The sequence below is a fragment of the Nitrospirota bacterium genome, from assembly GCA_040755395.1.
GTDB lineage: Bacteria > Nitrospirota > Nitrospiria > Nitrospirales > Nitrospiraceae > DATLZU01.
Window position 1 is genome coordinate 169211 of sequence record JBFMAX010000004.1, and the last position, 56587, is coordinate 225797.

Annotated in this window: 58 protein-coding genes and 1 riboswitch (2 of these 59 cut by a window edge); of the genes, 33 read left to right on the top strand and 25 right to left on the bottom strand. The window is 63.2% G+C overall.

What is annotated here, in order from left to right; all coding sequences use genetic code 11:
• From AB1555_08860 to AB1555_08915, 12 genes are all read left to right on the top strand, one after another.
• Window positions 1–837, top strand: the 3' portion of a protein-coding gene (locus AB1555_08860; protein ID MEW6246804.1) for a PilW family protein. 276 nt of this gene lie to the left of the window's left edge; 837 of the gene's 1113 nt are visible here — the last part of the coding sequence; its start codon lies off the left edge, out of view; the stop codon is at window positions 835–837.
• An 11-nt stretch (window positions 838–848) separates the two neighbouring features.
• Complete coding sequence (locus tag AB1555_08865) at window positions 849–1490, top strand: PilX N-terminal domain-containing pilus assembly protein (GenBank protein ID MEW6246805.1); 642 nt, start codon at window positions 849–851, stop codon at window positions 1488–1490.
• 11 nt (window positions 1491–1501) lie between these two features.
• Window positions 1502–1846: a hypothetical protein gene (locus AB1555_08870; GenBank protein ID MEW6246806.1), complete on the top strand. Its 345-nt coding sequence runs from the start codon at window positions 1502–1504 to the stop codon at window positions 1844–1846.
• Between the two features lie 79 nt (window positions 1847–1925).
• Complete coding sequence (locus AB1555_08875) at window positions 1926–5966, top strand: PilC/PilY family type IV pilus protein (protein MEW6246807.1); 4041 nt, start codon at window positions 1926–1928, stop codon at window positions 5964–5966.
• A gap of 92 nt (window positions 5967–6058) precedes the next feature.
• Window positions 6059–7021 (top strand): cadherin repeat domain-containing protein, encoded by a 963-nt coding sequence (locus AB1555_08880; GenBank protein MEW6246808.1) that lies wholly within the window; start codon window positions 6059–6061, stop codon window positions 7019–7021.
• A gap of 103 nt (window positions 7022–7124) precedes the next feature.
• Entirely contained in the window at window positions 7125–8192 is a 1068-nt protein-coding gene (locus AB1555_08885) for a PhoH family protein (protein MEW6246809.1), read from the top strand.
• Window positions 8192–8713: an rRNA maturation RNase YbeY gene (gene ybeY / locus AB1555_08890; GenBank protein MEW6246810.1), complete on the top strand. Its 522-nt coding sequence runs from the start codon at window positions 8192–8194 to the stop codon at window positions 8711–8713. The genes AB1555_08885 and ybeY overlap by 1 nt, the downstream gene beginning before the upstream one ends.
• 51 nt (window positions 8714–8764) lie before the next feature.
• On the top strand, window positions 8765–9688 hold the full coding sequence (gene ftsY, locus AB1555_08895) for a signal recognition particle-docking protein FtsY (protein MEW6246811.1): 924 nt from the start codon (window positions 8765–8767) through the stop codon (window positions 9686–9688).
• A gap of 158 nt (window positions 9689–9846) precedes the next feature.
• Window positions 9847–10632: a response regulator gene (locus tag AB1555_08900; protein MEW6246812.1), complete on the top strand. Its 786-nt coding sequence runs from the start codon at window positions 9847–9849 to the stop codon at window positions 10630–10632.
• Between the two features lie 28 nt (window positions 10633–10660).
• A complete protein-coding gene (locus tag AB1555_08905) occupies window positions 10661–12928 on the top strand; it encodes a M1 family aminopeptidase (protein ID MEW6246813.1) in 2268 nt (755 codons plus the stop codon).
• 76 nt (window positions 12929–13004) lie between these two features.
• Window positions 13005–14135: a hypothetical protein gene (locus AB1555_08910; GenBank protein MEW6246814.1), complete on the top strand. Its 1131-nt coding sequence runs from the start codon at window positions 13005–13007 to the stop codon at window positions 14133–14135.
• Window positions 14136–14224: 89 nt separating this feature from the next.
• Complete coding sequence (locus AB1555_08915; protein ID MEW6246815.1) at window positions 14225–15262, top strand: phosphatase PAP2 family protein; 1038 nt, start codon at window positions 14225–14227, stop codon at window positions 15260–15262.
• A 13-nt stretch (window positions 15263–15275) separates the two neighbouring features.
• Here AB1555_08915 and AB1555_08920 read toward each other — a convergent pair whose 3' ends face one another.
• From AB1555_08920 to AB1555_08955, 8 genes are all read right to left on the bottom strand, one after another.
• On the bottom strand, window positions 15276–17087 hold the full coding sequence (locus AB1555_08920) for a glycosyltransferase family 39 protein (protein MEW6246816.1): 1812 nt from the start codon (window positions 17085–17087) through the stop codon (window positions 15276–15278).
• Complete coding sequence (locus AB1555_08925; protein ID MEW6246817.1) at window positions 17084–17377, bottom strand: lipid-A-disaccharide synthase N-terminal domain-containing protein; 294 nt, start codon at window positions 17375–17377, stop codon at window positions 17084–17086. Before AB1555_08925 ends, AB1555_08920 begins: the two co-directional genes overlap by 4 nt.
• Window positions 17378–17401: 24 nt before the next feature.
• Window positions 17402–17845 (bottom strand): four helix bundle protein, encoded by a 444-nt coding sequence (locus AB1555_08930; GenBank protein ID MEW6246818.1) that lies wholly within the window; start codon window positions 17843–17845, stop codon window positions 17402–17404.
• 33 nt (window positions 17846–17878) lie between these two features.
• Window positions 17879–18613 (bottom strand): glycosyltransferase family 2 protein, encoded by a 735-nt coding sequence (locus tag AB1555_08935; GenBank protein ID MEW6246819.1) that lies wholly within the window; start codon window positions 18611–18613, stop codon window positions 17879–17881.
• A 75-nt stretch (window positions 18614–18688) separates the two neighbouring features.
• On the bottom strand, window positions 18689–19930 hold the full coding sequence (locus tag AB1555_08940; GenBank protein MEW6246820.1) for an MFS transporter: 1242 nt from the start codon (window positions 19928–19930) through the stop codon (window positions 18689–18691).
• A gap of 443 nt (window positions 19931–20373) precedes the next feature.
• Window positions 20374–20796 carry a universal stress protein gene (locus tag AB1555_08945; GenBank protein ID MEW6246821.1) on the bottom strand — a complete coding sequence of 141 codons (423 nt, stop codon included), beginning with the start codon at window positions 20794–20796 and terminating at the stop codon, window positions 20374–20376.
• Window positions 20786–22012, bottom strand: a complete 1227-nt coding sequence (locus AB1555_08950; GenBank protein ID MEW6246822.1) for a cation:proton antiporter — start codon at window positions 22010–22012, stop codon at window positions 20786–20788. The genes AB1555_08945 and AB1555_08950 overlap by 11 nt, the downstream gene beginning before the upstream one ends.
• Before the next feature lie 132 nt (window positions 22013–22144).
• Window positions 22145–22672 (bottom strand): hypothetical protein, encoded by a 528-nt coding sequence (locus AB1555_08955; GenBank protein ID MEW6246823.1) that lies wholly within the window; start codon window positions 22670–22672, stop codon window positions 22145–22147.
• 58 nt (window positions 22673–22730) lie between these two features.
• Window positions 22731–22863, bottom strand: a riboswitch (Fluoride riboswitch).
• Window positions 22864–23180: 317 nt separating this feature from the next.
• Here AB1555_08955 and AB1555_08960 point away from each other — a divergent pair.
• Window positions 23181–23513 (top strand): hypothetical protein, encoded by a 333-nt coding sequence (locus AB1555_08960; protein MEW6246824.1) that lies wholly within the window; start codon window positions 23181–23183, stop codon window positions 23511–23513.
• Between the two features lie 18 nt (window positions 23514–23531).
• Here the strand turns inward: AB1555_08960 and AB1555_08965 are convergent, their stop codons facing one another.
• Window positions 23532–23921: a hypothetical protein gene (locus AB1555_08965; protein ID MEW6246825.1), complete on the bottom strand. Its 390-nt coding sequence runs from the start codon at window positions 23919–23921 to the stop codon at window positions 23532–23534.
• Between the two features lie 281 nt (window positions 23922–24202).
• Window positions 24203–24817 carry a hypothetical protein gene (locus AB1555_08970; GenBank protein ID MEW6246826.1) on the bottom strand — a complete coding sequence of 205 codons (615 nt, stop codon included), beginning with the start codon at window positions 24815–24817 and terminating at the stop codon, window positions 24203–24205.
• Window positions 24818–25053: 236 nt separating this feature from the next.
• On the opposite strand from AB1555_08970, the gene AB1555_08975 reads away from it, so the two are divergent.
• The 6 genes from AB1555_08975 to AB1555_09000 all read left to right on the top strand — a co-directional run bounded on the left by AB1555_08975 (window position 25054) and on the right by AB1555_09000 (window position 32185).
• Entirely contained in the window at window positions 25054–26502 is a 1449-nt protein-coding gene (locus AB1555_08975) for an SAM-dependent methyltransferase (GenBank protein MEW6246827.1), read from the top strand.
• Window positions 26503–26783: 281 nt separating this feature from the next.
• On the top strand, window positions 26784–27089 hold the full coding sequence (gene tatA, locus AB1555_08980; GenBank protein ID MEW6246828.1) for a twin-arginine translocase TatA/TatE family subunit: 306 nt from the start codon (window positions 26784–26786) through the stop codon (window positions 27087–27089).
• 104 nt (window positions 27090–27193) lie between these two features.
• The gene (tatA, locus tag AB1555_08985; GenBank protein MEW6246829.1) at window positions 27194–27490 is read left to right on the top strand and encodes a twin-arginine translocase TatA/TatE family subunit; all 297 of its coding nucleotides are present in this window, start codon (window positions 27194–27196) and stop codon (window positions 27488–27490) included.
• Between the two features lie 425 nt (window positions 27491–27915).
• Window positions 27916–29622, top strand: a complete 1707-nt coding sequence (locus AB1555_08990; protein MEW6246830.1) for an alginate export family protein — start codon at window positions 27916–27918, stop codon at window positions 29620–29622.
• A 118-nt stretch (window positions 29623–29740) separates the two neighbouring features.
• Window positions 29741–30163 carry a hypothetical protein gene (locus tag AB1555_08995; GenBank protein MEW6246831.1) on the top strand — a complete coding sequence of 141 codons (423 nt, stop codon included), beginning with the start codon at window positions 29741–29743 and terminating at the stop codon, window positions 30161–30163.
• A 324-nt stretch (window positions 30164–30487) separates the two neighbouring features.
• A complete protein-coding gene (locus tag AB1555_09000) occupies window positions 30488–32185 on the top strand; it encodes an alginate export family protein (protein ID MEW6246832.1) in 1698 nt (565 codons plus the stop codon).
• Between the two features lie 249 nt (window positions 32186–32434).
• On the opposite strand, the gene AB1555_09005 is transcribed toward AB1555_09000, so the two are convergent.
• A complete protein-coding gene (locus AB1555_09005) occupies window positions 32435–32638 on the bottom strand; it encodes a DUF6722 family protein (protein MEW6246833.1) in 204 nt (67 codons plus the stop codon).
• A gap of 103 nt (window positions 32639–32741) precedes the next feature.
• On the opposite strand from AB1555_09005, the gene AB1555_09010 reads away from it, so the two are divergent.
• Both AB1555_09010 and AB1555_09015 read left to right on the top strand, forming a co-directional pair.
• Window positions 32742–33413 carry a transposase gene (locus tag AB1555_09010; GenBank protein ID MEW6246834.1) on the top strand — a complete coding sequence of 224 codons (672 nt, stop codon included), beginning with the start codon at window positions 32742–32744 and terminating at the stop codon, window positions 33411–33413.
• A 119-nt stretch (window positions 33414–33532) separates the two neighbouring features.
• Window positions 33533–35392 carry an ATP-dependent DNA helicase RecQ gene (locus AB1555_09015; GenBank protein MEW6246835.1) on the top strand — a complete coding sequence of 620 codons (1860 nt, stop codon included), beginning with the start codon at window positions 33533–33535 and terminating at the stop codon, window positions 35390–35392.
• A 116-nt stretch (window positions 35393–35508) separates the two neighbouring features.
• Here the strand turns inward: AB1555_09015 and thrH are convergent, their stop codons facing one another.
• From thrH to AB1555_09030, 3 genes are all read right to left on the bottom strand, one after another.
• A complete protein-coding gene (gene thrH / locus AB1555_09020) occupies window positions 35509–36129 on the bottom strand; it encodes a bifunctional phosphoserine phosphatase/homoserine phosphotransferase ThrH (protein MEW6246836.1) in 621 nt (206 codons plus the stop codon).
• Window positions 36130–36350: 221 nt separating this feature from the next.
• Complete coding sequence (locus AB1555_09025; GenBank protein MEW6246837.1) at window positions 36351–36689, bottom strand: hypothetical protein; 339 nt, start codon at window positions 36687–36689, stop codon at window positions 36351–36353.
• A gap of 80 nt (window positions 36690–36769) precedes the next feature.
• A complete protein-coding gene (locus AB1555_09030) occupies window positions 36770–37564 on the bottom strand; it encodes a YkgJ family cysteine cluster protein (GenBank protein MEW6246838.1) in 795 nt (264 codons plus the stop codon).
• A 476-nt stretch (window positions 37565–38040) separates the two neighbouring features.
• Here AB1555_09030 and AB1555_09035 point away from each other — a divergent pair, with 476 nt between their 5' ends.
• Entirely contained in the window at window positions 38041–38406 is a 366-nt protein-coding gene (locus AB1555_09035; protein MEW6246839.1) for a hypothetical protein, read from the top strand.
• Window positions 38407–38414: 8 nt separating this feature from the next.
• Entirely contained in the window at window positions 38415–39608 is a 1194-nt protein-coding gene (locus AB1555_09040; protein ID MEW6246840.1) for a PQQ-dependent sugar dehydrogenase, read from the top strand.
• Here the strand turns inward: AB1555_09040 and AB1555_09045 are convergent.
• Entirely contained in the window at window positions 39603–40415 is an 813-nt protein-coding gene (locus AB1555_09045) for a YdcF family protein (GenBank protein ID MEW6246841.1), read from the bottom strand. The genes AB1555_09040 and AB1555_09045 overlap by 6 nt on opposite strands.
• Before the next feature lie 164 nt (window positions 40416–40579).
• Here AB1555_09045 and AB1555_09050 point away from each other — a divergent pair, with 164 nt between their 5' ends.
• A complete protein-coding gene (locus AB1555_09050) occupies window positions 40580–41053 on the top strand; it encodes an EVE domain-containing protein (GenBank protein ID MEW6246842.1) in 474 nt (157 codons plus the stop codon).
• A gap of 25 nt (window positions 41054–41078) precedes the next feature.
• Window positions 41079–41744 carry a phosphoribosyltransferase family protein gene (locus AB1555_09055; GenBank protein ID MEW6246843.1) on the top strand — a complete coding sequence of 222 codons (666 nt, stop codon included), beginning with the start codon at window positions 41079–41081 and terminating at the stop codon, window positions 41742–41744.
• 122 nt (window positions 41745–41866) lie between these two features.
• Here AB1555_09055 and AB1555_09060 read toward each other — a convergent pair whose 3' ends face one another.
• A complete protein-coding gene (locus tag AB1555_09060) occupies window positions 41867–42115 on the bottom strand; it encodes an ImmA/IrrE family metallo-endopeptidase (GenBank protein ID MEW6246844.1) in 249 nt (82 codons plus the stop codon).
• Between the two features lie 210 nt (window positions 42116–42325).
• Here AB1555_09060 and AB1555_09065 point away from each other — a divergent pair, with 210 nt between their 5' ends.
• The 6 genes from AB1555_09065 (at window position 42326) to AB1555_09090 (ending at window position 50244) form a co-directional block, all read left to right on the top strand.
• Complete coding sequence (locus AB1555_09065) at window positions 42326–43018, top strand: HAD family phosphatase (protein MEW6246845.1); 693 nt, start codon at window positions 42326–42328, stop codon at window positions 43016–43018.
• 190 nt (window positions 43019–43208) lie between these two features.
• Window positions 43209–45629 carry a hypothetical protein gene (locus AB1555_09070; GenBank protein MEW6246846.1) on the top strand — a complete coding sequence of 807 codons (2421 nt, stop codon included), beginning with the start codon at window positions 43209–43211 and terminating at the stop codon, window positions 45627–45629.
• Window positions 45598–46656: a phosphatidylserine decarboxylase gene (locus AB1555_09075; protein ID MEW6246847.1), complete on the top strand. Its 1059-nt coding sequence runs from the start codon at window positions 45598–45600 to the stop codon at window positions 46654–46656. Before AB1555_09070 ends, AB1555_09075 begins: the two co-directional genes overlap by 32 nt.
• Window positions 46646–47698, top strand: coding sequence for a prolipoprotein diacylglyceryl transferase family protein (locus AB1555_09080; protein ID MEW6246848.1), 1053 nt, complete (start codon window positions 46646–46648; stop codon window positions 47696–47698). The genes AB1555_09075 and AB1555_09080 overlap by 11 nt, the downstream gene beginning before the upstream one ends.
• The gene (locus AB1555_09085) at window positions 47695–48438 is read left to right on the top strand and encodes a tetratricopeptide repeat protein (protein ID MEW6246849.1); all 744 of its coding nucleotides are present in this window, start codon (window positions 47695–47697) and stop codon (window positions 48436–48438) included. The genes AB1555_09080 and AB1555_09085 overlap by 4 nt, the downstream gene beginning before the upstream one ends.
• Window positions 48439–48732: 294 nt before the next feature.
• Window positions 48733–50244, top strand: coding sequence for an alkaline phosphatase PhoX (locus AB1555_09090; protein MEW6246850.1), 1512 nt, complete (start codon window positions 48733–48735; stop codon window positions 50242–50244).
• Here the strand turns inward: AB1555_09090 and AB1555_09095 are convergent.
• Genes AB1555_09095 through AB1555_09105 form a run of 3 tightly spaced genes read right to left on the bottom strand, consistent with a single transcriptional unit; the run spans window position 50241 to window position 51100 of the window.
• On the bottom strand, window positions 50241–50534 hold the full coding sequence (locus AB1555_09095) for a hypothetical protein (protein ID MEW6246851.1): 294 nt from the start codon (window positions 50532–50534) through the stop codon (window positions 50241–50243). The two genes, AB1555_09090 and AB1555_09095, sit on opposite strands and share 4 nt — an antisense overlap.
• A 13-nt stretch (window positions 50535–50547) precedes the next feature.
• Window positions 50548–50823: a hypothetical protein gene (locus AB1555_09100; protein MEW6246852.1), complete on the bottom strand. Its 276-nt coding sequence runs from the start codon at window positions 50821–50823 to the stop codon at window positions 50548–50550.
• 49 nt (window positions 50824–50872) lie between these two features.
• The gene (locus AB1555_09105) at window positions 50873–51100 is read right to left on the bottom strand and encodes a hypothetical protein (protein ID MEW6246853.1); all 228 of its coding nucleotides are present in this window, start codon (window positions 51098–51100) and stop codon (window positions 50873–50875) included.
• A gap of 427 nt (window positions 51101–51527) precedes the next feature.
• Here AB1555_09105 and AB1555_09110 point away from each other — a divergent pair, with 427 nt between their 5' ends.
• Window positions 51528–51950: a hypothetical protein gene (locus AB1555_09110; GenBank protein MEW6246854.1), complete on the top strand. Its 423-nt coding sequence runs from the start codon at window positions 51528–51530 to the stop codon at window positions 51948–51950.
• Between the two features lie 33 nt (window positions 51951–51983).
• On the opposite strand, the gene AB1555_09115 is transcribed toward AB1555_09110, so the two are convergent.
• On the bottom strand, window positions 51984–52274 hold the full coding sequence (locus AB1555_09115; GenBank protein MEW6246855.1) for a hypothetical protein: 291 nt from the start codon (window positions 52272–52274) through the stop codon (window positions 51984–51986).
• A 120-nt stretch (window positions 52275–52394) separates the two neighbouring features.
• Between AB1555_09115 and AB1555_09120 the strand changes: the two genes are divergently transcribed.
• The gene (locus tag AB1555_09120; GenBank protein ID MEW6246856.1) at window positions 52395–53003 is read left to right on the top strand and encodes a PilZ domain-containing protein; all 609 of its coding nucleotides are present in this window, start codon (window positions 52395–52397) and stop codon (window positions 53001–53003) included.
• Window positions 53004–53132: 129 nt separating this feature from the next.
• On the opposite strand, the gene AB1555_09125 is transcribed toward AB1555_09120, so the two are convergent.
• The 5 genes from AB1555_09125 to AB1555_09145 form a co-directional block, all read right to left on the bottom strand.
• Entirely contained in the window at window positions 53133–53555 is a 423-nt protein-coding gene (locus AB1555_09125; protein MEW6246857.1) for an arsenate reductase ArsC, read from the bottom strand.
• Window positions 53556–53629: 74 nt separating this feature from the next.
• Window positions 53630–54721, bottom strand: a complete 1092-nt coding sequence (gene arsB, locus AB1555_09130; GenBank protein ID MEW6246858.1) for an ACR3 family arsenite efflux transporter — start codon at window positions 54719–54721, stop codon at window positions 53630–53632.
• 4 nt (window positions 54722–54725) lie between these two features.
• Window positions 54726–55556 (bottom strand): arsenite methyltransferase, encoded by an 831-nt coding sequence (locus AB1555_09135; GenBank protein ID MEW6246859.1) that lies wholly within the window; start codon window positions 55554–55556, stop codon window positions 54726–54728.
• Between the two features lie 62 nt (window positions 55557–55618).
• Window positions 55619–55966 carry a metalloregulator ArsR/SmtB family transcription factor gene (locus tag AB1555_09140; protein ID MEW6246860.1) on the bottom strand — a complete coding sequence of 116 codons (348 nt, stop codon included), beginning with the start codon at window positions 55964–55966 and terminating at the stop codon, window positions 55619–55621.
• A gap of 117 nt (window positions 55967–56083) precedes the next feature.
• A protein-coding gene (locus AB1555_09145) for a PilZ domain-containing protein (GenBank protein MEW6246861.1) crosses the window boundary here: on the bottom strand, window positions 56084–56587 show its 3' portion. 9 nt of this gene lie beyond the right edge of the window; the window shows 504 of its 513 coding nt (coding positions 10–513); its start codon lies beyond the right edge, outside the window; it ends in the stop codon at window positions 56084–56086.

The window sequence follows — 56587 nt, forward strand, 5'->3', positions numbered from 1 at the left end:
GCGGACAACAGCCCAGGCGGAGCCGATGCAGGTCCGGATTCCATCTCACTGGTCGTTCCGACCACCAGTTCGCTGGCGCCTTTATGGACGCTCGCCAACACCGTCGGGCCCGGCTTCAATCAAATCACATTGCAAGCCGGCGCAGTGGCGAATATGGTGGCGGCCGGTCTCAATACCGCGTCGCCGACAACCGCGCAAATTTCGATCAATGGAACGGTCACGGCGACTGTCAGCACGATCAGCGGCGACACGTTGACGCTCTCCAACACGATCGCTCCCCCGGCGACATTCCTCGCGGGGACCCCGGTCTATCTGCTCCAGTGCGTCACGTATCAGGTGATACGTCCTCCCGATAATAACGCGGTCTGTGGCGGAAATGCGCCCTGCCTAGTGCGAGGCATCACGGTCGCCCTGAACTGTGATGTCGTGGCCAGCCCCTGCGCGCCGATCACGGACGGAATTGAGGATATCCAATTCGCATATGCCTGTGACGGCTGTAATGCGGCAGTGAATGGTGGAGTTGCGGACGGAGTGGTCGATGACCAGAACGCATCCGGGACGTTCGACCAAGCCGATTTCATTACGAACAGCTCCTGGACTATTGCACCCTTGACTCCGGACAAAATCCGACTCGTCCAGGTCAACATCGTGGCTCGGCAGACCGTGGCTGATCAAGGACTCGGAGAAGGTCGGACCGCGATCGTGGCGACCGCCGGGCCGCTCGTCATCAGCGATCACAACCATGCCGCCGATGCCAACTTTGATGCCACCACCTATCCGCAGTTCCGCCGGCGGGTGCTGACTCGGACCGTCCAGACAAGGAACCTGGGGCTCTGAACGAATAGTCGATGAGTGGAGACCGTCGAGAGATGAGGAAAACCGGGCATGGGCTGATCGAAAACCAGCGAGGCGTCGCCTTCCTGACGGTCATGCTCCTTCTGTTGATACTGACTGTGCTGGGAGTCGCAGCCGTGACGGTCAGCGGGCTGGAAAATCGGATTGCGGGTCTCGTGCGAACGAGTGAAGCGGCATCCAGCGCGGCCGAATCGTGCTTGGGAACGGCGGTGAACATCATTCAGCAAACCATCGACCAGGGTTCGTTACCGGCGACTTTCTTGAGCAACGCGGCCCCGCCTGGCCCTGTGCCGCAAACCAATTCCGCCGTTCTCAATCAAGAGATCATGGGGCAGTCGGACAATAACACCGATTTTCCCGACGGAGCCGCCGCTGTGCCGAACATTGTGCAAACCGTGGGAGCCTACACCGTGAACGGCGACATCGACCGGCTGTATGCCAAAGCGAAAGCGGGCTCCGGTATGCAAATGTTCGGTGGATATGAAGGAACGGCCGGAGGGGCCTCGGCGGGCGGTGTCGACATCCTCTATCGAGTCAACTGCGTAGCAAGAAATGTCGCGACCGGCGCGAGCAGTCGAATCACCGCGATCTATGCCTGCACCATGACGGGCGAAAGCTGCCAGAAAAAGTTGTAGGAGGAATGACCATGAACTTGTGGACAGGATCTACGCACTGCCGGCTTGTCCTTTCCTCGGTGGTCGCGGCTTTTGTGATCAGCGGCGCGTCCGGTACGGAAATTCAGACAGCCGTGGCACAAACAGGGCAATCAGCCGCGTCTCTGACCAATTTCCAATCGGGGCAAGTGACGTCGGTAAAAAGCGGAACGACGCTGCAAATCAACAACACGAACTATCCCCTCAAGCCCCAAGTGATCATCAAGGACGACGAGGGGAGGGAGAGGGACGAACGGGAACTGCAGCCCGGGGTGCAAGTCCAGTATCACCTGAAAGGGGGACAGATCGATCAGATCGTGATTGTCCTTCCCAAATGACCCGACGAGGATTCACGGAGCACGGGATTGAAGGGAAGTGGAATCGTAGCTGAGTAAAGCAACAAGCGGAGGCCAGATCATGAAACGGCATACCATGACACCACAGTCGAAGATAACGGCAATTGTGCTGTCGCTTGTGCTGGTAGAAGCTGTGATGTGGCCGGTGGACGTCAAGGCCCAGAACATGGCTGACTATACCGCATCGCCGCCGTTCATTACCGATGCGGTCCCGCCCAACGTCTTGTTGCTGATGGATAATTCGGGCAGCATGAACGAAGCCGCCTACAAAACCACGGCATTCGATCCGAACAAGACCTATTTCGGCCTGTACGATCCACTGGAATGCTATGACTATGGCAGTGAAAAATTCATCCCCGACCCTGCCGCCAATCCGGCGACCCCGGGAACCTGCACGAATTCTCCGTACCTCTGGTCCGGCAATCTGCTGAACTATGCGACGATGCGGCGGATCGACATCGTCAAGTGGGTGATGATGGGAGGAACCTGTTCGGTGGGGGGGCGCGACGCGATGGGAGGGTGCCGCCAGCTCATCGGACAGGATAGCTTCGACAGCGGCGCCTGCTGCCGTGATCAAACCACGTCGGTGCCTCATGCCGATGCGAACGGGAGGGTGCCCTCCACCTACCTCCCAGGAGCGGGCGGTACGCTGTATTTCCACATGATGGGGAGCAGCGGGACCCTCAAGGGGAACTTTTGTCTCGACAATGATTCGACGCAACCCGGCAGCTCGAGCTGTAGCGATGGAGATTCGTATGCCGAATCAGGCCCGTGGCGGATCAGAATCGACCATTTCGAGAATGCCACCGGTGTGATTCAGGAAGTGGGGGACAAGGCGCGGTGGGGGTTGATGCAATTTAAAGGTAACGGTGACGGCGGAAAGGTCTTGAACGATGTCGGGGGGAATGTCCAAAACATGATTACGGCGATCGAGGCAACGACGCCGTCCACCTGGACACCCCTGGCGGAATCGTTGTACGAGGCGACTCGGTACTTTGCCCAGATTCCGCCCGCATACACCAACTCCGACTATTCCTATACGGTCACGAACCGCGATCCGTATTACTTCACGTCTCCCAAGTGGGCAGGCACGGCGCAATATGTGCCGTGTTGCAAGAGCTTTGTGATCATCTTCACCGACGGTGAGCCGACACAGGACTTAAACGTTCCTTCTGCATTGCAAGACTATGGGCACAGCGTCCATGGCGCGCATTGTACAAGCAGCCCTAATACGGATCCCTGTACGCCGCACAAGACAAATTATCCCAATAACGGCTCTCACTATCTTGACGACGTGGCCTATTGGGCGCACATCACCGATATTCGACAAGGGACGATACCGGTCATCAATGAGTCAGGAAAAGACCTGTCAGGCAATCAGAATCTCATCATCTACAGCTTCTACGCGTTCGGTCAGGCGATCGGACGCGAGATTCTCCAGACGACCGCGAAAGCCGGGGGATTCGAGGACCGCAATGGGAACAATTTACCCGATCTCCCGGAGGAATATGATCGGTATAACAACTACACAGGAGCACTGGGTGCCGACGGGTTGCCGGACACGTATTTCGAATCGGCTGATGCCGACGATCTTCGCGCGAAGCTCATGGCCGCCATCACCAGCATTCTCCAAAGAAGCGCGTCCGGGACGGCGGTCTCCGTGCTTGCGACGTCATCGACCGGTGATGGATCGCTCTACCAGTCCTATTTCTACCCTCTCCTCTTCGAAGGGTTTAGGGATGTGAAGTGGACCGGCTATACCCAAGGGCTGTTCCTGGACACGTTCGGGAATCTTCGGGAGGACACCGATGGAGATGCTCGGCTCATTTACCAGAACGACAGCATCGTTCAGACCCGTTTCGACTCGGGCACCGGGAACGTGTTTGTCGATCGTTTCCGCGACACCAACGGCGACGGCAAGGCCGACAGTACGACGCCCTACGAGACCGTAACCTTGAGAGAGGTCAAAGGAATCTGGGAAGCCGGACAACAACTGGCGTTGACCCCATCGGGCAACCGGACTTTGCTCACCTGGGTCGACTTGAATAACAACGGCGTGGTTGATGCGGGCGAACAAATGGACTTTACCACCGCCAACTCGGCGACGTTGGCTCCATATTTGCGAGCCGGGGCCGCTCCTTATACGGCCGACAATATCATCAATTTCGTCAGAGGGGACCAGATCGCCGGTCTCCGGGATCGACAGCTCACCGTCGGCGGCAGCTTGAAGGTCTGGAAGCTGGGTGATCCGATTCATTCCACGCCGACGGTGGTCGCGACGCCGAAGGAGCGCTTCGACGTGCTGTACGGCGACTCGAGTTACACGGTGTTCTTTCAGCAGTACCGCAACCGGCGCCAAGTGGCGTATGTCGGAGCCAATGACGGCATGCTCCATGCGTTCAACGCCGGGTTCTATCATCGTGGCGATGATCCCAGCACGACCACGGTGACGGAGCACGGGTGGTTTACCCGCAATCCCAACGACAACACAAGCGGCAAGTTGCTGGGGGAAGAGCTGTGGGGCTTTATCCCTTATCAGCTCCTTCCACATCTCCAGTGGTTGACGAGGAGCGACTATACGCATGTCTATTATGTCGATCTCAAACCTAAGGTGACCGATGTGCGTATCTTTACTCCCGATGCCGATCATCCGAACGGGTGGGGCACGATTCTCATCGGCGGATTCAGAATGGGAGGGAGTTGCGGCAATTGCGTGGCCGGGACGGGCGCGCCTCCGATGACAGTGGATATCGGCGGGACCATCCGCACGTTCTACAGCGCCTATTTCGTCCTGGACATTACCAATCCCGAGGTACCGCCCAAGTTACTCTGGTCCTTCTCGTCGTCGGATCAAGGCCTGGCGACAAGCTATCCGACAGTCGTGCGAATGAGTCCGTCCAGTGACGGGAAGACGAGCAATACGAACGCCAAATGGTACGTGGTCTTCGGATCAGGCGTGACCGGGTACGATGGGAGTGTCGCGCAGGCCGCCAAGCTCTACGCAGTCGATCTGGCGACCGGGCCGGGAACGAACAACAGCTTGGTGACCACGCTCCCTATTGGTTCGTGGTATTCATTCATGGCGGACTTGATCACGCTGGACCGCGATTTGGATTATCGCGCCGACTCGGTCTATGTCGGACGGACGATCGATCCGACCAGCAGCGGTCGCGGCATCTGGACGGGCAAAATGTATCGGTTGACGATGGGGGCTTGCTCAAGCGCTCCCTGCTCGACGTCCACGTGGGGGATCGCTTCCGGGAGCAATCGGGTTCCGACCGAAGTGATCGATACGTTCCCGACTGGTGGGAGCACGGCGGTCGGTCCGATCGTGGCTGCGCCCACCGTGACACTGGATGACACGGCGAAGGTATGGATCTTCTTCGGGACCGGCCGCTACTACAGTTCGCTCGACAAGACCAACACGGACACCCAGTACTTCTTCGGGATCAAGGACTCGGTGCTCGGCGGGAGCTGCACACAGTCCAGTGTCGTCAGTTGCTTGGACGACGATCTTGTCAACGTCTCCAGCGCCACGATCTGCGTGGTCGGTGTCGGCGACTGCGGGCAGTCCGGCGGCACGAACCAAGTCACCGGTGTCGCAGGTGTGACCACGTTTGAGGGATCCGGAACAACCTCCTTGATCGGACTCGTTCAGAGCAAGGATGGCTGGTTCACCACGTTACCGGCGTCGCGCGAGCGCGTGCTGGCGAGTCCGACCATCATCGGAGGTATCGTGTTCTTCCCCTCGTTCATTCCCAATAACGACATCTGCAGCGCGTCGGGAGAGAGCAATCTGTACGCGCTCTTCTATCTGACCGGCAGCGCCTACAAAGAGTCGGTGATCGGAACGACCGCGGCCGGCAGTAACAAGACTGTCAACCGGTCTATGGCGTTGGGGACCGGCTTGGCGTCGCAAATGGCCGTCCAGATCGGCACCCAGGGAAGCGGAGGCACAGGCGGCGGTCCCAGCGGCTCCGGTTGTCAGGGCGGCGTGATCGGCTTCGTCCAGTCAAGCACCGGCGCCATTGCGCAGCCGTGTACGAAGCCGGCTTTGTCGGCATGGAGCCAATATCTCTCGTGGATCAATCAGCGAGATTGAGCCCATTCGCTTCGACAATAGCCCAAACCGTTGCCCGTTCCTACGCGGTTCCTCCGAAGGGAGCGGACGACGGCCGGGCCCAAAGAAGATAGATGAAGAGCAGGAATCGATCAGGTTCTCACGCCAGACTTCTGGCGATGCTGCTCGGTATTCCGCTCTTGGCGGGCTGCTCACCCGATTCTGCTCAGGTGAACGGCGCAGGATCGCCGCCCGCGAGGAACAACCATCTGCCTTCCGTTCGATCCGCTCGAATCGTTCCGGTCCCTCCCGTCCTGTCCGAACCTGTGTCGGTCCAGGTTGAAGGAGAAGACCTGGACCGCGACCCGCTTACCTTTCGCTATCAATGGCTGGTGAACGGCGAACCGCTTCCCGGAGCCATCGGACATCAGTTGAGCCCTGACACGCTCAAGCGCGGCGACCGTGTCAGCGTCGAGGTGATTCCGTTCGACGGAAAAGGTCAAGGGGCTCCGTATCGAACCGAACCGGTCATCGTCGGCAATACGCTTCCGGTTGTCTCGCGGGTGACGATCGAGCCCGGCCAAATACGGGTCGGAGATGTGTTGCAGGCCCAGGTGGAAGGAACCGACGCGGATCACGATGAGGTCCGGTATCGATTCCGATGGTGGAAAAACAACCGACTCGTCTCCGAAGGCGAAGAGAACACGTTCGATACCGCCGGGTTTCTCAGAGATGATGTCGTCGCGGTCTCCGTGATACCGCGCGACGGCGGTGGAGAAGGCAAAGAAGTGTTTTCTCCGACGATGACCATTGCGAACAGCCCGCCCAAGATCACCTCCGTTCCTCACTCGATCATCCAACAGGGGCATTACCTCTATACCGTCACGGCCGTTGATCCGGAAGGGGATCCGGTCTCGTTTTCGCTGCCGACCGCTCCGCCCGGGATGACGATCGATCAGAAGACCGGCCGCGTCGACTGGCGGATCCCGCCGGAATCGAAAGGATCGTACCGGGTCAAGGTAGTGGTCCAGGACGATCGGGGAGGCTGGGCATTTCAGGAATTCGACTTGTCTCTCAGCGCACCCGCTTCGTCCTAACGGCCCGCTTGCGTCTTTCTCGTCCTCCGACCTTGTCAGGTTTTCGTGTCCTCTGTTAGAATCCCGCTTGCCACCTGGAAGGAGGTTCTCCCAAAAGCACCGCGTGCGTAAGATCAAGCTGCGAGAAGGGACGAATACCGCCGCGCTTTTCGGCCATCACGATCGGCACCTCAAGCTCATTGAAGAAGAGTTTGGGATTCGGTTGTCGGCGCGAGGAGAAGAGTTGGCGCTCGAAGGCTCGCCCGATGCCGAACGGCGGGCCGAACGGGTGCTGACGGAACTGGCCGCTCTGACGACCGAAGGGTACGAACTGAAAACCGAAGATGTCAGTCTGGCTTTGACCGCGCTCCGGCAGAATCAGGACACTCCTCTCAAAGACCTCCTGTTCAGCGCCGCTCCCATCGCCACCAAGAAACGGTTCATTGTCCCGAAGTCCGCCGGCCAAAAGGCGTACATCGAAGCGATCGAGAAATACGACATCGTGATCGCCATCGGCCCGGCGGGGACGGGCAAAACCTATTTGGCAATGGCGATGGCGGTCAATGCGCTGATGCGCAGAGAAGTCAGCCGCATCATCCTGGCTCGGCCGGCGGTCGAGGCGGGGGAGAAACTCGGCTTTTTGCCGGGGGATATGTATGCCAAGGTCAACCCTTACTTGCGGCCGCTCTACGATGCGCTCTATGACATGATGGATGTGGATCGCGCGAACCGGCTGGTCGAGCGCGGCGAGATCGAAATCGCGCCGCTGGCGTTCATGCGAGGCCGGACGCTGAACGACTCGTTCGTCATCCTGGACGAGGCGCAGAACGCCACGGCCGAGCAAATGAAGATGTTTCTGACCCGGCTGGGGTTCCACTCGAAAGCCGTGGTCACCGGGGACGTGACCCAGGTCGACCTGCCGGCCGACCGCGTATCCGGGTTGATCGAAGTCCGGGACATTTTGCGCGATATCGACGGGATTCAGTTCGTCTATTTCGACGAGCGCGACGTGGTCCGTCATCGGTTGGTGCAGGAGATCATCAAAGCATACGATCGGCACGGCGCCGGTCGCGATGCTGAAACCAAACCGACAAAGACGCCCCGGCAGCCGTCCGTCACGAGCCATCCTTCTGCGCGCCGGTCTCAGTCCTCCGCCCCGACCTCGAAAGACCCCTGGGGCCAACCGCATTAATGCCGGTCCTGTTGCGGGTCCGGCCGCGCCGCATCCGGGTTCGGCCCTCTACGTTCAAGGCGTTGGCCCAAAAGCTGTTGAAGACGGTGGGCGAGTCCCGCGCCGAACTCAGCGTGGAGTTGGTCGGCGATCGGCGGATGCGTGGGCTGAATCGGCGGTACCGCGGGCGGGATTATTCCACCGATGTGCTGGCTTTTCCGATGCGGCGCGCGCCACGCGTGAATCGGTTAGGTCTGAGCCGTAAGGCATTAGGGGGGTCCGCTTCACGCTCCATGCCCGACGCAGTACGACCTTCGATGATAGGCGATGTGGTGATCTCTCTGCCGACGGCCGAACGCCAGGCAGCGCGTCGCGGCCGTTCCGTCGATCATGAAGTCGCGACGCTGTTGATCCACGGGGTCTTGCACCTGTGCGGGTATGACCACGAGCGCGGAGAGAAAGAGGCACGCCGTATGCGGCGCAAAGAACGAGCAGTGTGGAAGGCGCTGCAGCCGATTCCGAAGCTGATAGCAAGACGCTAGCCAGGACTCGGAAGCTATCAGCTATTCGCTGTTCGCTCAGAACTTAAAGAGATGAGTTGGTCCCAGCGGCTCAGCCAAGGGTTAGCCAAGACTCGCGAGGTCATCAAGGGCTCACTGGACCGGTTGACCGGTCGGGCTCCGGATCCGGCCTTGCTCGATGAGCTGGAAGCTGCGTTGATTTCCGCCGACCTGGGGGTCCGCGTCGTGAGCCGGCTGATGGAGCGCGTGCGGGCGCAGGCCCGAGGCGGCGGCTCGGACGTCCTGCATCTGCTGGACCAGCTACGGGCGACCATTTTCGACAGTCTCCGCACCTGCGCCGGCGAATCGATCGAACGATTGATCGCCAAGGGCCCGCGTCCCTATGTCGTCCTGGCGGTCGGCGTCAACGGGGTGGGGAAAACGACGACGGTCGCCAAGCTGGCCCAACGGTTACGGCAAGGCAACATCACGCCGCTCCTCGTCGCCGCCGATACCTTCCGGGCCGCGGCGATCGATCAACTCCAGGTGTGGGCCGACCGGATCGGCGTGGAGCTGATTCGGCAGCGGCATGGCTCCGATCCGGCCGCCGTCGCCTTCGACGGACTGGCGGCCGCCAGGGCCCGAGGCGTCCAGGCGGTGTTGATCGATACCGCAGGCCGTTTGCACACGAAATCGAATCTGATGGAGGAATTGCGGAAAATCAAACGCGTGCTGGCGCAGGAACAGCCCGGCGCGCCGCATGAAGTGCTGCTGGTCCTGGACGCCACCGTGGGGCAGAACGCCCTTTCACAGACTCGGCAATTCCACGAAGCGGTCGGCGTCACGGGTCTGGCCTTGACCAAGCTGGATGGGACCGCGCGCGGCGGAATCGTCGTGGCCGTCGCCGACGAGTTCAAGATTCCCGTCCGCTTGATCGGCGTCGGCGAGGCGGTCGACGATCTGCAGGATTTCGATCCGCAAGCCTTTGTGGGCGCGCTGTTCGGCCAATCAGCCTGATCGACTGCTTTTTCCCCGATCTCGTCAATTCCTTCTCATCGCCCGGCGTCTATGCTATTCTGGCACCGTCATGATCGCGGCGCTCTTCGAGGTCGCGAAGGCGGGCGGTCGGTGGTCGTCACGCCGCGGGCGTCTCGGCCGGCATAAGGAAAGGTTCCGTGAACACCCTTCTCGTGATCGACGATGATCGGTTGAATTGCGACCTGCTCCAAGCCGTCTTTTCGCGCCAGGGGTACCACGTGCTCACGGCGACCAGCGGGCGCGAAGGCTTGGACCTGTTCCGCAAGCTGACCCCGCGCGTCACCCTGCTGGATCTGCGGATGCCGGAGATGGACGGGTTGACGGTGCTCAAGGAGATCCGCGCCATCGATCCCTATGCGCCAGTCATCATTCTGGGGGGCGGGGCGACCGAAGCGCAGGAGAATCAAGCCCGTGAACTGATGGTCACGGATTTTCTGCGGAAGGGGTTGTCGCTGGACGTGCTGGTTGCAACGGTGAATCGGGTGGCCCAACAACCCGTCATGCGGGCGTTCACCCCGTCCTTACCCCAGTCGGTTTCCCCAACGAGCACCGAAGGCGAAACCATTCTCGTGGTGGACGACGAGGCGATGGTGCGCGACCTGCTGGTCCGCTTCCTGAACCTGCGCGGGTATCGCGCGCAGGGAGCCAAGGACGGACCCGAAGCGTTGAAGATGATCGAGCAAGCGCCGCCGGATCTGGTGCTGCTCGATGTGATCATGCCGGGCATGAACGGCGTGGACGTGCTTCGCGCCTTGCGGGAGCGGGAGTACCAGGGTGGAGTCATCATCCTGACCGGCAGCCAAAGCGAAGAGTTGCTCGACAAGGCCTGGGCCTTGGGCCCGCAGGAAGTCCTCAGCAAACCCGTCGATCTTGAGCGGTTGTTGACGGCGATCCAGCTCGTACTGGTGTGCCGGGAATGTTGATCTCGCCTCGTCTGTGCCACGGTGTAGGGTGACCCTGTCTTGCCTCGCGCGTGCCGCCGGTCTGTTCGCCGCCGGGGTCCTTTCCTCAGCCGGGTTCCTACACGGGGGCGCTGCACCGGCCTGGGCCGGCGCAGAACCCGCCGGTTCGCCCAGGCTGCAGGACACGGCCATCCTTTCTCATGCGCTATCCATCGACCTTTTTCCTGATACGCATCGGCTGATCGCCGCGGACCGCATGACCATCGGTATCGGGACCGGATCCGCCGAGCAACTCGCGTTTTCGCTGGCGTCGTCGCTTCAGGTGCGGCAGATCCAGGCAACCTCGGATTCCCAGCCGATTGACGTGACCTGGACAGCCGAATCGGGAGCCGCCGCGGCGCTCCATGGATCGCAGGGGCAACGGGTGCTCGTCCGATTGGGACGCCCGATTCCGTCCGGCCGAACCCTTACGCTGGAGTGGCGGTACGAAGGAATCGTCAATGACCCCCCGCGCGAACCCCGGCATCTTCGCTTCGTGATTCCCAGCGAAACCTCCGGCCATATCGGTCCGCAGGGCGTGTACCTGAGCGGCGAAACCGAATGGTATCCGGACCTCGTCGGCTCGCTCGCGACCTTTCATGTCTCGGTGACCACGCCTCGCGGGTGGGTGGCCGTCACGCACGGCAGAGAGGTCTCTCGGAGAGAAGCCGGCGTCGGGACCGAGTCGGTGACGGCCGAATGGGAGGTGACGGAAAAGACCGAGGCGCTGACGCTCGTGGCCAATCGATTCGTAACGTCACAGCGGGATTGGCGGGACAGGGGAGGCCGCGCGATCCGGATCGCGACCTATCTGTTCCCGGAAGACGCCCACCTGGCGGATGAATATCTCGACGCCTCCGCACGCTACCTGGAAGCCTACAGCGAGATTCTCGGGCCCTATCCGTTCCCCAAATTCGCCGTGGTGGAAAATTTCTTCGCCAGCGGCTTGGGTATGCCGTCGTTCACCCTGCTGGGAAGCGGCGTCATCAAGCGCCACTATGTGCAGCCCTACGCGCTGGGCCACGAGATCGTCCACTCCTGGATCGGCAACGCCGTGTTCAATCGGACGGAAGCGGGGAATTGGGTCGAGGGACTCACCACCTACCTGGCCAATTACTACTATCACGAGTTGACCGGGAAGACCGAAGAAGCCGGGCGGGAGCGACGCCTGATGCTCTACGGCTATGCGGTGCACGTCAGGCCGGAGCAGGACTATCCGGTCGGGAGCTTCACCCGGAAAACGGACGAGAAGGACAATGCCATCGGCTATCAAAAGGCGGCCATGGTCTTCCACATGCTGCGTGGCGAGATCGGCGAAACGGCGTTCTGGGCCGGCGTGAAGAAGCTGGTCTCGGACTTCCGGGGAACCTATGCCGATTGGCGCGACCTTGAACGGATATTCGCCGAAACGGCCGGCAGGGATCTGCGGTGGTTCTTCGCCCAGTGGATCGAACGAACGGGCGCCCCCGACCTGACAATGAGGCGCGCGACGGCGCGGCCGGCGCCGACAACGTCGGAGCCGGGCGGCTATCGGCTCACCGCCAGGGTCGTGCAGGCGGGAACCCCGTTCCGATTCCGGGTTCAGTTGCTTGTCCGGTTGGAAGGGAACCGGATGCACCGCGCGGATGTTATGATCGAGCGGGCCGAGCAGGACGTGACCGTGTCCGTCCCGGCCAAACCGGTCGCCGTCGAGCTCGATCCCGACCTGGCGGTATTCCGCCGCCTGGACCGCGCCCGGCTTCCGGCGATGCTGAATCTTTATGTCACCGATCGGCGACGATTGGTGGTGCCGCCGGACGCCGGGTCGGAGGCGGCGCGCGCGCCGTATCGGGAACTGGTCGCCCGCATCCTCAAACAAAATCGGTCACGGCCCGCTGAGGAACAGACCGACGTGGTGGAAGGAGCGAGGGCGGACGGTGTATCGGCCGCGGGTTCGGTGCTAGTATTGGGCGGGCCCGGCGCGAACCGGGCCGCTGCGTGGGCGGTGCGGGGCTGCGAAGGGAGCGTGCGGATCAGCGAGGACGGGTTTGCCATCGGGGGGAATCGGTATGAAGGGCCGCAGGCCGCGCTCTTGGTATCCTGTCGACGACCGGACCGGCCGGGGAGCGTCGTGACGCTCTTTTACGGGGTGTCGCCGGAGGCGGCGGCGAAAGTCGCCAGGCTGTTATTTTTTTACGGGTGGAACAGTTACGTCGTCTTCCGCGACGGCGCGGTGGTGGCCCGCGGAGACTGGGAAGAACCGCGGGATGTGGTGGAGGTCGATGTTGAGGCGCCGTAGGTCGGTGCTGAGCACTGTGTCGCTCGCGTTCTTGAGCGTGCTTGTCGGGGCGTTGTGTTCCGATGTTCGAAGTTCGATGTTCGACGTTCGAGGCATTCCGACCGCCGACCAACCTCGAACCTCGAACCTCGAACCCCGACGGGTGATCGAACGTCACCTCGCGAACATCCGCCAGCTCACCTTCGGCCGGCAAAACGCCGAGGCGTATTTTTCCTTTGACGGGACCAAGCTCATTTTTCAATCCACCAACAACTGGATGAAGGGCACCTTTGCGGAGACGCTCGCGCCGGCGGAGTCGGGCCTCGGTTGTTATCAGATGTACGTGATGGATCTGGAGACCGGCCACATCCGGCTGGTCAGCACCGGGACGGGGGCGACCACCTGCGGCTACTTCTTCCCCGGCGACCGGCGCGTGCTCTTCTCGTCCACTCATTTGCGTGGACCGAACTGTCCGCCGAAGCCCAAGCGTGACCGGGCCTACCGCTGGGCCTTGGACGACTACGATATTTTTTCCGTCAGGATCGACGGCCAGCAGATACAGCGTCTGACCCATACGCCGGGCTATGACGCCGAAGCGACCGTCTCGCCGGACGGCAAGACGATCGTCTTCACCTCGATGCGCGACGGAGATTTGGACATCTACGCCATGAATTTGGACGGCACCCATCTGCGACGGCTTACCGACGAAGTCGGCTACGACGGCGGACCCTTCTTCTCGCCGGACAGCAAGCGTATCGTGTATCGGGCGCACCACCCCAAGGAGCCGGCCGACATCGCCAAGTACAAAGAATTGCTGGCGCGGAACCTGGTCGAACCGAGCCGTCTGGAAATCTTCGTGATGAACGCCGACGGCACGGGCAAGCGGCAGGTGACCGCGAACGGCGCCTCCAACTTTGCGCCGTTCTTTCATCCGGACGGCCGGCGCATCATCTTCTCGTCGAATGTGCAGGACGTGCCCCCTTCCTCCGTCCCCCGCTCTCCGTTGACGGATGACGGACGACGGAAAACGGAAGGCGGAAGACCGCCGGCGTTTCATCTCTATCTGATCAACGATGACGGGACCGCCTTGGAGCGCGTCACGTTCGAGGGCTCTTTCAACAGCTTCCCGATGTTCTCACCCGACGGCAAAAAGCTGGTCTGGGTGTCGAACCGCGGCGCGAAGGAACCCGGAGAGTTCAACATCTTTCTCGCCGACTGGGCACCATGACCTCGCCAGATAGAGCGAACAGCGAACAGCCAACAGCAAATAGCTCAGAACTGATAGCGACTCGCTATTCGCTGCTTGCTATCGCGCTCATGTCTTGCGCTGCGCTCGCCGTGGTGTTCTGGGGTCTGGCCCAACTGGACGTTCCGGTGGCCCGGGCTATGCGCTCGCTCTATCACCCGGTGGGGTATTTGCCGAATCCCTGGCTGGCCTGGTTCAGTGATGTGGGAGATGCGCTGGGGCAAGGGCGATCCCTGGTGCTCTTTTCTCTGGCGTTGCTGGCCGTCGGGGTCCTGGGCAAATGGCCGGTTCTTCGAGCGACGGGGCTCAAGACCTTGATCGCGCACGGCGCGGTCGCGATTATCTCGAACGTGCTCAAGCACCTGATCGGGCGGCCTCGTCCGAAGTTCATGCACGCGGGAACCGAGCAGCTTGGTCCATCGATGGACAACGGCTTCGACTCTTTTCCCTCCGGCCATGCTTCCGCCACCTTTGCCGTGGCGATGGTCTTGTCCAAACAATTTCCCCGAGTCGCGTGGGGGGCGATGGGCGTCGCCGTGACCGTGGCCATGAGCCGGGTCTTGCGGGGGTCGCACTTTCCCACCGACGTGGCGGCCGGCGCCGTCATCGGAGTCCTCGTCGGGGCTGCGGCGGCCGAGCCGTTCAGACAGTGGCCCGCGGCGCTCAGCCGGGCGCTCCTCGGCGTGACCACCTGTCTGGCCGCCGCCTTCGCGTTTTTATGGACGGTCTCGCACGGCGCGGAGTCCTCCTGGAGTCATACCGTGATGCTGGGCCTGGGAAGCGCCATGATGCTCTACGGCGTCGTCAGCCGGGCATACGACCGGTATGTGGCAGGAAGCATACGGTGGATGGCGGGAAAGTCCGAAGCCAAAGCGGCTATCGGAGTCGGACTGGCGGTCACGACGGGATCGCTGTTGGTGGCGGCGCTGGCCCTGGGTGTCTGCGCGGCCTGGTGGCTGGTCTGGCAAGAGTCGCCCGAGGCGGGCCATGACGAGGCGCCGGCGTCACGCTCGCTGGCCCGGCTCCTTTCGGAAGGGGCGTGGGTGGCCGGAATCGTGCTGGCGTTTCTGATGATCCAGAGCGTCAAAGGCGCCGTGCCGATCCAGTGAGGATCGGGGACGGTCAGTGCCCCGGAATCCTCAACACATCGGGCGGCGGCTGGGCGGAAACCGGCGGGAGCTTCACCATCGGCTCATTGGCGAGGAGGAGATACCCGTAGCGCTGCAGGACGACGGGATAGTCCGCCGTCTCCTCGGGAAGTTTGGATTTCAGTCTGGCCGGCAGCAGGATCATCGTCCGTCCCGGTTGATTCAGATAGGGGCGGATGTTCTCCTCCTCGCCGGGATGGATCACGATGACCTTCCGTCTCGCATAGAACACCGAGGACGGACGGGGCGGCCCGTACAGGATGAGACGATCCTGGGGACCCAGATTCAGCCCGGCCGCGAAGGCCAGCTCCTGGGGCGGCGCGATAAAATAGTGACTGATGCGCGGTAGGGTCACCTGAATCGCGATCAACCCCACCAGCGCGATCGACGCGCCGGCCGCCCAAAACGCGCCGGGCCGGCGCGTTTCCCATAATCCGAAATAGCCGACCGACGCCATCCCGATCACGAGAATGGTCGCCGCGGCATAGGGACCGACCCCGAGATTCACCTCCGTCGCTGCGGGGAACTCTTTGGCGATCGTGTCGATGAACGTGGAATACAGCGGGGGCAAAGCGGCAAAGCCCAACGCCAGCGCGTAGCCCAGTCCCATCATCAGATGGATCGAGGCGCGGGCGCCGCGCGTGGCGGGGTCGGTCACGCAACGCTGCCAATAGGACGCGGTCAACAACGCGGCGGCCGGGAACAGGGGCGCGATATAGTGCGGGAGCCGCGTGGAAGACAGCGTGAAAAAGAGGAACACCCCGACCACCCACAGGGCGGCGAACAACTCCAGTTCGGAGTTCGAGGGTCGATGTTCGAGGTTTGAGGTCCCTACTTCGAACTTCGAACTTCGAACAGTCTTGAACGCCTGATAGAGCGCGAACGGCAGCAGACCGCTCCAAGGGAAAAACCCGAAGAACAACACCGGGACGTAGAACAAGATGGAGAAGCCATGCCCTTCCATCGGATTGAGAAATCGGCCGACGGTGTTGGCCTGCGCGGAAGCCGTGTACGCCGAGCCGTGGATGGCCAGCATCGCGGCGTACCAGGGCAGCGCGAGCAGCGCGAACAGGAACAGCCCCGCCAACGGAAAGCCGTGTCGCCAGAACTGTCCCCATCGCCGGGTGAAGGAGAGGTACACCACCGCCGTCAGCAAGGGCACGGCAATGCCGACCGGTCCCTTCGTCAGCGTCGCCAGCGCCATGCCGGCATAGAACAGCCAAAAGAAATGGCGGGAGCGTTCAGGGGGAGAGGATAAGGGAGAGGGGGTGCGCGCAGTCGAAGCATGGAGCCCGGACCAGAACCCGTAGAGCGCCAGCGTGGTGAAGAAAATGAGCACGCTGTCGGTCAGGGCCATGCGTCCCAGGCCGATGATCTCGATATTGAGCAACAGCATCAACCCGCCGAACAGATCGACCGGCGTCCCGCGCCAGCGCCTGAGAAACAAGTACTGCAACAGGATCAACGCCACGCCGAACAGCGCCGACGGGAATCGCGCGGCGAATTCGCTCACGCCGAACAGCCGGTAGGACAGGCTCATCAGCCAGTAGAGGAACACCGGCTTGGCGTAACGGGGTTCGTAATTGAACGTCGGGCTGATCCAGTCGCCGGTCTCGAACATTTCGCGTCCGGCTTCGGCGTTCCGGCCTTCGTCCCGATCGGTGAGCCCCATTCCGCCGAGATTGAGGAAGAAGAGGAGCCCGGCGAGCGACAGGAGCAGAAGAAGATGGGACCAGGCGGAAGCCGTTCGCTGATCGACGGTCGATGCGACGCCGGCCGTGCTCACCAGCGAACCTCGGACAGCGAGCGTTTCCCGCCGGCGCGATGGATGAGCATGAGGTTCCGCAGATAGACGAGCGCCCCCACGCTCTGGCCGGCGATGAACACCGGGTCCATCCGATAGATGGCGTAGGCCAGGGTGATCAGCCCGCCGATCAGGCTCATGTACCAGAACGCGAGCGGCACGCGGCTCTCGGCGCTCCGCTCGGAAGCCACCCACTGCAGCACCCAGCGTCCGAAAAAGAGTCCCTGGCCGAGGAAGCCGATTCCCAACCAGATCGATTCAGTGAGGGTCATGAGAAGATCGTAAGACGTGACGCGTTATGCGTGATGCGAATGAGAGTCTCGTTTGACAAAACGAAGAAGGCCGAGGAGCATGTGTCGTACGCGCTCAATCCGATCGAGGACATCCGTGCCAGACATGAAATCCAACTTTGCGGCCAACAGAAGCTGAGTTTCTAGCTCAGCAACCGACCCGAACGCAAGAGAGAGGAACTGAACATAGTCCGTTCGAGAGTTTCGAGCTGCACCTTCAGCAATGTTGCTGGGTATCGAAACGGCCGAACGCCTGGTTTGAACTGCAAGGCCGAACTGTTCCTCTTTTGGGAACCGGCCGGTGATCGAGTACACGTCAACGGCCAAGTCCATAGCCATCTTCCACACGTCCAGATCCTTGTGGGTCGTATGCTGGCCTTTCTCGGGGTTCATCACGCAGTACGCGTTACGCATCACGCGCTTGCTTATTGCCGCCTTGTCGCGCGTCACGCTCTTATTCTCGCTCCTGAGACACATGACGCATCACCCATCACGGAATCGATACCGCAACGCCCGTTTCATCATCCACCGCACTGCGATCAAATCGTACAGGCCTTTGAAGAGCCGGTTGCCGACGCCGTACTTTGAGACGCCGTGGGCGCGGGGATAGTGACGCACCGGAACTTCCGTCACGGTGAAACCGTAGATCAGCGCCAGCGCGGGAAAAAACCGGTGCATCCCGTCGAAGAGCGGCACCCGCTCCACCACGGCGCGCCGGAACACCTTCAGCGAGCAGCCCGTATCGTGGACGCGGTCGCCGGTCACGGCGCTGCGCACGGCGTTGGCGATGCGCGAGGACAGCCGCCGGACCAGCGTATCGTGCCGGTTCTGCCGCCAGCCGCACACCAGATCGTACCGATCGATGGACGAAAGGAGCGCGCCGATATCCTCCGGATCGTTCTGCAGATCGCCGTCCATCGTGATGATCAGCTCGCCGGTCGAGCGCCGAAATCCGGCGTCGAAGGCCGAGGTTTGCCCGTAGTTCCGGTCGAAGTGCAACGCCGTGACCTGCGAGTACTGGGTCGCCAACCGGTCGAGCACGGCGGCGCTGCCGTCCGTGCTCCCGTCGTCGATATAGATGATCTCGAAGGGCGCGGACCGCGACTCCTCGCGCGCGTGAAGCGCCTTGAGCAACCGCTCGGTCAGGGGGACCAGGTTATCCCGTTCGTCTTTGATCGGGATGACCACCGAGGCCCATGGGCGGGGTGAAACCGTCATGCGGAGCGGGCGGTCCTTCGAAGGGTCGAATTCGTGTGAACCACGCGGGCATTCTACAGAATGGACGGAAGACGGTCAAACGCGCGAGCGGAAGCGGGCGGGGATCGACATCAGCCACGCCACGCCCGCCGTTCCCGCCGCCGCGGCCAATCCGAAGGCCCATCCGGAATGCTGGGCCTCGAGCAGGAAACCGACATAGAGACTGGATACCATATCGCCGACGGCATTGGCGCACGCGAGGACGCCGAAGCCCAGGCTGCGCAGTTCGCGCGGCAGGATGTCCGCCGCCACGGCTTTTTCCAAGGTTTCCTCCACGGCGATGGAGATTCCGGACAGGATCACGACAGCGACCAGCCAGCCGAGCGAGTCACTGAACAACGCCAGCAGCACGTTGGTGCCCACGCCGACTCCATAGCCCCAGAGCAGGACGCGAAATTTGGAGAGGCGATCGCCCAAGCGGCCGATCGGGTAGGCGACGGCGGCGCTCACCAGGTTGTGGAGCGTATACAACAGAACGGCGCCGGACACGGCGCCCGCTGCGGGAGCGCCGTTCTCGCCCAGCCCTTCGGCGGCCAGCCAAATGAGAAACGTCCGTGAGAAGTCCCCCAGGCCGAACAGAAGCACGCCGATCAAGAAGAACCAGAACGCGCGCGGAAACGGCGGGCGCACCTGCGTTGCTGACCGGTCCGGCTGATGCGAATAAGAAGGCTCGGGTCGGTGCTCGCGCGTCAGAAAGAACATGGATCCGGCCGCCAGCAGGCCCGGAACCAGCGTCCAGAGAATGACGGTGCGGAACTCCATCCCGGCCCAGACGAACAGCGTCGCCGCCAAGGGGCCGGCCACGGCTCCCAACATATCGCCCGCCCGTTCGAGCCCGTAAGCGCGTCCATAATGGGTCGGGGCCACCGCGTCCGCAAGCAGGTAGTCCCGCAAGGGGCCCCGAAACCCGCGACCGATCCAGGCCGCGCCGCGCAGGGTCAGCAGAGCGGCAAGCCCGTTGACAAGTCCAATCCCCCACGTCGCCACTGCCGTGACGAGATAGCCGAGCGACGCCCAGGGCCGTTTATGGCGAACATGGTGGCCGACGACCCCGCCCAGGAGCTTGGAGAGGCTGACCAGAAAGTCCGCGATCCCTTCAATCAGACCCAACGCGGCAGGGCCCAAGCCGAGGGTGGCCAGATAGAGCGGCAGCACGGCCGTGCACATTTCGTGGCTGAAGTCCGAGAGAAACGTCGCGAGCACGATGCCCACGACGGTCGGCGTGATCCAGGAACGAGAGCGCTCGTGGGCCGAGGAGGAAGGTGAGGAGGCGGGCATCTCAATCATCAAGCAGGAAAAACCATCGTCCGGGAGAAGCGTGCTCACGCCGAAAGCGCCGTTTCAGACTCTCGAGCACGTTTCGCGCCCTTCGCAGCACGTCTTGCTCCCAGCCCTGCCTATTCGGCTCGGGTTCCGCCGGCTTGTCGCGCTGGTCCGGCTGAGACGGCGAAGACTCCTTGTGCTCGTCGGGCTCGTCCGGAGCGTTCACTCCACGATCAGGCATCGAACACAGTTCCCATGAGCCTTCGGCTCACCCAGAGACCTCCCTTTATCTTCTCCCCCCGGGGACCCGTTGCTCCGGGACCCATTGCTCTTCGTGCAGGCAATGGGTGCTCGGCAACGGGTGATGGGGAGAGGGGAGGGGGCACTTTCAAAGCACGGTTTGCAAGGGGCGAGCGGCAGCCACACAGAGGAAGCGGGAGTCGGTTGCGGAACCATCGTCATTTGACCACCAGCACCGTGCACGGCGCGAGCTTGGCCAGGTTTTGGGAGGTGCTTCCCCAGATCCGGCCGAAGATTTTCGAATGCCCCATGAACCCGATGACCAGCAGATCGAACCCGCGGTCCTTGGCGAACGTGACAATCGTTTCGACTTCATGGCCGGGGACCACGTGGGAGACCAGCCGGACCCCCTGCGCCATCGCCGCAAGCTCCGCCTCGGCCGTCACGCGGCGAAAATAGTCGGTCGCCTCCTGTTTCGCTTCCACGACCTCGCCGACGGTGGCGGCATAGTGCGGCAGGTGTTCCTCCACGCAGATCTCATGCAACTCGGCGCCGTAGCGTTTGGCCAGATCGATCGCGGCTCGGACGGCTTTCTTCGCGCCCTCGGACCCATCGTTCGCGACGAGAATCTTATGAAACATCGGCGCCGCCTCCCCGGCTGTCGCCTGCGGGAATCGGGATCGGCTGCGACTCGCTCGAAACACGGTCGGTCGCTCGACGGCTCAAGGTCTCCTCCACCGGCGCGCCGCCGGGATCAAACCAGCGCTCGGCGATGAGCGTGGGCACGATGGCGCTCAACATCACGGTCGTCACCAGAACCGCGTACTGCTCCCGGCTGATCAGGTCATGGCTCAACCCGTACAATGCCGAGATGGTTCCGAACGTCAGCCCCGTGGACATCAGCAGAGTCGTATACATGGCCTCCCGCCGACCGAACCGGAACCCGTGCGCCAGGGGCCACACGCCGATGAACTTGGCCGCCATTTTCACCGCCAGGAACGCGCCGATCAGAAGGACGCTGGCCGCGACCGCGCGCAGATTCACCAAGGCGCCGGCCTTCAGAAAATAAAACGGGGTCAGCACCGAGAAGGCGATGACGCGGATGCGTTGGGCCAACGTCCGGTTGGTCAGGAACAGCGGCGCCAGCACCATGCCGACCAGATAGGCCGGCAACACCGCTTCGCTCCCCGCTGCGGTCGCCGCCGCGCCCAGGCCGAACAGCACCACGAGGACGAATTTCGTTTCCGGTTCGCTGATCCGCGGTCCGACGGCGGCGAACAACCGGGCGGCGGCCGAAGGGAGCGTCCACAGCGTGGCCGCCGTCACGAGCGCAAATGCCAGCAGCCACCAGTCATAACGGGCGAACAGCAGGCCGAGCGCGAGCACCGTGCCCAGATCGGTGACGAAGCAGGCGGCCAGAATCACCTTGCCCAACTCCGTGGCGTTGTGGCCCCGTTCGATCATGACCGCGTAGACCACGGCGACCGAGGTGGTGGACAGCGCGATCCCGGCGATTTGGGAAGCCGGCAGCGACCAGCCGGCGATCCAGTACGCATAGCCCCAGGCCCCGAGGAACGGACCCAGGAACGAAGCGATCCCGATGGAGAGCGTCGGCTTCCATTTGTCGCGCACCGCGTCCAGGTCGATCTCGGCGCCGGCCAGGAAGGTCAGCAGCACGCTGCCGATCGCCGCCAGGGCGTTGATCCATTCGGTCGTGCGAAGGTCGAGCAGATTCCCGCCCGCCGTCCCGACGCAGATTTCGACCAGGGCGACCGAGATCCCGAGACGGATCGAAATCAGCGTCGCGAGTAACGCCATGCCGATCCAAAGCGCGGCGACGGGCCAGACGGATTCCATACGATCGCCTTACTTCACTGACATTGAACAATCACCAAATCGTACTTTCCGAGCGAGGGCGGTTCGGGTGAACGCCGGCGCCCGTTCATGTTCAGCGGCCCCCTCGGCCGGCTTGATCGAGGGCGCGGGTGGTCAAAATCCGTGTTCGGGCAAGACGTCGATGAACCGCGGCGCCAGCGTGCGACTCTCGACGAACGCGTATCCGCGCTCGTAATTGTTTTCGTAGGTGAGGTTCACCTCGGTATCCGGGCCCCGCCAGTTGAACTGCTGGTTCAACCCGCGCATCATCGAGCCGGGAGTCCGGTCGGCCGGGCCGAATTGCGTTTCAAGATAGGCCAGAATCTGCGCATGGGTCTGGGCGCTGCGATAGCGGACGGCGGCGCGCGCGAATTGCCCGTTAAAGGCCGTGAGCCGCACGATATCGGGCTTGGCGTCCCCTAACTGGGGAGGACCGTTCTTGAATTCATACGTTTGAATGCGGTCCCCGGACTCGACCTGGACGAGCCCCGGAACATCGGCCAGCTTGGCCCCCCAGCGGATGCCCAGGAACCCGTTCGGGTCTTGGGCCATCTCGCCGGCCGGTGCGGAGGCCGGTGTAAGGACGAAGACGCACAGGGTGAAGCTGATCAGCCGAGCGAATCCGGCAAGCGGGGCGGTCATGAGCGACCTCCGGAACATCGCGTGCCTCGCCGAAAACAAAAAACTCCTACCGCCGGAACGGCGAGTAGGAGTCATCAGCCGGCTCAGAAGAAAGTATGATTTGGTCCCTTACTTCACCAAATCAAGCAATCACCAAATCGTACTTTCCCAGGGAGGCGGCGGTTAGGGTGAACTCCATCACCTTGAAAGCTGTGTGATGGACAGTTCCTACACGAAGCCGGGGAACCTGTCAACCGACGACAGTCGTCATGAGCGCGAGGCGGTCGCCCGTGTATCATGAAAATCGCCTCCTCCCCGAAACCCTCCCCCTTCAAGGTGGAGGGGAGGGTGGGGGGCAAGCTGACGGCTGCGGGCTGATGGCCGACCGCTGACAACTCTTTCCAACGCGGGAAATGCCGTGGAACGGCTGCGGCGGCCGCCGGGGCTATGACGGCAAAAAAGCCGGATGGGGTGTACAATGATACAAGAAAACAGGGTCGTCGAGGATCAAAACGAAAGGAGGGCGGCCATGGGACTCTTGAGAACAATCGGACTTGGGGCGCTGATTTTGGTCGCGGTCGGGTGCGCCGTCGCATCCGATCCCGTCGTGGCGCGGTGCGGATCGGACTATACCTGTCTCCGGGACACGATGTTCCAATACCGTCAACAAGCGGCGGAGCTCAGCGCGCTGGCTCAACGGTATGAGCTGGAGGCGCAGGCCAAGGCCAGGGAGATGGGACAGGATGCGGAACAGGTGGCCAAGAGCCGCGAGATGGCGAAGCAATTGAGGGCCGAAGCCCGACAGGCGGATGAACTGGCGCGCGATGCTCAGCGGCAACTTCCGCACAACATGAAGTATTAACCGTGTCCCTGATGCGGACTACCCTCCGTCGGAGTGGACGGGGAGAGAGTCCGCCCGCCGGCAGGTGGTCTGCGAGCGAAGCCGTCGGCAACTGACGAGCGAAGGGCCCGCACGGTCGGCGAGTTGTACGGACGGAACGGCGGCCGCCGGGCTCGTGGAACGTTGGGCGGAGACGTCAAGCTCGGCGCGAAACGGAAGAAGGCGATGCTCGACGATGCACTGCTGTCGGGCTTCCAGAGATAAACTGGTCAGCGAACAGTAGAGCGCGAGGGCCTTGATCAATCGGGCCGAAGCGGCCTCCTGTTCGCGCAGCGCCTCGCGGAACGACGCATCCGTGTAAAAAGGCCCTGCGCAGCCCCCCAAGAATAACCACAGCATCACCAACACTGCGGCTGCCGGTTTCTTCATGGGATCGCCCTCCCGGTGCGGGCCGTCGCAGGCATAAAAAAACGCCCTTTCGGCCCGTCATGACCAAAAGGACGTCGTTGTCCTGCTCGCGCGCGACGAGGCAAGACGCCGTTGTCTTCCCCGTCGGCCTGTCCTGGAACGAGCGCCTATATAGCAAAGTAGCCGCGCGGCTGTCAAGGCAAGAAAAGGGGTCGGGAGTCTTTATTTGCATCAAGGCAGGCCAACCGGCACACGCTTAATTCTCAATAAAGACTCCCGACCCCTTTTCTTGCCTTGTTCGCTCAGTTCGGCCGTGCAGCCGGGGTCGGGGTGGCCGCGCTGGAGGTAGGCGCGACGGTGAACCGCATCGTCCCGATCAACGACACCGGGCTCACCTGCTCGCCGACGTGGATCTCCACTTTGTACCGGCCGGGTTTCCAGCCGCCTTGGGGTGGGAACAGCTTGAGGTACCCGCTCTCATCTTCGGTGGCGATGTACACCGTGTCGCGGGTCAGCTCGACCGTGGGGTCGAGTCCGACAACCTCCTCGGGAAAGCAGACGCCGATGATCAGGAAGGACTGGTAGTGTTGATGCAAACGAAACACGATGAACACCGGCTTGGAATCCGACCGGTATTCCGTGGTGGGGTTGATCGGGACGAATTCATTTTGCCGCCGGAAGCCCAGTTCCTCCTCGAACCCTTCCGTCATCTCAATGGATCGGAACATCCCCTCAGGAGGCGCGTCAAAGTTATAGGGTTTCACGTCCTCAAGCCGGTTTTGAAACTGGTCGATCGGCACGTTGCGCGTCAGCGGCAGATCTTCAGCCCAGCACACCGGCGCGGCGAACAACACGCTTGCAATGACCTGAATAAACGACCCGCCGGCCCCTCGCTTCGCGCCTCTCGCCATAATCATGTTGGTACACCCTGCCGATTATGGCTGTCAAGCAAGACACTAGCGATCAGTCCCCACCCTTTCTTCCCCCAAGTTGGGGGAGGGCTAGAGAGAGGGCTCGGTTGCGGCTCGCCGAAGGCATTTGTTAAAATTCGCTCCCGCCGCGGGCCGCGGGACTGGCGTGACGGGCTTGTCTCGCCATTCACGCGAGTCTCGCGCGTCACGCGTCACGTCCTTTGTCCGTGGCCGGGTGAGTCATGCTGCAAGACCTCGACGCCCTGCCCCAACCGATCGGCGAGTATAAGCCGGTCGATCACTGGCAGGCCCATATCAACGACCTCTTCTATCGCCTCCGGGGCGATCAGCTCCGCAACTACTACCAAACCTTCGCCTCCGCCGACTACCGGCTCGCGCACGCGCTGGCGCAGGATTATTTCTCGCGGGTCTGCGCCCGCGAGAAAGTTCGAAGTTCGAAGTCCGAAGTTCGAAGTCCCAACCTCGACCCTCGACCCTCGAACCTGATCGTTCACGAATGGGGTCCCGGCAACGGCAACCTGGCGGCCTGCTTCCTGAGCCACCTGCAGCGCCTCGACAGCGAGGGGCGCGTCTATCCGAGGGTGCGCTATGTGTTGGTGGACACGCATCCGGCGACCCTGGAGCAGGCCAAGGCGCATCCCGACCTGGCGCCGCATCGGGATCGGGTGGACACGCTCTGCGCCGATGTGGCGAACCTGGCTTCGGTGAAGGACGGCACAGTCGATCGGATCATCTGCAACGAGCTGTGGAACGACCTGCCCACCAAACTGATGGCGAGAAAGGAAGGGGAAATCGAAGAGGAGCACCTCCGCCCCAACTTGAGCGAAGCGAAACACGCGCAGATCACGGACTGGTCGGGGTTCGTGCGGGCCTTCGACGCCAAGGACGCAGAAACCCTGAAGCAGTTCCCGCCGTTCTTTGAAGACATCATCTGGGAAAAGGAGTACCACAAGGTCGAGTGGAAGGACACGCCCTACCGCAAGACCATCGTCGAGTTCCTTAAGCAGATCGACGAGCAGGTGCTCGTGCCCGTGAATCTCGGCGCGTTCGCGACGCTGAAGGAAGCCAAGCGGATCCTCGCGCCGGACGCCGTCGGGTTCAGCAGCTTCGACGCCGGCGCGGCCGAGCTCAAGGTCTTGAACGACCCCGACAAGCCCTGCTACGGCCAGTTCGGCGGCCAATACAGCTTCATGATCAATTTCCCCTTGGTGGAGGCGGTGGCCAAACAGCTCGGCGTCGCCTCGGTCGTCGTGGAAGCCCAGCGGGAATTCGTCGGGCGCAGCCTGAACACCAACGTCATGACCCTCATGGACCTCCTGGCCGCCCATCCGTCCGCCGGGAAGAAGCTGGAGCCCTGGGAGCGGGACCGCCTGGTCATCAAGACGATCCGCGCGCTCAACGAGACGATCCAAAGCCCCTATGAGCGCAAGCTGGACTTCCCGATCCGCCCGGAAACGCCCCCCGAAGAACGGGAGACCCTGCAGGGGATCCTGCTCGCCTTGAAGAAGGACGGCGTGCCCGACACCGTCGCCTACCTCACGGAAGACGAACTCTATCGAGCCATCCCGGACCTGGAGGCGATCGGCTACGATCGGGAATCCATCCAAATGGCGCTCGAAGCTCCCCTCAGCGACATCGAGTATTTCCACCTGTTTTTCACGCTGAAGTAGCGCAGAGCCCCCTGACCATGATTGCTCTCCCCACTGGGGAGAGGGCAAGGGAGAGGGGGCTCTGCGCTCCCCGCTGCTCACCCAAAACACGGAACCTCAAGAAACTCCTTGACTATTTGGGAAAACTTTTATAGCCTCACCCCCGTTCGTGTAGGAAAAGTCCCTCCTTCGCGTGAAGGAACCGACGGTTGACCGCTACGCGAACGGACGGTGGGTACCCGAGGGACGCTGAAGAACACAGCAACGACGACACTCACGGAAGAGAAAAATACAGGCACGCGATGTTCGGTTCGTTCGGCTGGATGGAATTGCTGCTGATCTTGATCATCGTGCTGATTATTTTCGGCGCGGGCAAGATTCCGCAGCTCGGCGAAGGGTTGGGCAAGGCGATCAAGGGATTCAAGAAGTCCGTCAACGAGCCGGACGCGATCGACGTGACGGCGCAGGCGGACCAGGCGCAGGCCACCCAACCGGCCCAACCGAACCAGATTGCCCAGACACAGGCCGCGCCGGCGCAGCAGTCCCAAGCGCCGCCGCAACCCGGCGTGTCAACTCCCCAGCCGACGGAACAGCAGAAGCAGGCGTGAGGGGGAAGGGGTGAGGGGGAAGGCGGTAAGACCCGGGAGACATCACCGCACGTTTCACGCATCACGCATGACGCATCACGCATCACGCATAACGGTCTCTAAAGATGTTCGGCCTCGGCGCGGGCGAGATTCTCATCATTTTGATCATCGCCTTTCTGTTGTTCGGGCCCAAGCAATTGCCTGAAGTCGGCCGGCAGGTCGGCAAAGCGGTCAAGGGCTTCAAGGAAACGGCGGACGATCTCCGGAAGACGGTCGAGCCGGAGATCAACCTGATCCAGCAGGAAGTCAAGATGGTCGAGCAGGACTTCGAAGCCTCGATGAAAGAAGCCGAGGAGGAGATCAACGCGGCGACCGATCCGTCAAAAGCGGCGAACAGCGAACAGAAAACAGCGAATACCTGACCCCTCCCTCACCCCAACCCTCTCCCACGGCGGGAGAGGGATTTCTGCTCGTTCCCTCTCCCACGGGGGGAGGGTGTTGTGCTTATTCCCTCTCCCCGGGCGGGAGAGGGTCAGGGTGAGGGGGAAACTCAGCACTCATCACTCAGCACTCTTCAAGGAAGGGAGGTGACGCGAACTGAAAAGCGAACAGCAAATAGCAAAGAGCGCCGGTTTCCTTCGCTGCGTGCTACTAGCTGCTCGCTCCTAGCTTTTCTTGATGAACGGAGGCGTGGGCACACTCGCCTCCGAGCGACACGTCGCAGAAAAACAACACGGACGTTGCATCGTAGTGGGATTGGCGCGAGGCACGTGGCTAGAGGCGAGAGGGCAGATGCCCCGAGCCCCGAGCCGCTCGCCCCGGGCCGATAATGAACAGGAGGAACACTATGAGAACCATCCATGGACGGACGCGGTGGTTGCGGTTTGCGATCGCCGCTGGGGCGGCCATCCTGGCCGCCGGGCTCCAGGGTTTCATCTTTCCCGCCTTCGCCGGCTACGAACTCCCGCCGGGCGAACGCATCACCAACCTCCCGCACATCCCGCGGTCCATGCCGCAAAAGGAAGCCTACGAGATCTACGATCCGGTCATCGGCCGGAACTTCGATCTCAAGAACCTCTGGATGCGCGCCGACCTGCGCGTCAGGCCGGAGTTTAGAAACGGCGTCTGCTTCGGCGGCGGCGCGCCGGCGGGGGGAGCCTGTAACGGGTTTGCTGGCGGACAGGCCGGTCGCGCGAATCTCGGCAGAGGCGCCAACGACTTCTACGTGCAACAGTGGGTGCGCCTCGGCATCGGCTATGACCTCTCCCCGGACGTGAACTTCTATTTTGAGATCATCGACGCGGCGACCTGGGGCGGAAACGGGAACCCGAACAACGCCGGGAACGGCGGTGACCCGCTGAACCATGCTTGCGGCGCCTTCAATGCCACTGGTCCTGCGACGACCGCCGCACAATCGAACTGCCGACTCGGAGTCCGTGCTGCCTATGTGTTGATTCGGAACCTGGCCGGCATCCAGGGCCTGAGCGTGAAGGCCGGCCGGCAATATGTCATCTTTGGGAACCACTCCCTGTTCGGCCACTTCGACTGGGCGAACACCGGCTACTCCCATGACGGCATCATGTTCGCCTACCAGACCAAGGCCTTCGACTCGTACTTCGGGTGGTTCCGGAATGCTGAAACTGATATCGTGCAAGGCGCGCCGGTTGGCAGCTTGGCTGGAAACGTCGCTGGAACTGCTGGAGCCGGCCGACCGGACGGTGGTGGCGATGTCGACATGTTCATTTTCTACAACCAGATCAAGACGGTCCCGGGCTTCCTGATCGAGCCCTACTATGTTCTGTACAGCAACAACCTCCACGAGTCCCTGAATACGGCTCAGGGTATGGGTACGCCCAAGAAGTCGTCCCAACTCCGCCATATGATCGGGAACCGGATCGAAATGCGGAAGGGCAACTTCGACTTCATCAACGAGACCGCGTGGCAATTCGGTTCTATGGCGGACGGGCTCGGGGCAGACAACAACCGGAACGTCAAGATCAATGCCTGGGCGACCCGGAATTGGGTGGGCTACACCATCTATGAAAATAAAATGAAGCCGCGCTTCGCCGCCGGGTTCGATTACGCCTCCGGCGACGGCGACGCCAACTGTTCAGTCGGTGGAGCGGCTCAAGCTGGCTACTCCTGCGCGAGCGCAGGCGGCACCTTCGAAAACTTCTTCCCGACCAACCACATCCACATGGGCTACATGGACATCATGGCGTGGAAGAACATGGTGATGCCGCAGGGCAACTTCCAGTTCCGGCCCACCGCGCGGGACCATTTCGAGATTTGGTATTCGCACATGCGGCTGGCCAGCGCCAGGGACAACTGGTACCGCGCGGCCCAGGGCCCGTATGTCTTTTCGCGGAGTGACAACACCGCCAATCACATCGGCGACGAGGTGGACTTCACCTGGACGCGGATGTTCGCCGACGGCAAGGTGGCCTTCCAGGCGACCTACGGCCACATGTTCACCGGCTCCTATATCGCCAAGAACCTGGGCACCAGCGCCGATCAGACCTGGGGCTTCGTGCAGTTGTGGATGAATTTCTAGCGGCAAGATGCAAGCTAACAGCGAGCAGCAAATAGCCAAGAGCAAATAGCCAAGAGCAAATAGCTCTGAAGCTGTTAGCTGCTCGCTACCAGCTACTCGCTAACAAAGGAGACCAACCATGAACAAACTGACGGGAGTGACGCTGGGCGTCGCCGCCCTGGCGTTGTGGGCTTTGCCGTCGGTGGCTCAGGCCCAGCTTGCCGAGGTCAACGAGGCGATCAAGGTGTTGACCGACTATCCGGGCAAGGGTCAGCGGGCCACGGCCTTTCAGACGGCTGACGATTTCACGAAGACGTGGGGCGCGGACGTGCGGAATATCGACAAGGCGGCCGGCCTGCTCCAGGACGCGCTGAACAAGACCACCGATGCGCAAGCCAGGGCTCAACTGGACCTGGCGGTGGATTACGCCAAGGCGCGGCTGCATAAGGAGGCGCGGCTCTCCGCACAGGGCGCGCTCTTCTATCTTTGTAAGCAGGCCGGCGGACAACCGGCCGATGTCTGCGACAAGGTGCCGAAGAAAGGCAGCTACGTGGCGCCGTGAGGAGTTCCCCTCACCGTCCCCGCTCCCCCCGCCCGCGTGGGAGAGGGATAGGGTGAGGGGAACGCGAGTGTGAAGAGTCCCCGCTGGGGATCACAGGATGCTCAGCGGGGATTTTTTTGTGCCCCTGTGGAGAAACGGGGGTACCCTCACCCCGGCCCTCGACCCTTTTCGCCGCTTGCGCGAGGGCGATCTTTCCGGGGACCCTCTCCCCTGGTGCGCGAGAGCGTTCCTTCCCACGACCCTCCCCCCCCCCGCGTGGGAGAGGGATAGGGTGAGGGGGAGGGGGGAGTGAAGGTGACGAATACAGGAGATCGAATACACGTGATGACGAGAAAAGGAATCCGAGTGTTCGGGAAGATGGTTCTCTTCTTGCCGCTGATCACCTGCTGGCTTGTCAATCTGCCGGCGGTCTCTTTTGCCCATTACGAACTTCCCCCCGGCGAACGCATCACGAATCTTCCGCACATCCCGCGCTCCATGCCCCAGAAAGAGGCCTATGAACTCTACGATCCGGTCATCGGCCGGAACTTCGACCTCAAGAATTTCTGGATCCGCGCCGACCTGCGCGTGCGGCCCGAATGGCGGAACGGCGTCTGTTTCGGCGGCGGCGCGCCGGCCGGGGGCGTCTGCAACACGTTCAATCCGGCCGCGGGCACGGCCAACCGCGCCAATGCCGGCAAAGGCGCGAACGACTTCTACGTCCAGCAGTGGACGCGGCTCGGGATCGGCTATGACCTCTCGCCGGACGTCAATTTCTATTTTGAGATCATCGACTCGGCGGTGTGGGGTGGGAACGGCAATCCGGCCAATGCTGGGAACGGGGGCGATCCGTTGAACCACAACTGCTCGAGCGTCGCGGTGGGGGCCTGTCGGCTCGGTATCCGCGCCGGCTATGTGCTGATCCGGAACCTGGCCGGGGTGCAAGGCCTGAGCATGAAGGTCGGCCGGCAATATGTCGTCTTCGGCAACCACTCCCTCTTCGGCCACTTCGACTGGGCCAACACCGGCTACTCGCACGATGGCGTGATGGTCAAATACTCGACCAAGGCCTTTGACACGTACGTCGGCTGGTTCCGCAGCGCGGAGACCGATCTGGCACAGGCGGCCCCCGTCGGGAGCCTCGCCGCCAACGTCGTCGGGGCCGGTGGCGGCCGGCCGGATGGGTCGTCGGATGCCGACTGGTTCATCGTCTACAATCAGATCAAGACCGTGCCCGGCTTTCTGATCGAGCCGTACTACGTGTTCTACAGCAACAATCTGCACGAGTCGGCGAACAGCGGCTTCGGGTTGGGGACGCCCAAGCACGCGTCGCAACTGCGCCACATGGTGGGGATGCGTACCGAAATGCGCAAGGGCAATTGGGACTTCATCAACGAGACGGCCTGGCAATTCGGCCGCATGGCGGACGGGCTGGGCGCGGACAACCAGCGGAACCTGACCATCAACGCCTGGGCGACCCGCAACTGGCTCGGCTACACCTGGTTCGGGCTGGCATGGAAACCGCGCTTCGCCGTGGGCTTTGATTATGCCTCCGGCGACGGCAACGCCAACTGCGCGGTGGCCGCGAACTCCGGGAACCAACTGGCCGCGCCGACCGCCTCAGCCGGCTACGCGTGCCGCAGCGCGAACACGTTCGAGAACTTCTTTCCCACGAACTACATCCACGCCGGCTACATGCTGAACGCCGCCTGGCGGAATTCGGTTCAGCCGCAGGTCAACCTGCAAGCTCGCCCGACGCGACGGGACCATGTGGAATTCTGGGGGCAACGGCACTACCTCGCGAACGCGCGCGACAATTGGTATCGCGGCGCGCAGGGTCCGCTCGTCTTCTCCGCAGCCGGCAATACAATCAACCATGTCGGCGACGAGGTCGATTTCGCCTGGACGCACATGTTCGCCGACGGCAAGGTGTCGGTCACCGCGACCTACGGGCATTTCTTCATAGGCGACTATGTCCGCCAAAACCTCGGCACCAATGCCGACCAGGATTGGGGCATCCTGCAACTCTGGATGAATTTCTAGAGCAAGAAAAGGGGTCGGGAGTCTTTTCTTGACATTTAGAGCAAGAAAAGGGGTCGGGAGTCTTTTCTTGACATTTCTCCTCCGCATTGCATTCCCGGAGGGCACCCATTGCTCTTCTGCGGCAATGGGCCTAGTTCATGGATGATGCGGGCGGGGAGAGAGGGTTAGCGCTTGGCTTTGTGAGAATCGTGCCTGTAAACCAAATAAATGCCGACAAGCCCGACGACGATCATCAGGAGAAAAAACCATTCAAGGTTCGTCATGTGAAGGTTCCTCCCGTCGGTCAAGCAGGAAACCGAGCAGCAAGAAAATCGTTGCGGCCGCGATGCCGAGCCAGAACGCCGTCAATGAAAAATGTTCCGAAAGCGAGTTGCCGAGGATCGGGACGGCCACCATGATCTTGCTGACGTCGTAGGCGTATCGAGCTAGGTTTTCCCGCTGTCTTTGGGTCACGCCCCACAATCCTATCAACCCTCGCATGAAAGGTCAAAGAGCAAGAAAAGGGGTCGGGAGTCTTTTCTTGACATTGCCGGAAAGGCAATGTACAACCGTCGCCATGCCCCGGCGTCCCCGTGTCGCAACCGGCGGGATCGTCTATCATGTACTCAATCGGCGCGTCGGCCGCCTACCGCTGTTTGAGAAGCCCGCCGACTATGCCGCGTTCGAGAAGATCCTCGAAGATGCCTACGCCCAGACCCGCCTGCGCATTCTGGCCTATTGTCTGATGCCCAACCATTGGCATCTGTTGCTGTGGCCCAGGCAGGACGGGGAACTGTCCGAGGCGTTGCGGTGGATCACGGTGACCCACACGCAGCGCTGGCATGCCAACCGGCGCACGGCGGGGATGGGGCCGGTGTATCAAGGGCGGTTCAAGTCGTTTCCGGTACAGACCGATGAGCACTTTCTCACGGTGGCGCGCTATGTGGAACGGAATCCGGTGCGGGCTCGGCTCGTGCGACAGGCGGAAGACTGGCGGTGGTCGAGCCTGTGGCGACGGACGCAGGCGGATCCGAAACTGGCGGCTTGGCTCAGCGAGTGGCCGGTGGAGCGGCCGCGCAACTGGGTGGCGCGGGTGAATCAAGCGGAGACTGCGGCCGAGTTGGAAGCCGTGCGGGAGTCTGTGCAACGAGGGCGGCCGTTCGGGAGCGAAACCTGGGTCATGCGGACAGCTAAGCGCTTGGAACTGGAATCGACGTTGCGTCCGCGCGGCCGACCGAAAGGTTCCTGAGGGGGGAGTGACGAAGGAAAAAAGACTCCCGACCCCTTTTCTTGTCTAAGGAAAAAAGACTCCCGACCCCTTTTCTTGACTTGCCGGAGGGGGTTCGCTTCTTTATACTGCGCTCCGGCATGTCCGACCGTCTCGACCTCTTCCCGCCCTCATCCTCTCTTGATCCGGATCGGCAGCTCCGGCATCTATTCGGCTTCACTGACTTCCGCCCCGGCCAGCGCGAGGCGATCGAGGCCGTGCTCGCCGGCCGCGATGTGCTGGCCGTCATGCCGACGGGGCAGGGCAAGTCGCTGTGCTTTCAACTCCCCGCCACGCTGCAACCGGGCCTCACGCTCGTCATTTCGCCGCTCATTGCGCTGATGAAGGATCAGGTGGATGCGTTGCGCGCGAAAGGCATCGCGGCGGCGGCTTTTCATTCCGGCCTCTCGGAATCGGAGCGGGACCGCGTCGTCCAGGATCTCAAGCTTGGCCGGTTGCGGTTGCTGTATGTCGCCCCGGAACGGGTGCAGCACGACTGGTTCATGCGGCTGCTCCGATCCGCGTGGGTCTCCCTCTTCGCGGTGGACGAAGCCCACTGCATCTCGCATTGGGGGCACGATTTCCGGCCGGACTACCTTCGCCTCGGCGCGCTGCGGCGCGAGCTGCAGTCTCCTCCCTGCCTGGCGCTGACGGCGACCGCGACGCCGATGGTGCAGGCGGATATCGCAGAGAAGCTGGGCCTGCGCGACCCGCTCCGCGTCGTGACGGGATTCCGGCGTCCCAATCTCCGGTTCTCCGTCCAGCCGTGCGGTTCCACCGCCGAAAAGTTCTCGGCCCTGGAACAGGCGCTCGCCGAAGTCCAGGACGGTAGCGCGATCGTCTACTGCGCCACACGCAAGCACGTGGAGGAAGTGGCCGTCGCTCTTTCGCGGGTTTCCCTCGCTTCACGCACGCCCCGTCATGCCTCGCGCCTCACGCCTCACGCGTCACGGCTCTCTGTCGGCTACTACCACGCCGGCCTCGACGATGACCTGCGAGCCAAGGTGCATGAGCAATTTCTGAGCGGCCGCATCGCGGTCCTGGTGGCGACCAACGCGTTCGGCATGGGGATCGACAAGCCGGATGTGCGGCTGGTCGTGCATTACGACGTGCCCGGCAGCCTGGAGGCCTATTATCAGGAGGCCGGCCGGGCGGGACGGGACGGCCGGCCGGCGAGCTGCGTCCTGCTGTTTCATCGCCAGGATGTCCGAACCCAGGAGTATTTCATCAAGCAATCCGGCAACGAGCAGGCCGACACGCTCCGCGAGTTGCTGAGACGGATGGTCGCGTACACGTCGGTGGAAACGTGCCGCCAGTTGGCGTTCCTGGACTATTTCGGCGACATCGACGAGCGCGCGCTCGGCCCGTGCGGCCGGTGCGACCGCTGTCTCGATCCGCCGACGACCGGCGCGACCGCGACCGATCCCGAAGAGCATGCGGCCGTCCAGGCAGTCTTGCACACGGTGGCCTGCCTGCACGGCCGCTTCGGCGCCACCCGGATCGTGGAGGTCCTGCACGGCGGTCTGTCGAAGCAGGTCACGCGCCTGCGGCTCCACACGATGGCCGGGTTCGGCCAATTACGAAGTTGGCGGCGCCCGGCAATCACCGGATTGGTCCAGCGCCTGATCGCGTCGGGCTATCTCCGGGTCGAAGGGCTCGAATTTCCGGTGTTGGAGATCACCGCCAAGGGAGCGTCGATGCTGGACGGTAAGGAGCCGCTGCTCCCCTCATCCTCCTCTCTTCCCAATGATGCCGATCTCTTCGAACGGTTGCGCCGGTTGAGGACCCATCTGGCGGCGGAAGAAGGCGTGGCGCCGTTCGTGGTTTTTCACGACAAGACCTTGCGGCTGATTGCCAGCCGGCGTCCCGCCAGCGTCGCAGAATTGGGAGAAATCCCGGGCATCGGCCCGGCGAAATTGGAACGGTACGGGAGGAAGGTGGTGGAAATCGTGAATGAGTAACCTCCCCCTTCAGTCGAGAAAAGGGGTCGGGAGTCTTTCTCGGATGAGCTAACAGCGAGATCAATAAAGACTCCCGACCCCTTTTCTGTCCCCCGACCCCTTTTCTGTCTCCCTGCCTATGCGCGCAGTCCCCCCGCCCTCCGCAACTGCTCCTTCAGCTCCGCATAGGTCTGCGTCACCGGGAATTGCGGGAACTGCTTGGCGACGGCGTCGGGCGGGCGGAAGAAGATGCCGGCGTCGGCTTCGCCCAGCATGGCCGTGTCGTTGTAGGCGTCGCCGGCGGCGAGGACCGTGAAGTTCAGTTGTTTCAGCGCGGCCACGGAGTGTTTCTTTTGGTTGGGCATGCGCAGGTGGTAGTTGACGATCCGGCCGGTTTGATCCGTTTCCAGCCGGTTGCAGAACAGCGTAGGGTAGGCGAGTTGCCGCATGAGCGGCAACGCGAACTCGTAAAACGTATCGGACAGGATGATGACCTGGCAGCGCTCGCGCAGCCAGGCGAGAAAGTCGGTTGCGCCGTCCAAGGGCCCCATCGCGGCGATGACGGATTGAATATCCGGCAGCTTTAGCCCGTGACGGTCCAAGATCGCCAGGCGCCGCTTCATGAGCAAATCGTAGTCCGGCACCTCCCGCGTCGTCGCCTTCAATTCGTCGATGCCGGTCTTGAGCGCGACGTTGATCCAGATCTCCGGCACGAGCACGCCTTCCAGATCCAAACAGACAATGACGGGTTTCTCCATGTTGATCGCTCCGCTTGTTCTACGAGAAGATGGCGAATAGCTAACAGCGAATAGCCGGCAGTGGTCAGCCCTCAGCTATCAGCTTCAGCCCCGCCGCGACATCCCCTGCCTCCTTAACAAGGAGGGGAGTGTAATGCGCAAAGGTTGCTGATCATAGCTTAAGCGCGTCGGCGCCGACAACGCTCGCGGGCTAGGCGATGGTCCGGTCCGCCACTTGCCCCTCACCCCGACCCTCTCCCCCGCTGGGGGAGAGGAGAAGGTGAGGGGGGATCGCTGCCCTGGCGGCGGATGCGACGGCGGTCCAGCCACCAGGCGAGCAGGGGAAGCGTCAGAGGCGCGGCGGGCAACAGGAGCGCGATTAGATAAGGACCGGTGGAGGCCAGCCGGCTGAGGTGAGCGCGGATCGCGACCCGGTCGTCCTGCGTCCACCGCTGCCCGTTGCGCGGTTTCATCAGCAGGGGCATCAGGCCCTGCACCTGGAGGACCTCGGCGAGGATGCGCCGGCGTTCGCGATCCGCCAGCTCCCGCAGGTTGCGCACGAACCGCGCGATAGGGTTCACAAAGCGATCTCGTGGCCTGTCTCCCCCTCCCCCTACCTCTCCCCCACCGGTGGGGGAGAGGAGAAGGTGAGGGGGGGCCGTCATCGTTCGTCGGTCTGTTGCCGGTGTTGAAATTCCTGGCTGAGGAACCGCCAGACCTTGTCGAGCGCCTTGTCCAGCAACTCCGCGCCTCGCCACGTCCGGCGGTTCTCGGCTTGATGGCGGGCCGCCCAGTCCAACGCGAGCGGAAGCGGAATCAGTCGCGCGGCGCCGCCGGTCAGCTCCGCCCACAAGAACCCCAACACGGTGCTGACCCGGACGGAGACGGGAATCGGCTTCACGGGATTGTGGGCCAGGTCGTCGCACAGCTCGGCCGGCGTGGTGACCAGCAGCTCGCGGCAGGCCGCCGGCCGGTCTTCGTAGATCGTACAGAGTTCGTCCTCCAGGAACGGGCAGGGCAGGCGCAGCGCGTAGTAGGCGCGGTTGACCGGCTCGAAGTCCTCATCCGTCAACGGACGGTCCGCTTCCGCCAGTTCCGTCAGGCGTGACCACAGATCGGCCTGCTCCAGCTTGGCTCGGGCTTGTTCCACCCTGGCCATGGTAGCGTTGCGGCGTTCGGCGGGTAACGCGCGCACCATGTCGAGCAGGGCGAACGCCTCCGGCGCGGAGACCGGCACCAGCATGCGGCAGCAGGCGGCGCAACCTTTCCGGCACGAGATAGTGAGCCCCGCCCCGGTGACCCGCCGCTCTTCCTGCGCGAGCGCCTGTTCGCCCAGCTTGCGCATCGCCGGCACGATGGCGGTGATCGGCACGAAGCCGGTCGGCACGTCGACGGCCGTCGTGACCTGTCCGGCCGGCGTGTTCAACGAGACATCGTAGCGGTCGGCCATACTCATGCGTGAAGCGTGAAGCGTGATGCGTAATGCGTGAGGAAAATACCGGGCTGATGCCCCTATTTGTTACGCGTTACGTGTCACGGGCTTCGATGCCGCATGCCTCATCGCCATCATAGGTGACAGTCCGGAAGTGGTCAACCGAGTCGGTCGTCTGAACGTCACCGACCTTGCGACGCCGGCGTCGATCACGGATAATGACGCGGTGAAATCGCTCACAGCGAATAGTCGATAGCGAATCGCGCGAAAGACAGTACGATGTGGCGAAGTCTGATTTGATGAAGGACAGTCTGCACCTTCGCCGGATCACCAAATCACCAGATCGTATTTGGACGGTCTGCCTGCTGTTCGCTGCCGGTCACCAGTCATTCACGGCCGCAAAGCGGCCACCCTGGAGCATGAAACTCGCCCCCTCCCGAAGCCCCTCCCCCTTGAAGGGGGAGGGGCAGGGTGAGGGTGAAGCTGATAGCTTCCTACTTATGCACTTGTCCGGCCACATGATCGGGCTTCTGAAAGAGTACATGCACGATCTGGTCGAGCAGGCTCGCCAGGAGACGGAGGCGCAGCGCTCCTTCGGTTTCACGCCCGCTCCGTATCGGCCGGACCAGGCGATTTCGGATCTGCTGGCGATTCTGGACGACCGCATCGAGTCGGAGGGTGTGCAGGTCGGGTTGCCGGAGGGGTTCTTGCACGACATGTGGACGCTGTGCAACGAGGCCCGGGCCCAGGTCGTCGACCGCGTCTGGCTGGAGGCGAACGTCGGCGAGCAGGCCGCGTCCAAGGCCAGGATCCGGGAATTAACCTACCGGGCGTTGATCGAGTTCATCGAACGGCGCGGCGAGTGAGCGAGTCGATGAGGCGTTGGACCGCCATGGCCGCGCTCCTTCTTGTCGGCTCGGGGCTCCTCCTCTTCCCGGCCGGCGATGACCCGCCGTCGCCTGTGACCGCGCAGGCGGCGACTCCCGCCGCCGTCCCGCCGTTGCGGCTTGTTCCGATCGTCACGAGCGGATTGCACGAGCCGCTGTATCTCACCCATGCCGGCGACGGCAGCGGCCTCCTGTTCGTCGTGGAGCAGCCGGGCCGCATCCGCATCGTCGAGCGCGGCGTGTTGCTGGAGACACCGTTTCTCGATATTTCGAAACGGGTGCTGAGCGGCGGCGAGCGCGGCCTGCTGGGCTTGGCCTTTCATCCCGACTATGCCCGCAACGGCCGCTACATCGTGAATTACACACGACGGCCTGACGGCGCGACCGTCGTGGCCGAATACCGGCGATCCGACCGGCCCGCCCGGTCGCGGACCGACGAGCGGGTGTTGCTGATCGTGCCGCAGCCCTATCCCAACCACAACGGCGGCATGGTCGCATTCGGGCCGGACGGGTTTCTGTACATCGGGCTCGGCGACGGAGGGTCGGCGGGCGATCCGCAGAACCGAGGCCAGAACCGCGAAGAGCTGCTGGGAAAGATCCTGCGGATCGATGTCGATCGGGGGACCCCCTATGCCATTCCTCCGGACAATCCGTTTGCCGCCGGCGGGGGGCGGCCTGAGATCTTTGCCTACGGGCTCAGGAATCCCTGGCGGTTCTCGTTCGACCGCCGGACGGAGATGCTGTGGGCGGCGGATGTCGGGCAATATGAGTGGGAGGAAGTCGATGTGATCCAGCGCGGCGGGAACTACGGCTGGCGCATCATGGAAGGCGCCCATTGCTATGCACCCCCGACCGGATGCCGGACCGAGGGGCTGATTTTTCCGGTCGCCGAGTACGGCCACCAGCGCGGCCGATGCTCGATCACCGGCGGCTACGTGTACCGGGGCCGAGCCATGCCCGCGCTTCAGGGGCTGTATCTCTACGGCGATTATTGCAGCGGCGAACTGTTCGCGCTCGATGCGGCGGCTCCCGCGTCGGGCGAGGCGCGCGTCCTGCTTGAGACCGGCCTCAGCATGTCGTCCTTCGGCGAGGACGAACAGGGGGAGCTCTATGTCGTGGATCACCGGGGCGGGCTCTACCGCCTGTCGACGGAGCCGCAACCCACCGGCGGCCGATCATAGTTTGCCGGCCAGCCGGTACAGCGCGAAGCCCGCTATCTCGACGACGGCGTCCGTGGTTTTGTCCAACGACCGGTTGTCCGGGATGAAGTCGAACACGGTCAGTTCGTCCCATCCGTCCGCTGGACGATGTTGCACTCTGTACCCGCACGGGTACGGCGTCACCTGCAGGCCTTGCTTGCGGAACAAAGCGGTCGCGCGCGGCAGGTGACTGGCGGAGGTCACGAGGAGCACGGATGCGTCGCCCAAGATTTGCTTCGTATAGGCGGCGTTTTCATAGGTCGTCCGGGAACGTTCTTCGAGCAGGATGGCGTTGTCGGGCACGCCGAGGCGTTGGGCCCATCGTTTCATCTCCAAGGACTCCGTGGGACCTCGGCCGAAAATCGTCGCGTCGCCCCCGGAGAGAAGAAGCTTGGGAGCGATCCCCTGCAGGAAGAGGTCGGCGGCGCAAGCGGTCCTCTGCCTCGTCAGATCGACCAACTCGTGCGCGGGTCGCAACGTGCCTTTGGTCCGGACGCCGCCGCCCAGCACCACGATCGCGTCGAATCGTGGCAAGGCTGCCGGCTCGGGCTGCGGGTACCAGGCTTCCAGCGTGCCCATCATGATGTCCGCGGTGATCGGGATGCTGAGAAGCCAGAGCGCCAGGAACGCCGACAGGGCCAGCCGTCTGATCCACCGGTGGCGTTGCGGTGACGGCGGCAGGAGGGCGAGGGCGACGGTCAGCCCCAGCAGCAGGGCGACCCACGACAGCGGATACAAGGCATACTTGGCAAGCTTGTACAGGCCGAACCAGAAAGGCGTCAGTTCCATCGCGGCTCCTCGTTGCTGTGGGGGAGGAGGTGATTAAGTAATCGGTGATTGAGTAATTAAGTAACCAAGTGATCGCAAGAATGCCATCTGTTTTTCATCACTCACTTACCAATCACTCAATCACTCTTTGTTCCACGATGCGCTCGGCGCACAAGGAGAGCCCCATGCCGGAGACAAAACAGTATTGGCTGATGAAGTCGGAGCCCGACGCGTTTTCCATCGACGATCTGCGGAACGCGCCCCGGCGAACCACCTGCTGGGACGGGGTCCGTAACTACCAGGCCCGCAACTACATGCGCGCCATGAAGGTCGGAGACCAGGTGCTGTTCTATCACAGCAACGCCGATCCGCCGGCGATCGTGGGGATCGCCGAGGTCGTCCGTACGGCCTATCCCGACCCCACGCAGTTCGACAAGAAAGACAAGCATTACGATCCGGCGAGCGATCCGGCCGATCCCCGGTGGGACATGGTGGACATCCGCTTCGTCCGGAAGTTCCCGACGCCCCTTCCGCTCGATCTCCTGCGCAAGCAGCCGGGGTTGAAGGGCATGGAGTTGCTGCGGAAAGGCTCCCGGCTGTCCGTCCAGCCTGTCCGACCTTCGGAATGGGCGGTCATTTTGAAACTGGCCGGCGGATGAGTCGTCGGTCGGAATGGAGGCGACTGTGCTTCGGAACCGTGAGGAAGCGGGCCGGCTCTTGGCGGATCGTCTGAGTTTTTATCGGGATGATCCCAGCGGGCTGGTGCTGGCGCTGCCCCGGGGAGGCGTCGTGGTCGGCGCGGTGATCGCCCGGAGCCTCCGACTTCCGCTCGATGTCATCATCGTCCGCAAGCTCGGGGCGCCCGGCTGTCCGGAGTATGCCCTCGGCGCGGTGTCGGAAACCGGCTCTCTCTTCATGAACGAGGAGGCGCTGGCCGAATTCCATCTTTCCGGTCGCGAACTGGATGCGCTGATCGCCTCTCAACGGAGCGAGATCGCGCGGCAGCAGGCCTTGTATCGGAAAGGCCGCCCGCTCCCCTCGTTGGACGGACGGGCGGTGATCTTGGTGGATGACGGGATCGCCACCGGCGCGACGTTTTCTGCGGCGGCCGCCGCAATCAAGTCGGCTCGGGCGGGACGACTGATCGCCGCCATTCCCGTCGGTCCCCAGGATTCGTTGGGGCGGATCAGCCGGCAGGTGGATGAACTGGTCGTCTTGGCCATGCCGGAGCCCTTTCACGCGGTCGGGCAGCACTACGTGGATTTCAGCCAAGTGGACGATGACGAGGTTCTCAGCGCGCTGATGCAAACTGCTGCCGCCCGTTCCGAGCCGGGCCCGGGCATCGCCTAGTGTTGCTGCATCCCGCGTCTCACAAGTTCCAACGACCCGTCCCCACCCTTCCCTCCCCCACCCTTCCCTCCCCCAACTTGAGGGAGGGTTAGGGAGGTGGCGAGTTGGTTGTTCGCTATGAGCTAGGTTCTTGCTTTTCCGTTGTCCAAGTAGCGGTGCTGCCAATCGAGCCAGGCGTGACCGAGTTCGTGGGCCAGGATATAGCGGCGGCGCGTGACTGGCAGGCGTTTCCGAATATAAATGGTTCTGGTTTCATTATCCCACAGCCCATCCGCGTTCGGGTCACGGCGGTCCATCTCAGAATCCGGCACCTGCCGGACCGTGATGCGGTACCCGAACGGAAGGACCACGCGGGTGGGTATGCGTAACATTTCGTCGACACTCCAGCAGTACAATCCAAGTAAGTCCGATTTCGGCGCGAAGACCTATGGGGTTGATCGATGCTCAGAAGACAGACCCTGAGAAGTCAGTGACCACCGGATCGAGGCTCTAGCCTAACACAAATCAGTCCGGCGATTCTCGCGGTACAAAGCTAGGTATTTCAAATACTTATGATGTCGATCGGATGAAACCGTGATCTCATGGTGCAACTGAATCGCCCCTTAAAAGCGGTCCTGTTTGATTTCGACGGGGTCTTGGCGGACACGGAGCCCCTCCATTTCCGGATGTTCCAACGGGTGCTTGCAGATTCCGGCCTGACGCTTACCGCACCGGACTATGCCGCCCGCTACCTCGGTTTGACCGACGAGGCCTGTTTTGTCGCCGTGTATGCCGCACAGGGCCTGTCCGTTTCAGAAGAACTCCTTGCTCAACTGGTCAGGCGCAAGACCGAGCTCATGCAAGACGCCCTGCGCGCCGATCCCGGGATCATGCCCGGCGTGACCGAGTTTGCGCGGAAGCTCTCGGGTCGCTACCGGCTTGCAGTGGTGTCCGGCGCGCTGCGGGAGGAAATCCGGCTGTGCCTGGAACAGGCCGGATTACTGGAGGCGTTCGAGCATATTACCGCGGCTCAGGATGTGAAAAACGGGAAGCCTGCCCCCGAGCCCTACCTGCACGCCCTCCGCCGGCTCGCTCGGACGGCGCCGCTGATCGGGTCCGAGTGTTTCGCGATCGAGGATAGCCTGCACGGGATCCGCGCTGCCCGGGCGGCCGGCATGCGATGTCTCGCCGTCGCGACGACTTACGCCCCGCAAGACCTGCATGCCGCAGACGCCGTCGTCTCTTCCCTGGAAGCCTGCGAGTTCGCCTCGCTCGTGCGCCGTCTGTGGGGATGAAGCGCCGCGGTCCGACCACTCGGCGACATCCCGCCGCCTCGGACTCGGAACCCCCTCGCGACACAGTCGGCGCGCGCGTTTACATGATTGTAGCGGAGCGTTAACACGCGCTTAACAAGGGCCGGGTACGCTGAAGATGGCCCGGAGGTGCGCCGGATATCGCCGGGCGCGGAGTCCAGGGCCGGGATTCATGTCGCACTTCGGATCCAACATCGCGCTTTCGGGTTCGCGGAGCCTCGATCCTTCCGCATTGAGCGTCGATCCCCGGTGCCTGCTGAAGGCTCTGGCTGGCGGCACCCTGCCGTTCTCTCCCTCTGACATCACGGCCGGCTCTGAAAACGAGCTGCAAGCCGCGGTGGAGGGGGCGCAGGACCGTATCGACTTCGCCATCACCCTGCAAGAGTCGAACTACTGGAAGAACGTGGCGAAGCGGGCCGCGGCCGGCGACAGTCCCAGGACGCTGCTGACGAACCTGGAGCGGTATCTCCGGGAGAATGCCCGTGCGGTCTGGGAAAATTCCTGGGTGCGGTTTCCACTCCGCGTCCTGAATCCGTTCGCCCTTCGGGTTTTGCAGCGGGATTTGGTGGCCGACAAGAGCAATGCCTTCAGCCCGCTGCGAAGCGACGTGTCCGCCTTTCTCTTTTCCCGCGAGGGCGACGACTGGCTCAGGGTGCCGATCAGCTACCTGCTCCGGCTGGCGTTGGCGCAGGCGATCGCGGATCAGCCGGCGTGGCCTCCGGCGGTCGCCGACATCGGCCGGCGGTGCATGGATCATTTTCTCAACGACAACAGCTCGCCGGAGACCTACTCCTTCTACGTTGTGCCGCTGTCTCCCGAGACCGGCATGGGATGCGCCGTCGCCCGCGAAACCGCAAAGCGGTACCTGTTGACCCAGCTCCTCGTCCTGTATGCGAACGAGCGATTCGGACTCGCGCGATCGGGGCAGCGGGCTCGGGTGTATTTCGCGCCGCATCCGCCCGTCCGGCAGAAGGAGCTGAACGCGCTCATCCCCGATGCGTTCTATCGCGAGCTGTTCATGAATCCCTGCCTGTTCGGATGGGATCGGGGCGAAGACAAACGCCGGTACATGCACCTGTGCCATCAGGTCCTGTCGCGCAGCCAGCTCAACGCGGTGATCAAGCTCAAGGACGCCGGCATCGTCACCCGCAACCTCGTGGTGCTGCCGAGCGCCTCGAACATCAGCCTCGCCAACAACGGCACCCATCTCAGTCTGGGAAGCCGCCTCCTCACCGAGGCGCTCGCGTCGGGCGCGTCGCCGTTCGACGCGTCGCACGAGAAATATCTCGGCGACCTGACGATCAAAATCGTGGAGCATTTCCTGCCCCTCTTCGTCGGGACCTACAGCGCGGCGCCGTATCGGTTGGATTTCTGGGATTGTCATCCGGAACGGGCGTTGGGCTTTCTTCCGCATGAACTGGACGGCGCGCACCTTCGGATGCTGTGGCGGCGATGGAAGAAGAAAGCCGGGTTGACGGTTTTCGGCCGGCCGGTGACGCCGGTCGGCCCGCTGTGGCTGGATCGGGCGATCAGTCTGCTGTTCGGGCTCAGAGGCGATTTCGTGCCAGACTTCCGGCTGATCGATTATCTGGTCTCGCTGCTCAGCACCGACCAGAGCCCGGCGCTGGACGGCACGCCCGGCAACGAGCAGCGGCTCAAACGCGATTTGGCGCAACTGGGGATCTTCGACGAGTCCATGTCGCTGTATCTGCTCTATAAACTGCGCGCCCATGCGGTCATGGGCTTCTCGGGATTCGAAGGGCGTCAGTACAGCCTGTTCGAGAGCCTGCGCGACGATCTGTCCGACGCGGCGAGCCTGCAGGCCCTGCTGACCGGGCTCGCCTTCCGATACATCGCCGACGGAACGGTGAGCCACGAGGACATTCCCGATACGCCGTTCGTCGAGAGCGAGCGGCGACAATTCATCTTCGCGACGGCCATCGGCATCCCGACCTGCAACGTGCGGGAGGACACGGCGAATCGGTTCATGCTGCGGATTCTGTCGAACACCCGCAAGACCCGCGGCAGCCGCCGCTATGCCGGCTGTCTCCGAGTGCGGCTCGCCGACTACCGTCAGGCCCTGGTGGCGACCATCGAGGCAGACGCGCCGGACCTCGTTCGCGACTTCGGCTTGCAGGACGCCCTCGCCCGCCTGCGCGAGCGGTTGGCTGATCCCGAACGGGCGACCGTCGCCGGAAAGCTGACGTCGGGCATTCTCCGCGAAGCCGGCGTCGCCTCTCCGCTGCGGTTGCCCGGGCGCGAGTTCAACCTGGCCGCCGAACACTACTATCGCGGGACCCTCAAGATTCGCCATCTCAGGGAAGCGTTCGCAATCGTCGCAGACGATCTCCGGCGGATCGATGCGGCGGAGGAACCCTATCGCCGGGCGATCGCGAGCGTCATCGGGCCGCGCAGCGCGGCCGATTTTTTCGCGTCGGTCAAGGAGGCGCTGGTCGGGGAGGAGCTCGACGCCGACGGGCTTCGCCGATGCCTCGCCCTCGTCCTGTTGGTGATCCGGCGCGACATGGAAGAGGCCGGGACGCTCCGGCCCGGATCGCGACATGCCGAACACGACCGAGCACCAGTACGTTGATCGCGCGACCGCCCAAGTGCGGACCGAGCGGCTGTACGCGGATCGTCTGGTGCGTTGGCTGTACGCCCAGCCCTGGGAAGACGCCGCGTGGCTCTTCAGGGCGTTGACGTCGGCCAGGACATCGAGAGCGCTCGGCTTTTTCAATTACGATCTGCCGTTCGGCTCCGCGCGGTGGGGCGTAGAACGGTTCATCCGCTCGCTCGGGGTGGATTTGGCGGAATGCGTGGACCCTCCCGGGCGGCTCGACACGCCCAGGAAAGTGTTCCAGCGCAAGGTGCGGTACTGGGACGTGCGCCCGATGGAGGACGATCCGAGCGCCGTCGTCTCTCCGGCGGACGCCCGCGTGTTGGTCGGTTCGATGGAGGAACGCTCGGCGCTGTTCCTCAAAGGCAAGTTTTTCGAATTCGAGGAACTGCTGGGGTCCGATCGGGCCCGCTGGATACAGGCTTTCCGGAAGGGCGACGTCGCCGTCTTCCGGCTCACGCCGGACAAGTATCATTACAACCATGCGCCTGTCGCCGGAACCGTCGCGGACTTCTACGCCGTCGCCGGACGCTACCATTCCTGCAATCCGTCGCCCGTGGTGGCGCTCGCGACGCCGTATTCCAAGAACGCGCGGGTCGTGACGATCGTGGACAGCGACGTGCCCGGCGGCACCGGGGTCGGGCTGGTCGCGATGATCGAGATCGCGGCCCTCATGGTCGGGGTCATCGATCAGTGTTACAGCGACACCGGCTACGATCATCCGCGGCCCATGGCGACGGGCCTGTTCTTGCGAAAAGGCCAACCCAAGAGTCTGTACCGTCCCGGGAGCTCGACGACCGTGCTCCTGTTTCAGCCCGGACGCGTCAGGTTCTGCGACGACTTGATTCGGAACAGGTTCCGCCCCGGCGTCCGCAGCCGGTATTCGCAGGGATTCGGGCGGCCGCTGGTCGAGACGGATGTGAAAGTGCGCTCGACGATCGCCCGCGCGCGCCGGAGCGCGTCGGCGGACATTCGAGCGGAGGCGTCGCGCGATGGCGAATGAGATCGCTCTCCTGAGTCTGTTTTTCGTGTACACGCTCCTCTTCCGGTGGGCGTTTCGGACCCTGCCGCGGGAGGAGTGGCAGATTCTCGCGGCGATCCCCACGCAGAAGGGTCCCGACGGCCGGTGGGAGGGACTCAACCTGACGTATTACGGCGTGTTGACCGCGAGCGCGGTCACGCTGGCGGTGGCCGTGCTGATCGTGCTGATGGGCGCGCTCGCGGTCCCGCTGATCGCCACGGCGAGTCTGGCGGCCCTCACGCTCGCGTTGTGCGTGCCCGCTGCGAAGCTCCTGGCGAGGCTGGTCGAAGACAGGCCGAACACCTTCACGATCGGAGGGGCGTCGTTTGTCGGGTTGCTCGCTGCGCCGTGGCTGATCCTGCTGACCAACGAGACGCTGGGAGAAGGGGCGGACGGCGCAATCCCGATGCTCCCGACGCTGGCCGCGCTGGCGATCGCCTACGCCTTCGGAGAGGGGACCGGTCGGCTTGCCTGCATCAGCTTCGGCTGTTGCTACGGCAAGCCGTTGAGCGCCGCTCATCCGGCGTTGGCCGGGCTGTTTCGGATGCGCCACTTCGCCTTCGCCGGGCCGACAAAGAAAGCGGCGTATGAGGGAGGATTGGAATCGGCGCCCGTGATTCCCGTTCAGGCCGTGACCGCCGTGATTTCTACGGGCGCCGGCCTGGTCGGCCTGTCGTTGTTTCTCCACGGCCGCATGCAGGCGGCGTTTTTGACCGCCTTGCTGATCACGCACGCATGGCGGGTGCTCTCCGAGCGGTTGAGAGCGGACCATCGGGGCGGCGGCGACCTGTCCGTCTATCAGGTGCTGGCCGCGCTCGGCTCACTTTACGGACTCGTCCTGAGCGTCTCGCCGACGGACGAACGGCCCGTGAGGCCGGACCTGCTCGCCGGGCTCGAAGCCCTGTGGAACCCCCTGGTCATCCTTTCGCTGCAGGCCGTGTGGGTCGCGATCTTTCTCTACACCGGGCGCAGTCAGGTGACGGCGTCCACGATTTCCCTCTCCGTCCTCAAGGATCGCGTGTGAGGCGCCCGCGGCCTTCGGCATCGCGGTGGCCTGCGGCCCTCCTGCTGGGCCTGGCCGTGCTGTCGGCCGCGGGATCGGCGTCCGCGCAACGCGATGCGATTCCTTCGGATTACCCGCACTCGCTCATGCGCGACCTGGCCGCCCTGTTAGCGGCGCTGGATCGCGATCCCTCCGACGTCGGCCTCCTGACCCGCTTGGCCGATCTCTATCTCAACATCGCGGATGACTTGTACACGGACGCCCAAGACCGGCTGGCGGCGTACGAAGAAGGCGCCAGAACCGCCGAACGCGCGATCGAGCTCCGGGAGGCGAACGCGGACGCCCATTTTCTTTACGCCGCCGCCCTCGGCAGCGCGGCGCGGTTGCAAGGCCCGGCCTCGGCGGCGCTCGTCCTCCGGAACGTCAAACGTCACGTCGCACGGGCGATCGAGCTGCGGCCCGATCATGCGCCGGCGCTGCAGATGATGGGCGGGCTGCTGGCGGAGTTGCCCCGGTTTCTGGGAGGCGATCCGGAGGCGGCGGAGCGCTATCTCATGCGGGCCATCGCCGCGGACGGGGACTACACCAACGCGCGGATCCTTCTGGCCAAGCTCTATCTCAAGCAGGGGCGAGTCGACGCCGCCCGCCTGCAACTGCGCGCGGTCGTCGGCGCCGCGCGTCCGCATTATCCGTATGCCTGGGCGCGCAGGTTCAAGCCGGAGGCGGAGCGGCTCCTGAAGTCGCTGGACGAACGGGAGTGAACGGCGGACCTGCGCCGCGCGCCCGGCGAAAGGTTTTACCGAAACTTCATCGCCCTGTGAGGAGTCTGCAATTCTCATCGGGCATCCTGTCGCCGGCAGGTAGGATCCTCACCTCAACCGGCACGCGCCGCGGAATCGACGCGTACGCCGGCTCTCTTCATTGACAGGATTCCGTAATCGGCGAACGTCGCCGGACGTTCGGGCACGGGTGTGCCCGCGAGGCGGCGGCTCCGCACAACTCTACGAGCAACCGTCACCTTCGCTGACGGCGTGCGATGATAGGAGGAACACGAGATGAGGTTGAAGCAACGATCGGGACTCGTTCTTTCCCTGGGCATGCTCGGTCTCGCGGCCCTGCTCCCGTTGCAGCGCGTGCAGGCCGACGACGGCTTCGAGGGGCTCCAGGATTTCGGCCAGCAGGTGCAGCGATCGCTCGAACAGCGATCGTTCCTGCTCTTCGGGGTCCACAAGCCGTTGAAGGAATCGGCTCCGCCGACCACCGGCGACTATCGGATGCCGGACCAGAAGGCTCAGGACCAGATCGTCCTGGCCAAGAGCCTCAAGGCCGAGTACGTGACCCGGCAGGCGGCCCACAACGCCGACCAGTTTGCATTCTGGCCGTCGGACGAACAGCCGACCCATTTGCTTTTTTGCATCGAAGAATTCACGCCCCACAAGATCGGGGAATATCCCAGCGGCGTGCCCAAGTTGACCCCGGGTGTGCAGCGGATCCGCCTGAGCGACGGGGCCGTGGACACCATCTTGCGCGGGACTGCCGGTTGCGACGGCATTCGTCGCACGCCTTGGGGCACTATCCTGGCTACGGAAGAAGTGGATGACGGCGCCGCCTATGAAATCATGGACCCGCTGGACGTGACGAACCTGACCGTGATCAATCGCGCGACGGGCGCCGTGATCGACGTCAACGGCGTGCCGTCCGCCAAGGTCGTGAAGCGGACAGCTCTGCCGACCTTGGCTTGGGAAGGCATCGGCATCCTGCCGAACGGCGTGGTGTACTTGGGCGACGAGGAGCGTCCCGGGTCCGCGGCGCCGGATTCAGACGGCGGCGCCATCTACAAATTCATCCCGGCAAATCCGCGGACGGAGAGCGGTCCGATTTCCGCGCTCGCGCAATCCCCGTTGGCTGCCGGTAACGTGTATGCGATGCAGGTGTCCTGTCGGACCGGCCGGCAGCAGTACGGCCAGGGGTGCGAAGTCGGACACGTGGCGTGGATTCCGGTGAGCGCCGCCGATGCCCGCAGCGATGCCCACAAGGCGGGCGCGACGGGTTACTATCGGCCGGAGGATATGGAGCTGGATCCGCAGTATGAGGGGGAGGGCGTTCGGTTCTGTTGGGCTGCGACCGGAAGCGCCGGCAGCGGACAATACGCCGAAGTCGCCTGCGCGGTGGACCGCGCGCCGCTCACGGCCGACCCTCGCCAACAGACGGTCCTGGTCGAGCGCTTCATCGAAGGCGATCAGGACTTCAATCAATTCGACAATCTCGAGTTCCAGCCGAAGACAGGCAATCTCTACGTCATCGAGGACAATGACAACGGCGATATTTTCGCGTGCTTGCCGGACGGCGACGACCGCGACATCAAGTCGGACGGCTGCGTTAAGATTCTCTCGGTCAAGGATTCATCCGCGGAGCCGACCGGGTTCAAGTTTGCGCTTGACGGAACCACGGCCTACCTGTCCATCCAGCATAGCAGCGACGGCAAGATGCCGAAGGTCGACGACTACCCGACCGACGACATCCTCAAAATCACCGGGTTCCAGATCCCGCCGCATTTCAGGCGCTAGGGCAAACGGAACGGGGGAGCCGGCTTGCGCCGGCTCCCCCGGACGCCGCTGACCCGCGACAGGATGCTTCCGGTCGCGCGGCCGATCAACTGGCCGTCGCGCGTTTCATCCGCCGCCACCACCTCAGTCCGTACATTCCGGTCCTCGCCCGAGTCGGCCGGGGCGGGATCCGAAGCGAGCGATTTCGCCGGATGACCGGGTCCACGATATCGCCGCACGATACGCAGCGGCGCGCGAACGACACGGTCGCTCCCTCGCGAATCTCCTCCGAAACGGTCAGGCCGGCGCACCGCGAACAGCTCGTCATGGTGCAGCCCTCTGCCTCAGCTTTTGCTTCGCCCGTTCCCTGATGCGCAACAGATATTCGCGATCCCGCTCGATGGCGGCTTGGTCGCTCGGGTCGGCCAAATGTTCCGGTTCCAGGCGATGGCCCAGGGGCTCGCCGGCTTCGCTCAACAGGGCGACCCGTGGACGCTCCAACTGCGACCGGAGCTCATCCAGCAGCCGGCGACGAGCGCCGTCCCGGTTCGACGAGGCATGAACGGAGGACCTATGACCCTTGCTGGGTCGTTTCAGCATCCTGGAGATGGAGCGTGCCGGGCGACGCCTCGCGTCGAGCGGAACGTCTCTACCACGAAAGATCCGCTCCGACGGACTGCTCATCATCGCGATCGGGCGGGAGCCACGACGAGAATTCGTCCGGTTCGGTCGGGACCGGCGGGTTTCCGCGGTTTCGAAGAATCACCGGGTCTATCAGTTCTCCGCAAATCAGGCAGTGTAAGCCGACCGAGACGAACACGCCGTCTCGGAACAACTCCGGAACCATGAACCCGCCGCAGCGTTGACAGTCCGTCATGGCGCCGCCTCCTGGCAGAACGCGGTGGATCCTACGCGGTCTTGTCGCCCGCTCGTCGGGCCCCATGATAACGGGGGAGTGTTACGGCGAGGGCCGTAGAGCGTTACGTTTGTGGAAATTCTGCGCCGACGTCGCGGGTCATTCGGAGACCGGTGAGCTGGAAACTCGACCGGGCGGCGATGTCGTCGGCAATTTACATTCGCCTAACGGCGGGGAAACATCTCCGTAACGAGCCGCAATGACCATATCCCACCTTCTTTTGGAAGGAGGCCTCGTGGCGGCGTTCCTGTCGGATCTCGCGACCGAATCGCCGGCGGAGAAGAGGCGCTGGTCGGCGCAGCGACCTCTGCGGACGCTGCGTTTCAGAGTCGTGGTACCTGCGCAAGAGGAACGTTCATGAACAACAGCGGATGTCGGTAAGGCTTCGATGGTCTCGGCAATAGCGGCGGTGTGCGCCCTGTTTCTGGCGGCCGGTTGCGTCGCGAGAGCGGACGTCCACGGCTCCTACACGGGACGGACCGATTGGATCGAGATCGGGCGCACCACTCGCGACGAGGTTCTCGCCCGCTTCGGCGACCCCGACTCAACGGCGCCGCTCCCGAGCGGTGCGATCGCCGTGTATCGGGTGGCGCCGGAGAGGCTGACGCTCCCGCCACCGAGCATCCCCACTTTCGAGGCCGGTCCGCTCGGCACCACGGCGACCAAAATGAAGCCTCTCGAACCGGGTTTGGGGACCCCGGGTCACACTCCACCGGGCGGGGAAGAACGCCTCGCCCGCGCGATCTGGATTCGCTACGATGCGCAGGGCGTCGTACAGGAACTCGGCTACGACGCGCCTCCCCCGCGATGAAGAGGCCGTAACACCGTCTTCCGGCAAGAAGGGTCACATGGTCCGCGCCTCTCCTCCGCAGGGCAGGCGATCCCACCGGTGAAGCCGGCGTTGGGTATCGAACGTAAGGGTATAGCGCGCGCACCGTGCGCCGCGGCCCACGAAGTCGTATTCCCAGATCGTTGTTCCGTCGTCCAGGCGCTTCAGGCGCTGAGGGTACCCGAACTTGTGGACGATCTCGTCCTGAGAGGCTTCGCGGAGCGTGTCTTCCAGATACTCGACCCGCCAGGGCGAGCAGGCGGACAGCAGCAGACACAGGACCGCTCCGGTCCAAAGCTTCAGCATGGCGGCCTCGAGCGGCTCGCCCCGTCAAGCGGGAAGCGGATCCGGCCGCTCCTGACTGTGTCCGGCTCTCCGGAGCCCGAGATCGCAAATATCGCGGGTTCGCGCTCGGGACGGGCGGTGATGGAAACAGAGAGCGCCATTGGTTTTTCTTCGGTTGATCGGTATGATCGATACGGACACGAGGAGAGTTCGGCGATCGAAGCAGCGGCGTCGTTGCCCGAACGTCGAACGGTCCAGATGGCTATGCCGAAGTGCCCGCAATGCGGCAGTCAATGGGTGCACCAGGCTTCTCGGCAGGGCATCCGCGAATTATTGCTGGCGTGTCTGCTGATTTCTCCCTTCCGGTGCCAACTATGCGCGAACCGCTTCCTGGCTTCGCGGGCCGGTCCGGGCTTTAACCCGAGGCGGGAGTACCGGCGCCTGCCGGTTCAGTACCCCGTCTTGTTTCGGTCCGCGTCGGCGGATAGCGAAGAGAAAGAACAGGAGGGGATGACGGTCAACCTGTCGATTCGGGGTTGTACGGTCAGGAGCGACGCGCCGCCGGCCAGGGGCGCGCGGCTTCGCCTCCGCATCCATACGATGGACGGCGAGCCGCCGCTGGAGATCGACGGAGCGGAAGTCCGGTCGGTGAAGGACACCCGGATCGGGCTGCTGTTCTCGGACATCCACCCGCAGGAACGGGCACGTCTTCGTCGGATCATCGCCCGTCGCCTGAGACAGTCCGCATGAATCGCTGGCTCTCCCCACACCACGAGAATGCGGGTGGTGCCGATCTGGGCGCCCGTCCGCGCGCAGCGGGGTCCCTACACCGGGCGGGGTGCGAGCACGGACGGGCTGGTCGGCGACGGGACCCGCATTCTAAGCCATCGCCTCTTGTTCGATGAAGCCGCGCACCCGCTGCTCGATCTGATCGCGCACCTTCCGAAACACCGCCAGCCGTTCCTCGAACGTGCCCGTCGCGGCCGCCGGGTCCTCGAAGCTCCAATGCGAGAGCTTCGGCGCGCCGGGGAACATCGGACAGGATTCTTTAGCCCGGTCGCACACGGTGATGACCCGATCGAAGCGCTCGCCCAGATAGGTATCGACGCGCTCGGAGACGTGACGGGAGATGTCGATCCCGATTTCGCGCATCGCCTCCACCGCATAGGGATTGAGGCCGGCCGGATGGGTGCCGGCGCTGGCGACCAGGAAGCGGTCGCCCGCAAGATGGCGCAGGAACCCTTCGGCCATCTGGCTCCGGGCGGAATTGCCGGTGCAGAGAAACAGCACTTTCTTCTTCATAATCTTCTCAGCGTCGTCTTTTCTTTTTTCTTTCACCACGATCCCTGACCCTCACTCCTTACCCCGCTATCCCGTTACCCCTTCCCCTCCCCATGGGGGAACCAATGTCTCGTACGGTTGCAGACCGCGCACACCGACAGCATGACGGGCACTTCGACCAGCACGCCGACGACGGTGGCCAGCGCGGCTCCGGATCCTGGACCGAAGAGCGCGATGGCCGTGGCGACGGCCAATTCGAAAAAATTGCTCGCGCCGATCAAGGCGCCGGGCGCCGCGACGGCGTGTTCCACCTTGAGCGTCTTCATCGCGCCGTAGGCGAGGGCGGCGTTGAGATAGACTTGCAGCAGGATGGGCACGGCGATCAAGGCGACGTGCAGCGATTTCCCCGTGATGTTGTCGGCCTGAAAGGCGAAGATCAACACCAAGGTCGCCAGCAAGGCCAGGATGGTCACCGGAGCGAAACGGGGCAAAAGGACCTGCTCGAACCATTGCCGGCCCCGTCGGGCGATGAACCAGGCGCGCAGGGTCGTGCCCGCCGCCAGGGGGATCACGATGAAGGCGACGACGGAATACAGCAGGACTTCAAACGGCACCGACAGCGACGAGGCGCCGCTGACCAACAGGCCGACGATCGGCGCGAACAAGACCAACATGATCAGGTCGTTCACGGACACCTGCACCAGCGTGTAGGCCGGATCGCCGTCCGTGAGATAACTCCACACGAACACCATCGCCGTGCAGGGCGCCGCGGCCAGGATGATGCAGCCGGCGATGTACTGGTCGGCTTCGGCCGGCATGAGCCACGGCGCAAAGGCGTGGCGAAAAAACAACCAGGCGATGAGCGCCATCGAAAAAGGCTTGACGACCCAGTTGACGAGCAGCGTCACCGCCAGGCCGCGCGGCCGCCGGCCGACCTCCCGCACGGCGGCGAAGTCCACTTTCATCATCATCGGGATGATCATCAGCCAGATAAGCAGCGCGATAGGCAGGTTGACGTGGCTGTCGTGGCCGAATTCCAGGCTCCTGAGCCCGTCGATCAGCGCCGGCGCGCTCTTGCCGAGCAGCACGCCGGCGATCATGCAGAGCCCGACCCAGAGGCTCAGATAACGCTCGAACGGGTTCAGTCGTTTGACGGCCGGTCGGACGACCGGAACGGCGAGTTCCATCGCGTCACTCCTTCGCGCTGATCGGCGGTTTCGTCGCCCGGACGAAGGCGCTCATGAACGCGCCGTCCACGAGCGGCGCGATCGCGTCGGCATCGAGCCCGGATCCGCTGAGAAACTGCTTCGCGTCCTCGGCGCGATATACGCGGGTCGGCTCGATGGAAATCCCGACGAAGCCGGCTTGCTCCAGCTTGGCCCGGTACGCGGCTTCCTCCAGCGCGCCGGCCACGCAGCCGGCCCACAGCTCCAGGCTTTTGCGAATGTCGGCCGGGACGGTCCTGCGGACCACGATGTCGGAGACGGCCAGTCGGCCGCCCGGTTTCAGCACGCGGAAGGCCTCGGCCAGTACGCGATCCTTGTCGCCGGAGAGATTGATGACGCAGTTGGAGATGATGATGTCCACCGCGCCGTCGGGAAGCGGGATGTTCTCCATCTCCCCTTTGAGGAATTCCACGTGTTCGACGCCCGCCTTGCGCTGGTTCTCGCGGGCGAGCGCCAGCATCTCATCGGTCATGTCCAGGCCGTAGACCTTGCCGGTCGGCCCCACCCGCCTGGCGGAGAGCAGCACGTCGATGCCTCCGCCTGAGCCCAGATCCAGGACCGTTTCACCCGGGCGGAGTTGCGCCAGTGCCACCGGGTTGCCGCAGCCCAACGACGCAGTGACGGCTTCTTCCGGCACCTGAGCCCTGTCGCTCGCTTCGTACAGATCGGACGTGATGGGGTCCCATGCCTGCGGCGAAGCTGCCGTCCCGCAGCAGGAGCTGCGGCCGGATTTCACTTGCAAGGCCGCCTGCGCGTACCTGGTTTTGACGGTCTCTCGAATGTCCTGAGTGTTCATGGCGTCCTCCTCATTTCTCATCCAACAACAATTGTTGATGAATACGGCCAAAAAAAAGACTACTACCGACAGCAGCGCGAAGGGTTCGCGAACAGTTTCGTGCCGTCCCTCATCGCGCCGGCGAGCTTGACGACATCATCGAACGCCTCCGGAGCCAGCGAATAGTAGTTCCAGCGCCCTTCACGCCGATCTCTGATGAGGCCGGCTTCTTTGAGGATCTTCAGATGAAAAGACAGCCGGGACTGTCCCGTCTCCAACGCCTCGGTCAGATCGCAGACACATTGCTCGCCGCTGCTGAGGAATTCCACGATCTTTAGGCGCGTTTCGTCGGCCAGCGCGTGGAACAGTCGCGCGGCTCGCGTCACATCTTGCGTCGCCGTCTGCGGCATGGGCTGAAGATATATCAACAAAAGTTGATTTGTCAATCCTTCCTTCTCCCTGCCTCTCCATCATTTCGCGGGGAGGGGAGAGAGGTCAGGGGGAAAGCTGACAGCTATAGGGGATTCTGCGCCGTTCGCGTGGAGAATTCAGTGGCGGGTGTGCCGAAGCATGGTGATGAATCCAATGAGGCGGTCCAGCGTGCTCGGGGCGATCTCGATGAACTGAATGCCCATGCCGGGCAGCAGGACGTGGCGTTCCGGCTTCCGGCGGATCCAGGCGACCTTGCCGGAGGCGGTGAGTCTGACCCAGGGACGGTCCGGCAGGGCGAACCCCACCGTCAATGCCGTACCGGTCGGCAGCGGCGCAACGGTTTCGATGAAGAGTCCACCTCCGCCGATGCCGGAGGTCATCCCTTCGAACGATCGACCCCCCTCCGTCGCATATGTCACTCGCAGGGCCAGGGAGGTTCGCGGGTGCAGCCTGGTTTGGGTTCCGTGCCGCTCCGAGGCTGCCGAGTCGAGCCACCGGATGAGCGCGCTCCACGGAACGGTGCGCAATGGTTCGCCCTGGGCGCTCAAGACGGAGATCAACTCCTGTTCGATGTCGAGCGCAAGGATTTTCCCCGCATGTGCGTCGGACGCTGATCCCTG

Bases quoted from the DNA above. Each gene is read 5' to 3' on its own strand.
- AB1555_09035 (MEW6246839.1), top strand. From the start codon at position 38,041: ATGCACTTGTCCGGCCACATGATCGGGCTTCTGAAAGAGTACATGCAC.
- AB1555_09070 (MEW6246846.1), top strand. From the start codon at position 43,209: ATGTCGCACTTCGGATCCAACATCGCGCTTTCGGGTTCGCGGAGCCTC.
- AB1555_08935 (MEW6246819.1), bottom strand. From the start codon at position 18,613: ATGACGGTTTCACCCCGCCCATGGGCCTCGGTGGTCATCCCGATCAAA.
- AB1555_08940 (MEW6246820.1), bottom strand. From the start codon at position 19,930: ATGCCCGCCTCCTCACCTTCCTCCTCGGCCCACGAGCGCTCTCGTTCC.
- AB1555_09120 (MEW6246856.1), top strand. From the start codon at position 52,395: ATGGAAACAGAGAGCGCCATTGGTTTTTCTTCGGTTGATCGGTATGAT.
- AB1555_09105 (MEW6246853.1), bottom strand. From the start codon at position 51,100: ATGACGGACTGTCAACGCTGCGGCGGGTTCATGGTTCCGGAGTTGTTC.
- AB1555_08975 (MEW6246827.1), top strand. From the start codon at position 25,054: ATGCTGCAAGACCTCGACGCCCTGCCCCAACCGATCGGCGAGTATAAG.
- AB1555_09065 (MEW6246845.1), top strand. From the start codon at position 42,326: ATGGTGCAACTGAATCGCCCCTTAAAAGCGGTCCTGTTTGATTTCGAC.
- AB1555_09135 (MEW6246859.1), bottom strand. From the start codon at position 55,556: ATGAACACTCAGGACATTCGAGAGACCGTCAAAACCAGGTACGCGCAG.
- ybeY (MEW6246810.1), top strand. From the start codon at position 8,192: ATGCCGGTCCTGTTGCGGGTCCGGCCGCGCCGCATCCGGGTTCGGCCC.
- AB1555_08870 (MEW6246806.1), top strand. From the start codon at position 1,502: ATGAACTTGTGGACAGGATCTACGCACTGCCGGCTTGTCCTTTCCTCG.
- AB1555_08915 (MEW6246815.1), top strand. From the start codon at position 14,225: ATGTCTTGCGCTGCGCTCGCCGTGGTGTTCTGGGGTCTGGCCCAACTG.
- AB1555_09060 (MEW6246844.1), bottom strand. From the start codon at position 42,115: ATGTTACGCATACCCACCCGCGTGGTCCTTCCGTTCGGGTACCGCATC.
- AB1555_08960 (MEW6246824.1), top strand. From the start codon at position 23,181: ATGGGACTCTTGAGAACAATCGGACTTGGGGCGCTGATTTTGGTCGCG.
- AB1555_08955 (MEW6246823.1), bottom strand. From the start codon at position 22,672: ATGACCGCCCCGCTTGCCGGATTCGCTCGGCTGATCAGCTTCACCCTG.
- AB1555_09010 (MEW6246834.1), top strand. From the start codon at position 32,742: ATGCCCCGGCGTCCCCGTGTCGCAACCGGCGGGATCGTCTATCATGTA.
- AB1555_09050 (MEW6246842.1), top strand. From the start codon at position 40,580: ATGCCGGAGACAAAACAGTATTGGCTGATGAAGTCGGAGCCCGACGCG.
- AB1555_08950 (MEW6246822.1), bottom strand. From the start codon at position 22,012: ATGGAATCCGTCTGGCCCGTCGCCGCGCTTTGGATCGGCATGGCGTTA.
- AB1555_09030 (MEW6246838.1), bottom strand. From the start codon at position 37,564: ATGAGTATGGCCGACCGCTACGATGTCTCGTTGAACACGCCGGCCGGA.
- arsB (MEW6246858.1), bottom strand. From the start codon at position 54,721: ATGGAACTCGCCGTTCCGGTCGTCCGACCGGCCGTCAAACGACTGAAC.
- AB1555_08945 (MEW6246821.1), bottom strand. From the start codon at position 20,796: ATGTTTCATAAGATTCTCGTCGCGAACGATGGGTCCGAGGGCGCGAAG.
- AB1555_08970 (MEW6246826.1), bottom strand. From the start codon at position 24,817: ATGATTATGGCGAGAGGCGCGAAGCGAGGGGCCGGCGGGTCGTTTATT.
- AB1555_09100 (MEW6246852.1), bottom strand. From the start codon at position 50,823: ATGCTGAAACGACCCAGCAAGGGTCATAGGTCCTCCGTTCATGCCTCG.
- AB1555_08865 (MEW6246805.1), top strand. From the start codon at position 849: ATGAGTGGAGACCGTCGAGAGATGAGGAAAACCGGGCATGGGCTGATC.
- AB1555_09125 (MEW6246857.1), bottom strand. From the start codon at position 53,555: ATGAAGAAGAAAGTGCTGTTTCTCTGCACCGGCAATTCCGCCCGGAGC.
- ftsY (MEW6246811.1), top strand. From the start codon at position 8,765: ATGAGTTGGTCCCAGCGGCTCAGCCAAGGGTTAGCCAAGACTCGCGAG.
- AB1555_09115 (MEW6246855.1), bottom strand. From the start codon at position 52,274: ATGCTGAAGCTTTGGACCGGAGCGGTCCTGTGTCTGCTGCTGTCCGCC.
- AB1555_09075 (MEW6246847.1), top strand. From the start codon at position 45,598: ATGCCGAACACGACCGAGCACCAGTACGTTGATCGCGCGACCGCCCAA.
- AB1555_08990 (MEW6246830.1), top strand. From the start codon at position 27,916: ATGAGAACCATCCATGGACGGACGCGGTGGTTGCGGTTTGCGATCGCC.
- AB1555_09090 (MEW6246850.1), top strand. From the start codon at position 48,733: ATGAGGTTGAAGCAACGATCGGGACTCGTTCTTTCCCTGGGCATGCTC.
- AB1555_09040 (MEW6246840.1), top strand. From the start codon at position 38,415: ATGAGGCGTTGGACCGCCATGGCCGCGCTCCTTCTTGTCGGCTCGGGG.
- AB1555_09000 (MEW6246832.1), top strand. From the start codon at position 30,488: ATGACGAGAAAAGGAATCCGAGTGTTCGGGAAGATGGTTCTCTTCTTG.
- AB1555_09110 (MEW6246854.1), top strand. From the start codon at position 51,528: ATGGTCTCGGCAATAGCGGCGGTGTGCGCCCTGTTTCTGGCGGCCGGT.
- AB1555_08875 (MEW6246807.1), top strand. From the start codon at position 1,926: ATGAAACGGCATACCATGACACCACAGTCGAAGATAACGGCAATTGTG.
- AB1555_08965 (MEW6246825.1), bottom strand. From the start codon at position 23,921: ATGAAGAAACCGGCAGCCGCAGTGTTGGTGATGCTGTGGTTATTCTTG.
- AB1555_08880 (MEW6246808.1), top strand. From the start codon at position 6,059: ATGAAGAGCAGGAATCGATCAGGTTCTCACGCCAGACTTCTGGCGATG.
- AB1555_08925 (MEW6246817.1), bottom strand. From the start codon at position 17,377: ATGACCCTCACTGAATCGATCTGGTTGGGAATCGGCTTCCTCGGCCAG.
- AB1555_08995 (MEW6246831.1), top strand. From the start codon at position 29,741: ATGAACAAACTGACGGGAGTGACGCTGGGCGTCGCCGCCCTGGCGTTG.
- AB1555_08910 (MEW6246814.1), top strand. From the start codon at position 13,005: ATGTTCGACGTTCGAGGCATTCCGACCGCCGACCAACCTCGAACCTCG.
- tatA (MEW6246829.1), top strand. From the start codon at position 27,194: ATGTTCGGCCTCGGCGCGGGCGAGATTCTCATCATTTTGATCATCGCC.
- AB1555_09015 (MEW6246835.1), top strand. From the start codon at position 33,533: ATGTCCGACCGTCTCGACCTCTTCCCGCCCTCATCCTCTCTTGATCCG.
- thrH (MEW6246836.1), bottom strand. From the start codon at position 36,129: ATGGAGAAACCCGTCATTGTCTGTTTGGATCTGGAAGGCGTGCTCGTG.
- tatA (MEW6246828.1), top strand. From the start codon at position 26,784: ATGTTCGGTTCGTTCGGCTGGATGGAATTGCTGCTGATCTTGATCATC.
- AB1555_09045 (MEW6246841.1), bottom strand. From the start codon at position 40,415: ATGGAACTGACGCCTTTCTGGTTCGGCCTGTACAAGCTTGCCAAGTAT.
- AB1555_09080 (MEW6246848.1), top strand. From the start codon at position 46,646: ATGGCGAATGAGATCGCTCTCCTGAGTCTGTTTTTCGTGTACACGCTC.